Here is a 54196-nt window from a genome sequence, read left to right as displayed (position 1 = left end):
GACGACTTCGAACGCCGAAGAGAAACGAAGAAGGCATGGCCACACTGGAAATCAAGGATCTGCACGCCGACGTCGTGACCGACGAGGGCAACAAGCCGATCCTCAACGGCGTCAACCTGACGATCCGCTCGGGCGAGACCCACGCGATCATGGGCCCGAACGGCTCCGGCAAGTCGACGCTGTCGTACGCGATCGCCGGTCACCCGAAGTACGAAGTGACCTCGGGCGAGGTGCTGCTGGACGGCGAGAACGTCCTGGAGATGAGCGTCGACGAGCGTGCTCGCGCGGGCCTGTTCCTCGCGATGCAGTACCCGGTCGAGGTGCCGGGCGTGTCGATGTCGAACTTCCTCCGCTCGGCCGCCACCGCGGTGCGCGGCGAGGCCCCGAAGCTGCGGCACTGGGTCAAGGAGGTCAAGGACGAGATGAGCCAGCTCGACATCTCCTCCGAGTTCGCCGAGCGCAGCGTGAACGAGGGCTTCTCCGGCGGTGAGAAGAAGCGCCACGAGATCCTGCAGCTGGCGCTGCTGAAGCCGAAGTTCGCCATCCTCGACGAGACCGACTCGGGCCTCGACGTCGACGCTCTGCGCACGGTGTCGGAGGCGGTCAACGACTACAAGTCGAACAACGAGGTCGGTGTCATGCTGATCACGCACTACACGCGGATCCTCAAGCACATCGAGCCCGACTTCGTGCACGTGTTCGCCGGCGGCAAGGTCGTGCAGTCCGGCGGCAAGGAGCTGGCGGACGAGCTCGAGGCCGACGGTTACGTCAAGTACACGACGGAAGCCGCGGTCTGACACGTCACGCGCGGTCTGCCGGGGGCGGTGACAGCACCGCTCCGGCAGGCCCGGACCGAAGGGAGCCGGCGATGACCACCACGGATTCACTGCCTGTGGACGTCACGGCACTGCGAACCGATTTCGCCATCCTGTCGCGCACCGTCCGTGACGGAAAACCGCTGGTGTACCTCGATTCCGGGGCGACATCCCAGCGTCCCGCCCAGGTGCTCGACGCGGAGCGGCGGTTCGTGGAGACGTCGAACTCCGCGGTGCACCGTGGGGCGCATCAGCTGTCCGAGGAGGCGACCGACGCCTACGAGGGAGCCCGCGCGACGATCGCGTCGTTCGTCGGGGTCGCGCCGGGCGAGGTCGTGTTCACGAAGAACGCGACCGAGGGCATCAACCTCGTCGCCTACGCGATGAGCAACGCCGGCACGGCGGGCCCGGAGTCGGCGCGGTTCGCCGTCGGGCCGGGCGACGAGGTCGTCGTCACGGAGATGGAGCACCACGCGAACCTGGTGCCGTGGCAGCAGCTGTGCCAGCGCACCGGGGCGACGTTGAAGTGGTTCCCGGTCACCGACGAGGGCAGGCTCGACCTGTCGGGGCTGGACTCGATGATCACCGAGCGGACGAAGGTGGTCGCATTCGCCCACCAGTCCAACGTGCTCGGGACGGTGAACCCGGTCGAACCGTTGGTGCGGCGGGCCCACGAGGTCGGTGCGCTGGTCGTGCTCGACGCGTGCCAGTCCGTGCCGCACGGCGTGTACGGGCGGGGTGCGGTCGACTTCGGCGCGCTCGGCGTCGACTTCGCCGTGTTCTCCGGGCACAAGATGCTCGGTCCGTCGGGTATCGGTGTGCTGTACGGGCGGCGGGAACTGCTCGAGGCGATGCCGCCGTTCCTGACCGGTGGGTCGATGATCGAACTGGTCCGGATGGAAGGGTCGACGTTCGCGCCGCCGCCGCAGCGTTTCGAGGCGGGTGTGCCGATGACCTCGCAGGCCGTCGGGCTCGCCGCTGCGGTGGACTATCTGAACGGTGTGGGCGTGGACCGCATCGCGGCGCACGAGCACACGCTCGTCGAGCGGGCGCTCGCGGGCCTGTCGGGAATTCCGGGCGTGCGGATCATCGGACCGGCCGACACGGTCGACCGCGGTGCGACCGTCGCGTTCGTCGTCGACGGGGTGCATCCGCACGACGTGAGCCAGGTACTCGACAGCGTCGGCATCGCCGTGCGGGTGGGACACCACTGTGCGTGGCCGCTGCACCGGGCGTGCGGCGTGCCGGCGACGGTGCGCGCGTCGTTCTATCTGTACAACGAACCGTCCGAAGTGGATGCGCTGGTTGCGGGGGTCCGTGAGGCGCAGCGGTTCTTCGGAGTGGGGGAGTAGGCATGCAGCTCGAGAGCATGTACCAGGAGATCATCCTGGACCACTACAAGAACCCGCATGCCCGCGGCCTGCGTGAGCCGTTCGACGGGGAGTCGTTCCAGGTCAATCCGACCTGCGGTGACGAGGTGACCCTGCGTGTCAAGGTCACTGACGACGGCAAGGTCGAGGACGTGTCCTACGAGGGGCAGGGCTGTTCGATCAGTCAGGCCGCCACGTCGGTGCTGACCGATCTGGTGATCGGCCGCAGCGTCGACGAGGCGATGACCACGATGGATGCGTTCACCGAACTGATGCAGGGGCGCGGCCAGGTCGAACCGGACGAGGATGTGCTCGAGGACGGCATCGCGTTCGCCGGTGTGGCGAAGTATCCTGCGCGGGTGAAGTGCGCGTTGCTGGGATGGATGGCCTTCAAGGACGCACTGGCCCGCACGTCGAACGGTGTGGAGGCCGGGTGAGCGACAATGGAGCTTGCGCAGCACCGCTCACCAAGGCCGACTCCCGCAAGATAGAGGTGGAAGCATGACCGAAGCCGGCACGCAGCAGGAGCGAGAGGGCCGGACCGCGGCCGATCTCGATCAGGAAGCACAGGCCGCCGAGGCCGTGGCGGGCGGCGACGTGGCGAAGGTCGAAGACGTCGAGGAGGCCATGCGCGACGTGGTCGACCCCGAGCTCGGCATCAACGTCGTGGACCTGGGCCTGGTGTACGACATTCGGGTGGAGCCGGACAACACGGCGACCATCGACATGACGCTGACGTCGGCGGCCTGCCCGCTGACGGACGTGATCGAGGACCAGACGGCGTCGGTGCTGAAGGGTTCCGGCAAGCTGGTCGACGACTACCGGATCAACTGGGTCTGGATGCCGCCGTGGGGGCCGGAGAAGATCACCGAGGACGGCCGCGAACAGCTGCGCGCCCTCGGCTTCACCGTCTGAGACGTTCCACGGCCTGAGGCGATGCACGTGCGCCGGACACCCGCTCATGGGTGTCCGGCGCACGTGTTTCTGCGGGGCCGCAGGTCTCGTGCGGTCGGCTCGGGGCGTGCCCGCGCGTGGCGTGCCCGCGCGTGGCGTGGGCCGAGGGTGGCGTGGGCCGAGGGTGGAGTGGGCCGAGGGTGGAGTGGGTTCCGCGCCGGCCGACGGCGGGTGGCGCGTCGGCCGGGGCGGTGGCTCGGGCAGGACGGCGTCCGGAGCGGCGAACGTCAGAGGGATGCGCTGAGCGCTTCGAGGAGGCGGTCGGCGCGGCCGTCGGCGTTCTCGCTGCGCAGTTCGTTGGTGACGAAGGAGAAGCCGAGGCCTGCCTGTGGCCACGCGCCGTGACGCCCGCCGCCGGCTCCGGAGTGGCCGAACGCGCCTGCCGAGCGTGACGTGGGGCCGTAGGTGCCGATCGGGTCCCCGAGTTCGTAGCCGAGGCCGAACCGCAGTGGCCGGTCGTTGATGGCGTCCACGCCTTCGGACCAGGTCCGGGTGGCGCGTGCCAGCGGGTCCGGTGCGACGACCTGCCCGTGGCCGAGCAGGTCGTAGAGCCGTGCCATCGATCGTGCGGTGCCGGTGGCACTCCCGGCCGCCAGTTCGGCGCGGCGGTAGGCGGCCGAGTTCATCCGCTCGTCGGAGTCGAGCAGGCCCGCGTACATGCGTTCGACGATCTTCCTGCGCTCCGGGTCGTCGAGAAACGTGCTGATGGCGTACCCGGGGGCGCGCAGCAGGCGCGCCATCCGGCCGTCGAGGTACTCGGGTGTGCCGAGATGCAGGTCGAGCCCGAACGGCTCGGCCAGGGTCTCCCGCACGAGCGTGCCGACGGAGCGGCCGGTCGCGCGGCGTAGCAGTTCGGCGACGAGGTGGCCGTACGTGAGTGCGTGGTAGGCCACTCGTGTTCCGGGTGTCCACAGGGGACGCTGCTCGGCCAGTAGCGCGGCACAGGCGGCGTTGTCGAGCATGTCGTGTTCGCCGTCCACATAGGGCAGACCGGCGGTGTGGGCGAGCACGTGGCCGATCGTGGCGTCGGCGGTGAACCCGGGCCAGACCTCGCGCACCGGGGCGTCGGGGTCGAGGACGTCGAGTGCGGCGACGACGGTGGCGACGATGCCCTTCGTGCCGGAGAACAGGACGCACAGGGTGTCGTCGCGCCACGGCACGGCCGACGCCGGGTCGGCGAGCCCGCCCCACAGGTCGACGACCGCCCGGCCGTCGCGGACGACGGCGAAGGAGGCGCCGCCGCGCGCGTCGGCGAGTACGTCGGCGAAGGCGTCCCGCACGGCGTCGAAACCCGGCGCGACCGAGCCGTGGACCGTCATCGTCACATCCTCGGCGTGTTGGCGAGCAGTTCACGCGTGTACTCGTGCGACGGGGAGCCGAGCACCTCGTCGACCGTGCCCGATTCGACGACTTCCCCGCCACGCAGTACCGCGATCCGGTCGGCGACGTGCCGGGCCAGCGCGATGTTGTGCGTCACGAACAGCATCGCCGTGCCCAACTCCCGCCGCAGTTCGCAGAGCAGGTCCACGATCGTGGCCTGCACGGACACGTCGAGCGCGGAGGTCACCTCGTCGCACAGCAGCACCTCCGGCGTGGTCACCAGAGCACGGGCGATGGCCGCGCGCTGCCGCTGGCCGCCGGAGAGCTCGTCGGGAAGCCGGTCCCCGAACGCCGGATCGAGACGCACCCGTTCGAGAGTCTCGGCCACGCGTGCGCTGCGCGCGGTGGCGTCGAGGTCCGTCAGGGTCCGCAACGGCAGTTCCACCGACTGCGCGATCGTCTTGCGCGGGTTGAGCGACGAGTACGGGCTCTGGAACACGTACTGCACCGAGCGCAGCTGCTCGGCGGTACGCCGCTGCGTCGAGGTGGCCAGCGGGCTTCCGGACAGCGACACCGTGCCGGCATGCGGTTCGCCCAGCCCGGCCACGCACTGCGACAGGGTCGTCTTGCCGGAGCCGGATTCGCCGAGCAGCATCAGACATTCGCCCGCGCGCACGTCCAGGGAGACGTCGTGCAGCACCCGGTGGTCGCCGTACGAGACGGACAGGCCGGAGACCGACAGGACCGGGGTGCGTGCGCGGTCGCCGCCGGTCGCGGCGGGCGCGGCGTCACCCGGCTGCGTCCCGTTCGAGTCGGCACTGTCCGGTTCTGCACTGTCCGGTTCCGCACTGTCCGGTTCTGCACTGTCCGCGCTGGCTCCGTTCGAGCCCACACCGTCAGGTTCCGCACCGTTCGAACCGGCACTCTCCGGAGTGACTGATTCCGGCCGTTCCGCGGCGGATGTGCTGGTGGCGCCCGTGCCGTCGAGGTGCGGCACCGCGGTGACGAGCTCGCGGGTGTAGGCGTGCGACGGGGCGCGGAGCACCTCCTCGGCGGAGCCGCACTCGACGACCTCGCCGTGGCGCAGCACGGCGACCCGGTGGGCGATCGTGGCGACGACCGCCAGGTCGTGCGTGATGTAGAGCGCGGCGGTGTCGTGTTCGGTGGTGAGCGCGGCGACCGTGCGCAGGACCAGCGTCTGCGTGGTGACGTCGAGTCCGGTGGTCGGCTCGTCGAGCACGACGACACTCGGCCGGCACGCGAACGCCATCGCGATGCCGACGCGCTGCTGCTGACCGCCGGACAGTTCGTGCGGGTACCGCCGCTGGTAGCTCTCGTCGTCCGGGAGACCGACCTCGGCCAGGACCTCGGCGATGCGTGCGGAACGTTCGGCGGCGGAGGTGCCGTAGCCGTGCGTCTCGAGCACCTCGCCGATCTGCCTGCCGATGCGCAGTGCCGGGTTGAGGGAGGCGGCCGGGTCCTGGGGGATGTAGGCGACCGTGCTGCCGCGCAGCGACCGCCGCTCCCGGTCGCCGACCTCCAGGACGGACACCGGCTCGCCGTCGTCGGACTGCAGCGAGACGGTGCCGCCGGTGTGGACGAGTCCGCGGCGGAAGTGGCCGAGTGCGGCCAGTCCCGCGGTGGTCTTGCCGGAACCGGATTCGCCGACCAGTGCCAGCACCTCGCCGGGGGCGATCTCGTACGACACGCCCTTCAACACGGGGTGTCCGGCGACGGTGTCGACGCGCAGATCCCGCGCGGCGAGCGTGTGCGTCAACGTGGCGGGAGCGGTCATGCCGAGGCCTCCTTCGCTGTCTGCGGCTTGCCGGACTGTGAGGTGCCGGCGGCCGCCGAGGCGAGCGAGTCGGTGATCAGGTTGGTGCCGACGGTCAGCACGGCGATCGCGAGCACGGGCAGCAGCACGCCCCACGGCTCGACGACCAGGGCGATGCGGTTCTCGTTGATCATCAGCCCCCAGTCCGCGGTCGGCGGCTGGATGCCGAGTCCGAGGAACGACAGTGAGGCCACGTAACCGATGGAGTACGTCAGCCGCAAACCGAGTTCGACCATCAGCGGGCCGATGATGTTGGGCAGCACCTCGCGGAGCAGGATGCGCCGGCGCGGCATGGCGTACATGCGGGCGGCGCGGATGAAGTCCGCGTCCTTGACCGCCACCGTGGCCTGTCTGGCCACGCGGGCGACACGGGGTGCGTGGGTGATGCCGATGACCAGCACCAGCAGCCAGCCCTCCGGGCCGATCATGGCGATCGCCAGGAGCGCGAACACCAGCTGCGGGAACGACAGCAGCACATCGCTGCCGCGCATGATCAGCGAGTCGAGCCAGCCGCCGCTGTAACCGGCGAGCATGCCGAGGACCGCACCGAGCACCAGGCCGAGCGCGGTCGCCAGTACCGCGTAGATCAGCAGGGTCAGGCCGCCGGAGAGGAACCGGGTGAACACGTCGCGGCCGAGACCGTCGGTGCCGGCGATTCCTCCGGACTGGAAGGGCTTGCCCGCGAAGCTGGTCGTGTCGTGGCCGGTCAGCCAGGGCCCCACCCACGGGCCGAGCACCGCGACGCCGACGACGACCACGGTCAGAGCCAGCCCGATCTTCGCCTGCGGCAGGGCCCACGCACGCCGCAGCAAGGTGGACTGTGTGGTCGTGGCGGTCATCGGGCCACCTCCGCGCGCAGTTTGGGGTTGGTCATGATGCCGACGATGTCGGCGATCAGGTTCACCACGATGTAGACGGCGGCGATGAGCAGCGTGATCGCCTGGACGACTTCGACGTCGCGGTTGTTGACCGCGTCGATGAGCGCCTGTCCGATTCCTGGGTAGCGGAAGAGAAACTCGACCACCACGACGCCGCCCGCGAGCCAGGCCAGCTGGATCGCGATGACCTGCGCGACGGGGCCGATCGCGTGCGGCACGGCGTGCCGGGTGATGACGACACGCTCGGGCAGGCCTTTGAGGCGGGCCATCTCGACGTAGCCGCTGTCGAGCACCTCGCTCATCGTCGCGCGCATCATGCGCGTGATGTACGGCGTGACGACGAGCGTCAGTGCGAGGATCGGCAGCACGAGCTGGCTCGGCTGCGACCACACCGGTTCGCCCGGCGGCGCCAGCGTCACCGAAGGCAGCACCGGCAGCACGGTCGTCGACAGCACGACGATCAACGCGACACCGATGACGAACTCGGGCAGCGCCGCGACGACCAGGCTGAGCCCGGACACGGTGTGGTCGACGGCGCGGCCACGCCGCAGCGCCGACCAGGTGCCGAGTGCGAGGCCGAGCACGGTGCTGATCACCGCGGCGCCGACGAGCAGCACCAGCGAGGCGCCGATACGCCCGCCCAGCAGCTCGGTCACCGGGCCCTGCGAGGCCGCCGACGTGCCGAGATCGCCGGTGACCACACCGCCGAGCCAGTCGAGATAGCGCTGCCACACGGGCGCGTCGAGGCCGAGTTGATCGTTCAGCGCGGCGATGCGTTCGGGCGTGGCCTGCTGGCCGAGGATGGCTCGGGCCGGGTCTCCCGGCAGCAGCAACGTCGCGACGAATACCAGCAGCGTCACGAGCCACAGCACGGCGACGCTGATCGCGAGCCTGCGCAGAATCAGTCGAAACACGAAATCCTCACCTCCTCAGCCGAGCCAGACCTGGCCGAACGAGTAACCGGACAGGGGAAGGCCGGTGCGGTCCGGGACGAGCCCGGCGACGTAGACCTGATGTGCGTCGACCTGGTTCACGAAGCCCCAGACGATCAAGCCGCCGCGTTCGTGCTCGATGCGCTGCGCCTGCTTGAGCAGCCGGGTGCGTTCGCCGGTGTCGCTCGTGCGGTTCGCCGTGCGGACGAGCCGCACGAACTCGGGGTCGTCCCAGTGGGTCTCGTTGTAGGGCGAGTCCGGCAGCGAGCCGTTCGCGGCCTGCGGCAGGTAGTTGCGCGTGTACCAGAAGTCCTGGGCGAAATCCCACTTCAGGTAGTTGTCGCCGTAGAAGGTGGTGGTGTCGACGCGGCGGAGGCGCACGTTCACGCCCGCGGCCTTCGCCTGCTGCTGGAACACCTGCGCCGCCTCGACCGCGCCGGCCTGGATCGGTGCGGTGACGAGCTCGATGTCCAGATTCGACTTGCCCGCCTCGGCCAGCAGCCTGCGCGCCTCGGCGATGTTCCGCGTGCGCTGCGGCAGTTCGGAGGCGTACGCGGGGTCGAACGGGGCGTACAGGTCGTTGCCGACCCGGCCCTGGCCCGCCAGCACCTGGTTGATCATCTGCTCGCGGTCGATGACGAGGCGCAGGGCCTGCCGGACGCGTACGTCGTCGAACGGCGGGCGGTCGACGCGCATGGTGAACGGCAGCCACGTGCCCGTCTCCGACGAGAGAATGCGCATCCGTTCGTCGCTGCGCAGCACCTCGACGAGGGACACAGGCACCTGGTCGATGGCGTCGACCTGGGAGGCGAGCAGGGCGTTGATCCGCGCGTCGTCCTCGGTGAAGTTGATGAGGACGAGCTCGTCGAGGTACGGCCGTCCCGGCCGCCAGTAGTGCGGGTTGCGCACGAACCGGCTCTGCAGACCCGCGGTGAACGATGCGGCGCGGAACGGGCCGGTGCCGACCGGGTTCTCGAGGTCGAAGTCGGCGGGCACGATCCCGAGCGAGTACTGGCCGAGGTAGTCGGCGAACACCGCCGAGGGCTCGTTCAGGTGGAACTCGACCTGCCGGTCGCCCTTGGTGGTCACCTTCTCGAGCATCGACAGACTGGTCGCGCCGGACTTCGGGTCGTCGGGGTCCATGACGCGGCGGAACGTGGCGACGACGTCGGCGGGGGTCACCGGCCTGCCGTCGTGGAAGCGGACGCCCTCGCGGAGGGTCGCGGTCCAGGTCCTCGCGTCCGCCGAGGGCTCGAGCTTCTCGGCGACCAGGTAGGAGACCTCGAAGTCGTGGTCGCGGTAGACCAACGGTTCGTAGAGGTTGCGAACCCGCGCGATGTCCGGGTTGGTGACGGGGGAGTGCGGGTCGAGTGTGTCGGAGGCGCCACCGCCGGTGACGCCGACGCGCAGCGTGCCGCCGCGCTTCGGTGGGCCGGTCGGCGCCGCGGCGGCGTCGGAACGCCCGCCGCAGGCCGACAGGAACGGAACGGCGCCGGCCAGTGCGGCGCTACCGAGCAGGAACTTCCTTCGAGAGAAACGAGTGTCGTGGTTGTCGAGGGACATGAAGGGCTTTCTGTCGGGGACAGGGGCGGGTCAACAGCGAATCGCTCTCCCCGCGTACTCCGGCGCCGGCTGGAGCAGGCGGCGGAGCTTGTCCGCCACGTGATCCGGGAACGGCGCGGCCCCCTCTTCGGCGACGTGGATCGCCGTCAACTCCTCGGTCGCCACGAGCTCGCCGCCGACGCGCAGCTCGTGGCACAGCACGGCCTTCTTGGCCGCCACCGAGGTCACGAACGTGGTGACGTGGAGGTCGGCGCCGGGGCCGACCTCACGCAGGTACCGCACGTGCGCCTCGACGGTGTAGAGCGAGCACCCGGTCGCGGTGCGGTACGCCTCGTCGAGACCGACGTGGTCCATCAGGCTGGTCGTGGCGAAGCCGAACACCATGACGTAGAACGGCTCGCTGAGATGACCGTTGTAGTCGATCCAGTCGTCGCGGACCCGGTCGTGGTATTCGAGGACGTCAGCCATCGGCGCGTCCTCGGGATTCGGCGACGGCGCGCTGCACGGCGATGACGGCGCGGTCCCGCTCGGCGACGAGCTCGGCGATGCTCCGGCCGTCGGCCTCGGACTCGCAGCCGGCGACCATGTCGTCGCGCAGCTGCTTCGTGAGGTCGGGCGCGGTCAATCGCGTCCAGGGCGCCTCGAGTGACGGTCCGAAGTGGTCCAGCATGTGGGCCATGCCGCCCTCACCGCCGGCGAGGTGGAACGTCAGGCACGGACCGTGTACCGGCCAGCGCAGGCCGGGACCGTCGGTGATGGCGGTGTCGATCTGTTCGACGGTCGCCTCGCCCTCGGCCACCATGTGCAGCGCCTCCCGCCAGAGCGCCTCCTGCAGGCGGTTGGCGATGAAGCCCGGCAGTTCGCGGTCCATGGTGATGACGGACTTGCCGACGTGCCGGTAGAAGGCGCTCGCCTGCTCGACGGCCCAGCGCTCGGACTTCTCGCCGCCGACGACCTCGACGAGCGGGATGAGGTACGGCGGGTTGAACGGGTGGCCGACGACGAGCCGTGCGGGATTCGCGGCGGTCGTGGCCATGTCGGTCATCGGAAAGCCCGATGTGGACGATGCGATGACCACGTCCGACGGTGTGACGGCGTCGATGTCGGCCAGCAGCGTGCGCTTGAGGTCGAGGTCCTCGGGCGCGCTCTCCTGCACGAAGCCGGCACCGTCGACGGCCTCGGCCAGCGTCGGCAGCACGGTCAGGTTGTCGCGGGAGGCGCCGTCGGCGAGGCCGAGTTCGGTCAGCGCGGGCCAGGCGCCGTCGACGATGCGACGCAGTTTCGCCTCGGCGTCGGGCGCGGGGTCCCAGGCGCGTACCCGGTAGCCGCGGGCGAGGAAGTGGGCGGCCCAGCCGCCGCCGATGACGCCGGCGCCGACACAGGCGACGGTGGTGATGTCGGTGGAGGTGTCAGCCACGGCCCGCTCCCTTCAGGTTCAGCTGGGCGCGCGCCTCGTCCGGTGTGGCGATGGTGCCGCCGAGCCCCTCGACGATGCTCACCGCGCGCTCGACCAGCTGGGCGTTGGTGGCCTTGACGCCCTTGGCGAGGTAGAGGTTGTCCTCGAGCCCGACGCGCACGTGACCGCCGAGCAGCGCCGACTGGGCCACCCACGGCAGCTGGTTGCGGCCGATCGCGAACGAGGCCCACTGGGCGTCCTCGGGCAGCATGTTGACCATCGTCTGCAGCAGCTCGGGGTTCGCCGGGGCGCCGTACGGGATGCCCATGCACAGCTGGAACAGCGGCGGCGCGTCGATCAGACCTTCCTCGATCAGCTTCGTGGCCAGCCACAGCTGACCGGTGTCGAAGATCTCGAGCTCGGGTTTCACACCGAGCTCCTGAATTCGCTTCAAGCCGGTGCGCAGCATGTCCGGGGTGGAGACGTAGAGCTGGCTGCCCTCGCCGAAGTTCAGCGAGCCGCAATCCTGGGTGCAGATGTCGGGTAGCAGCTCCTCGACGTGCGGCAGCCGGTCGGTGGCGTTGACCAGGTCGGTGCCGTCGACGGGCTTGAGCGGGTCGTCCTGATCGAGGAACAGGTCGCCGCCCATACCCGCGGTCAGGTTCACGACGACGTCCACACCGGACTCCCGGATACGGCCGACCACGTCGCGGTAGAGGGCGACATCACGGGAGCCCTGGCCGGTGTCGACGTTGCGTACGTGGATGTGGACGACGGCGGCGCCCGCGTTCGCGGCGGCGACGGCGTCGGCGGCGATCTGTTCCGGTGAGACCGGAACGTGCTCGCTCTTGCCCACGGTGTCGCCGGCGCCGGTCAGTGCGGCGGTGACGATGACTCTGTCCTGCATGGAGGGTTTCACAGTCCCTTTCCTGCGATGGTGCGGTCGATGAAGTCCTTCAGGTGTTCACGCATGGCGTCGACCGAACTGCCCGGTTTGCCGGTGAGCACCTGGATGCCGAGCCCGTCGACGAGCGCGCTCAGCTGGGTGGTGATCGCGTCGGGGTCCCGCTCGGCGAAGACGCCCTGCTCCTGTCCACGTCGGATGGTCATGGCGATCGTGTGGAACCACCGGTCGTAGGAGTCCCAGTAGAGTTCGCGCATCTCGGGATTGAGCGCGGACTCGTTCCACACCTGCAGCCAGACCGACCACTCGTCGTGGAGCAGCCCGTCGGTGGGCAGCTGCAGCTCGACGAGCCGCAGCAACCGGTCGCGGGCGTTGTCGATCGTGTGGAGCTCGGCGACCTGCCGGTCGAACGCGAGCTTGACGTTGCGCCGCAACGCTTCGGTGAGCACGGCCTTCTTGGTGGGGAAGTGGTAGTGGATGCTCGCCGTGCTCTGGCCGCACGCCTTGGCGATGTCGGCGATGCGCACGTGGTGGTAGCCACGCTCGGCGATCAGTTCCCACGCGGTTTCCAGGATTCTCCTGCGGGTCTCCGGTTGCGGACCGTCCTGTGTGGAGCTCGCCGACCGGGCGGGCACCGCGGTGACGGTCACCGCGTCGTCGCTGCCGTTCAGCAGCCAGTTGACGGTGACACCGGAGTGTTCGGCGACCCGGACGAGTTCGTGGGGCGAGAACCTGCGGGTTCCCTTCAGCGATTTGGACAGTTTCGTTTCGTCGAGCCCGATCGCCGTGGCGAACTCCCGCTGCGCGCCGGGTTTCGCGGGGATCAGTCCCCGGACGCGGTCACGCAGTCCATCCGTGTCGGCCATGTCGCTGGACCGTAGTAATTGCTTGCGGTGATCGCAAGGGGCTGACTGGCACATCAGTCAGTCGCAAGCCTGTGACGTGGGCCGATGTTCGCAACGAGTTATGGGTCACCGCTCCCCGTGTGCTGGATGCGGTAGCCGGGGTATCGACCGATGTGGGCGGACCGGCCCACCGGTCACCGGCCGTCACATAGTGTGTCGCGCATGGGAGCTGCAGACGCCGCGCGCACGACACGACGGAACGCCGAAGCGGAGGCCGGAGGCTTCGCGGACCTGGTGAGCAGTCCGTTCCGCATCGACCGGGACCGCATCGCAGGCTCGCCGTACTTCGCCCGGTTGTCCGGCGTCACCCAGGTCGTCAGCACCGGTGGGGCGGGGCTGTTGCACAACCGGCTCACGCACAGCCTCAAGGTCGCGCAGGTGGCGCGGGCGATCGCGGAACGTCTCGGGTCCGAGTCCGAGGCTGCCACCGTCGTCGGCAAGCTCGGCGGGTGCGACCCGGACGTGGCGGAGGCGGCCGCGCTCGGCCACGACCTCGGGCATCCGCCGTTCGGGCACCTCGGTGAGCAGGTGCTGGACCGCATCGCGCGGCGTCGGTACGGCTTGTCCGACGGTTTCGAGGGCAATGCGCAGACCTTCCGGATCGTGACGACCACGGAGGTGGGCGGTCCGACGCCCGAGGGGCTGAACCTGACGGCGGCCACCCGCGCCGCGCTGCTGAAGTACCCGTGGTTCCGGCTCCACCGTCCCGAACCGCATCCGGCGACGATGGACGAGCCGCCGCGGGGTGCCGCCGAGGGTGAGGAGCCGGGCACCGGATCGGCGAAGTTCTCGGCGTACGTCACCGAACTCGACGACGTCGACCAGGCTCGCGCGCCGTTCACCGGGCTGGTCGAACCGTGGCAGCAGACCGTCGAGGCGTCGGTCATGGACCTCGCCGACGACATCGCCTACGCCATCCATGATCTGCAGGACTTCCACCGGATCGGGGTGTTGCAGCACGCCTCGGTCGCCACGGAGCTGGGGCGGTGGCTCGCGGAGCCGGGCGCGTTCGCCGCGCTGTCGGACGAGACGCTGCGTGAGGTGCACGGCCGTCCCGGCCGGTCGCTGGAGACGTTGCGCAGGAGGATGCACGCCAAGGACGCGTGGATCGCCGACGACGCGGTGTTCGCCGCCGCGGTCGCGCGGGTTCAGCACCAGCTGGTCGACGGCCTGCTGGCGAGTCCGTTCGACGGCTCGGTCGAGGCGGAACAGGCGATGGCGACGTTCTCGGCGAGTTGGACGGCGCGGCTGGCCGACGGGGTGGTCGTGACGCCGTCGCCGACGACCCGCAGCGGGCACGTGACGCTGCGGCAGCCGCAGTGGCACGAGGTGCAGGTGCTGAAGTTCGTGCATCGGCAGTTCGTGTTGCAGCGGCCGGATTTCGCGCTGCACCAGCGCGGGCAGGCGGCCCTGCTGACGTCCCTTGTGGACGCGCTCGACAGCTGGCTCGGCGACCGCGACGAGGCGGGCAGGTTGCCCCGCAAGCTGCACGACCTGGTGGCGCTGGCGAGTGCGGAGTACGGCCGGTTGGTGCGTGAGGATCCGGAGCTGTTGGTCGGCGCTGCGGGGGAGCGGGTCGAGGGCGCCGACGCCGTGCGCGGGCTGGCGCGTGGCCGCGCGGTGGTCGACTTCGTCGCGTCGCTGACGGACGCGCAGGCGGCGACCATGCTCGACGCCATCACCGGCCGCGGCGGCCAGCCGTGGTCGGACTCCTTCGTCCTGTGACGCCGAAGCGCCGGAATCCCCGCCCACACACAACACCTCCACGCACAACGCCTCCGCACGCGCTGCGGGGGACGGCCGCATACGGTGGCGGTCATGGCACGGGTGCGGCAGGTCAGCGGTGGCGGGAAGGCCGTCGAGGTGGAACCCGAGCGTCTCGCCGGCTGGTTCGACCGGTTCGCGGCCCGCAACGGTGGTGCCGCGTCGACGGCCGTGACACCGACGAGGGTCGTCGTGACCGCGGGTGACGGCACCACGGCGACGGTCGACGTGCCGTTCCCGCCGCTGGACGCCGACTACCGCGTCGGCGAAGGTCTCGCCGTGGCCGCTCTCGTCGAGCACGTGTGCGCCCCGCGGCGGATCGGCCTGTTGCTGGTTCGGCTCGGCGCGCACAGCGTCGGGATCGCGGAGGGGCCGGACGTGGTCGTCTCCCGCACCGACCGGCACCTCGTGCACGGCCGCAGCGCTGCCGGCGGTTGGTCCCAGCAGCGTTTCGCCCGGCGCAGGGACGGCCAGGCCCGGCAGGCGCTGCGGGCGGCGGCCGACGACGCGGCCGACGTCCTCGCTCCGGCCGCGTCCGAACTGGACGGTGTGGTGCTCGGCGGCGACCGCGGGGCGCTCGACGAGCTGCGCGGCGATCCACGCCTCCAGCCGGTGTTCACGCTCGCCTCGTCCCGCGTGCTCGACGTGGCCGAGCCCCGCAGGGCCGTGCTGGAGGAGGCGGCTCGGCGGGCGCGGGCCGTCGAGGTGGTCCTGCGGTGACCGCGGTCACCGGGGCCGAAACCCCGTTGTGCGTGCCCCGTACACTCGGGTCCGTGGTCGTTCTGCTGGAGTAGCCCTCGCGCCGTGCCCGTGCGCCCGCGCCCCGTGTGCGCGCCGCACGCGCAGCGGCATTCACGGACGTCTCCACCTTCCGAATCAACGCCACGGAGTTTCCTGTGATCACGGCTACCGGCCTGCAACTGCGCGCGGGTTCGCGCATCCTGCTCGACGACACGACCCTGCGGATCCAGCCGGGCGACCGCATCGGCCTCGTGGGCCGCAACGGTGCGGGCAAGACCACCACGCTGAAAGTCCTCGCCGGCGAAGGCGAACCGTACGCGGGCGACGTCACCGTCGGCGGCGAGGTGGGCTACCTGCCGCAGGACCCGCGGGAGGGCGACCTGTCCGTCCTGGCCAAGAACCGCGTGCTGTCGGCCCGTGGGCTCGACAGGATCCTGCGCGACATGGAGAAGGCTCAGACGGCGATGGCCGAACTCGTCGACGACGGCGAGCGGGACAAGGCCGTACGCAAGTACGGCAGGCTCGAGGAACGGTTCTCGTCACTGGGCGGGTACGCCGCCGAGAGCGAGGCCGCCCGCATCTGCGCCAACCTGGGCCTGGAGGAGCGGATCCTCGACCAGCCGTTGCAGACGCTGTCGGGTGGCCAGCGCAGGCGCGTGGAGCTCGCGCGGATCCTGTTCGCCGCCTCCGAATCCGGCGCGGGCGGGAAGTCCGGCACGATGCTGCTGCTCGACGAGCCGACCAACCACCTCGACGCCGACTCGATCAGCTGGCTGCGCGGGTTCCTCAAGGCCCACGAGGGCGGGCTCGTGGTGATCAGCCACGACGTCGACCTGCTCGACGAGGTCGTCAACAAGGTGTGGTTCCTCGACGCGACGCGGGGCGAGCTCGACGCCTACAACATGAACTGGAAGCGTTACCAGGAGGCGCGCGCGACCGACGAGAAGCGCCGCCGCCGCGAACGCGCCAACGCCGAGAAGAAGGCGAGCGCGCTGCAGCAGCAGGCAGCCAAGCTCGGTGCGAAGGCCACCAAGGCCGTGGCCGCGAAGAACATGGCGCGCCGCGCCGATGAGATGCTGTCGAACCTCGACGAGGAACGACAGTCCGACAAGGTCGCGAAGATCAAGTTCCCGGCGCCGGCGTCCTGCGGCAAGACACCGCTCACCGCGGAGGGCCTATCGAAGTCCTACGGGTCGCTGGAGATCTTCACCGGGGTCGACCTCGCGATCGACCGGGGCTCGAAGGTGGTCGTGCTCGGCCTCAACGGTGCGGGCAAGACGACCCTGCTGCGCCTGCTCGGCGGGATGGAGAAGCCCGACACCGGATCGATGATTCCCGGTCACGGCATGCGGATCGGCTACTACGCCCAGGAGCACGAGACGCTCGACCACGACTCGTCGGTGTGGGACAACATCCGCCATCTCGCCCCCGACACGGGCGCGCAGGAGCTGCGCACGCTGCTCGGGTCGTTCCTGTTCTCCGGGGAACAGCTCGACCAGCCCGCCGGGACGCTGTCCGGCGGAGAGAAGACGCGGCTCGCGCTCGCCGGGCTCGTGTCCAGCGCCGCGAACGTGTTGCTCCTCGACGAGCCGACGAACAACCTCGACCCGGCGAGCCGTGAACAGGTGCTCGACGCGTTGCGCAGTTACACGGGTGCCGTCGTGCTCGTGACCCACGACCCGGGCGCGGTCGAGGCGCTGGAACCGGAACGGGTGATCCTGCTGCCGGACGGCACGGAAGATCATTGGTCGGCCGATTATCTGGAACTGGTCCAGTTGGCCTGACGGCAATTGCCGTACGGCGGCGTTTTCCGCTTGTTTTCGGGGTCTACGCACCGTCGTTGACGGGTGGCCAAGAAAGCTCGCCGATCGTTAGTTGACGTGCACAAATACCGGATCGGCGCAACATTTCCGCGCTTCTGCCGAGTTTTGCCGTTCTCGTCTGGCATTCCGGCCGTTGGTGTTCGATCATTGCGACCACGGGGGCCGAATGTGGCCCAGAACACGAACAGGCGGAAGGTGGATCGACGTGGTTGACCTCAAGAAGGGCGCGCGTATCACCGGGAACACGCGTGACAAGCTCGCCGCCGACCTGAAGAAGAAGTACGAGAAGGGCGCGAGCATCCGTTCCCTGGCCGAATCGACCGGCAGGTCCTACGGATTCGTGCACCGCGTGCTGTCCGAGTCCGGTGTGCAGCTTCGGGGTCGTGGCGGCGCCACGCGTGTCAAGAAGAAGTAGCGCCGAGCAGCAGTAGGAGCGTCACGACGAAGAGCGTCACGACGAAGTAGGTGCAGCAGACCTCCGCGCCTCGTCGCCCTCGCCTCGGTCGTGGTCCTGCGCGGAGGTGTCGGCCGGATGTCGGCGGGTGTCGTCGTGGACACGCAGGCACAGCATCGCGCCGAGCAGCACGGCCGGATACACGAGGTACCCGAATCTCGTCGCCGGTGTGAGCAGGGTGAACGCGCCCAGGCCGACGGCGATGCGGAGCATGGCGTCCGCGCCGTCGGTCGGCGGACGAACGAGTAGCCAGCAGGTGATCGCGACGGCCGCGAGCCCGAGCAGGACGAACGCGATCACCTTGCCCGCCGCGCCCGTTGCGGCGATGAGATGACCCGGCAGCGGGCTCGCCGCCGGTGACGAGACCGCGCCGAGCCCTGCCGGGAACCTGAGCACGTGCTCGGCCATCGCGTGCGGGTCGACGAGCAGGGCCGGCAGGTGCACGGCGGCGCAGGTGCCCGCGAACACGCCGCAGAACCGGGCGAGCGCGCCCGCGCCGAGGCGTGCGCAAACGAGCGCGGCCACGACCACGGCGGCCGGGAGCACGATCAGTTTCGCACTGGTCACCAGCGCCAGTACCAGTGCGGCCCACAGTGGCCGGTCGACCGCGGCGAGGGTCGTCCCCAGGATCAGCATGCCCGCGATCGCCAGGTCCGGGCCCGCCGTGGCCCACGTCAGCGCTGTCAGCGGGAACACCGCGGCGAGCTGTGCGGCGCGGACGGGGATGCGCGGACGACCGAGGAGTCGCCACGCTCCCCAGGCGCACACCACGGCGGTGGCTGCGAACAGTAGGCGGGCATCGGTGAGCAGATCACCGGCCGGGCTGCCGCCGAACCACGCCCGCGGCAGGCCGAACAGCGGCATCACCGGGCCGTACGGCGTGTAGTCGTCGACGACGGGCGCGCGGCCGAGTGCGGTGACGTCGACGTACGGGGTCCCCGTCGTGGTGAGCAGGTCGGCGGAGCGTTCGATCACCCACACCTCGGGCTGGGCGGACCACCGGTTCGGATCGGGATTCCAGTCGCCGCCGGTCAGCCGCTGGGCGAGGAGTGTGCCGAGCGGGGCGAGCATGCCGACGGCGCCGATGATGCCGACGCCGGTCCAGCGGGACGCGCGCCGGCCCACCGCACGAGGGGACAGTCGCAACCACAGCGTGTGGGCGAGGGCCATCCCGTATGCGGCGACCGCGAACCCGGCCCACACCCGGAACCCGTAGTGCTTGTCCGTGAGGGCGAGAGCGAGGGCGTAGCCGCTGCACAGGGCGTAGAGCACGAGGTCGAACCGCAGGGGGCGACCGGACGGCCCCTCGTCCCAGCTCACGCGTATCCAGTCTCCGACGAGGCGGCTGCCCATGACTTGTCAGGTTAGGCGATGAGGTCACAGCGTCCGGGAGGCAGCCGGGAATCCGTGTCGAGAATCGGGAAGGATCATGTTCCCGGCGGTGTTGTGCAGGACATATGCCGACCATAGCTCGACTAATGTCGAGGGTTGGTGTGACTGCGAAGGGCGGACGGAGACGCGGGATGGACGGCAGCTGGTCACTCATGAGCGGCGCGATGCGCGCTGCGGACGCCCCGAAGGGTCTGCATTCGGGCACGGTACGACGGGTCGCGGCGTTCGCCCGGCCGCACTGGCGACGGCTGGCGGTCTTCCTCGCCCTGACGGTCGTCGCCGCGGTGATCGCGGTGTCGACGCCGCTGCTGGCCGGGCGGGTGGTCGACCAGATCGTCGGTGGGGGCGCCGTGAGCGCCGTCGTCTGGTTGGCACTCGCCATCGCGGGGCTGGCGGTCGCCGACGCGGCCGTCGGCCTCGCCGAACGCTGGCAGTCGGCGCACATCGGGGAGGGCCTGATCTTCGACCTGCGCCGTGCCGTGTTCGAGCACGTGCAGCGTATGCCGATCGCGTTCTTCACCCGCACGCGCACCGGCGCCCTGGTCAGCAGGCTCAACAACGACGTCATCGGCGCCCAGCGCACGTTCACCGCGACGTTGTCCGGACTGGTGACGAACGTGATCCAGCTGGTGCTGTCGGTGGCGGTGATGGTCACGCTGTCATGGCAGGTGACGTTGCTGGCGCTCGTGCTGCTGCCGATCTTCGTGATCCCCGCACGCCGCATCGCGCGGCGGATGGCGGACCTGCAGCGCGAGTCGGCGGAACAGAACGCATCGATGACGACGCAGATGACCGAGCGGTTCTCGGCACCAGGGGCGACGCTGGTGAAGCTGTTCGGCAGGCCGCGCGACGAGGCGAGCGAGTTCGCCGAACGCGCGGGGAAGGTGCGGGACCTCGGGGTGCGCACGGCGATGCTCACCCGCTGGTTCATGACGACGCTCACGCTCGTCTCTGCGCTGGCGCTCGCGCTCGTCTACGGCCTTGGCGGCTGGCTCGCGCTCGACGGACAGTTGGCTGCGGGCACGGTCGTGTCGCTCGCGCTGCTGCTGACCCGGCTGTACACGCCGCTGACGGCGCTGGCCAACGTGCGCGTCGACGTCATGACCGCGCTCGTGTCGTTCGAGCGCATCTTCGAGGTGCTGGACCTCGACCCGATGATCACCGAGAAGGAGCGGCCGCGGGAACTGCCCGACGGCGCCGTGTCGGTCGAGTTCGACGCCGTGCGGTTCGCCTACCCGTCCCCGCACTCGTACTCGCTGGCCTCGCTCGAGGACGTGGCCGCCCTGGACCACCGCGGCGGCGAGGAAGTGCTGCACGGCGTGAGCTTCCGCGCCGAGGCAGGCGAGATGGTGGCGCTCGTCGGGCCGTCCGGCGCGGGCAAGTCGACCATCGCGAGCCTCGTACCGCGGCTCTACGACGTCGACGCGGGCGCGGTCCGCCTGTCCGACGTCGACGTGCGTGACCTCGGATTCGACACCATGAAATCGGCCGTCGGCGTGGTCACCCAGGACGGGCACCTGTTCCACGACACGATTCGCGCCAACCTGGCGTACGTCAGTCCGGGAGTCGCCGACGCCGACATCTGGCACGCGCTCGACCGGGCGCGGCTGACCGAGCTGGTGCGATCGCTCCCGGACGGACTCGACACGGTGGTCGGCGAGCGCGGCTACCGCCTCTCCGGCGGCGAACGGCAGCGGCTGACGATCGCACGGCTGCTGCTGGCGCAGCCGCGCGTGGTCGTGCTCGACGAGGCGACAGCCCACCTGGACTCCGAATCCGAGGTGGCGGTGTCGGAGGCGCTCGCCGAGGCCCTCGCCGGGCGGACCTCGCTCGTGATCGCTCACCGGCTCTCCACGATCCGGGCGGCCGACCGCATCTGCGTCGTCGCCGAGGGCCGTGTCGTCGAGCAGGGGACCCACGACGAACTGCTGGCCGCCGACGGCCGGTACGCGCAGCTGTACCGCACCCAGTTCCGGGACGGCGCCGGTGAGCCGGCCGACGGACCGGACGGCGGCACGCCGACCGGCGAGCCCGCGGGCGACGAGGCGGTCGTGGCGTGACCGTCGCGGGCGATGGCGCCGGTGGCGCGACCGGTGATGCGGATGGCGCACCAGAGCCGTCGCTGACGGTGCGCCGCGGCCGCGGCGCGGTCCGGGGTGTGGCGCTCGTGCTGCACGGCGGGGCCGAGTACGGCACCGAACCGGTGCGGCCGTGGCGTACGGCTTACCTGCGGATGGTGCCGTTCGCGCGTGCGTTGGCGGCGGCGTACGGACGGCAGGGTGTCGACGTCTACCTGCTCCGTAACCGGGTCAGGGGCTGGAACGGGACCTCCCAGGATCCGGTGGTCGACGCGCGCCGCGCCTTGGCACGCATCCGCGACGAACGGCCCGGTGTCCCGGTGGCCCTGATCGGGCACTCCATGGGTGGCAGGGTCGCGCTCCGCGTGGCCGACGACGACGCGGTGCGCTCGGTGTGTGCGCTCGCACCGTGGACGCCCGACGGCGATCCGGTGGCGGCGCTGCGTGGTCGCAGGCTGCTCATCGCGCACGGTACGGAGGACGAGCGCACGAGCCCGGCGGCGTCGCGCGCCTACGCCGAGCGTGCCGCGGCCGTCGCCGAGCGCGCCGTGTGGGTGGGCCTCGCCGGCGAGCGGCACGCGATGCTGCGCAGGCCGGGCGTGTGGCAGCGGCTGGTGCTCGACGCGACGGCGCGTGGCCTGGAGTTGCCCTCCGAGCCGCGGATGGTCGATCTCGACGACACGACGTGTGAGCCTGCTCCCACATGCTTGTCGATCACGCTGTGACGTACTGTGACCTGCGGTCGGGCCGTTCGCGGACGCGGGTGTGCGGGCGGTCCGCGCAACCGAAGCGGGGACACGCGCGTCTTCGACAGTGGGCGTGCGGTTTAGTGGACCCCGGGCGCCTTCGGCGCGAGACCGAGCAGTACCGAGACGGACCGGGAGACGGCCATGACGCAGGGCGGGCAGTACGGCGGGGGATGGCCGGAGGGTCGGCCGCCGCACGGACACCGGCGACCGCCGCGTGGCCCAGCCGGTCCGCCCGGCCCCGGTGGCCCTGGTGGTGGCGGCCGTCCGGGTGGCGGACCGCCCGGTGGCCGTCCCGGTCCGCGCGGGCCGCGTGACCACCAGCGAGCGCAGATGATGCCGCTGCCGGGCAGTGACCAGGCCCGGCACGCACCGCCGCAGCAGCACACGCGGGTCGCGCCGCCGGAGGAACCGCCGCCGGAGCGGCCGGTCGATCCGCAGCGCCGACCGGAAGGTCGCCGCAACCGCCGGTGGTCGTTCGGCAAGATCGCCGGATCGCTGGCGATGGTGATCGTGCTGTTGCTGGCAGGCGTGTGGCTGTACCTGGAGTTCTCGATCAACCGTATCGATGCGATCCAGGACTACGAAGGGCGTCCGGCCGCCGGTGCGGGCACCAACTGGCTGATCGTCGGGTCGGATTCCCGGGAGGGGCTCGACCAGGATCAGAAGGATTCGCTGGTCACCGGTGATGCGGGAGGTAACCGCACCGACACGATGATGATCGCGCACCTGCCGGACAACGACACCAAGCCGACCCTGTTGAGCCTGCCGCGCGACTCGGTCGTGGAGATCCCCGGCCACGGTTCGGGGAAGATCAACTCGGCGTTCGCGATCGGCGGCGCACCGTTGCTGGCGAAGACGGTCGAGCAGGCCACCGACCTGCGGATCGATCACTACGCCGAGATCGGATTCGGCGGCTTCGCCGGCATGGTCGACGCGATGGGCGGTGTCGAGATGGACATCGCGGAGGAGATGCACGACCCGAAGACCGGGATCACCATCCCGGCCGGCACGCAGGAACTCGACGGTGCACAGGCCCTCGGCTTCGTCCGGATGCGCTACAGCGCGGCGACCCCGCGCTCGGACCTGGACCGGGTGGTCAACCAGCGCCGGTTCATCGGCGAGATGGTCAGCCAGATGGCCAGTCCGGGCACGTTGCTGAATCCGTTCGCCGTCGTGCCGCTGCTGGCCGAGGCGCCGGATGCGCTGACGATGGACGACGAGGACCACCTGCACCACCTGGTCGCCCTGGCCTGGGCCATGCGCGGCATCTCCGACGGCGGCGTGGTCAGCACGACGATGCCCACCTCGTCGGCGTCGGCGGAACAGTGGGACGAGGCGCGTTCGACGGCGTTGCTCGACGCGTTGCGCAACGACGACCCCGTGCCGGAGAACGCGATCGTCGAATGAGGCGTCCCCGGTGGCTCGCCGCGGACGGCACCAGCCACCGGGGTCTCGACCACGCCTTCCGGCGGCGGTCAGGCCGCGCTGCGCAGGACCTCGAGAGCGCGCTCCGCGTGGACCGCCATGCGCAGTTCGCTCTTGATGACCGCGAGCACCCTCCGGTCGGTGCCGATGACGAACGTGTGCCGTTTGGTGGCCAGTGGGCCGAACGCTCGTCGCACCCCGAACTGCCGCGCGACGGTGCCGTCTGCGTCGGACAACAGGGGAAAACCCACGTCGTAGGTCGTGTCGAACTTCCGCTGCTTGTCCACCGGGTCGGGGCTGATGCCGACCCGATGCGCGCCGATCTCGGCGAACTCCGCCGCGTGGTCACGGAAGTGGCAGGTCTCGGCCGTGCAGCCGGGCGTCATCGCGGCGGGGTAGAAGAAGAGCACGACCGGTCCGGTGTCGAGGAATCCGGTGAGCGACCGCGGTGAGCCGCTCTGGTCTGGCAGGGTGAAGTCCGGGGCGAACTCGTCGGTGTTCATGCCGGCGAGTATCGCTGGTCGAGTACGGCGGCGATCTCGGTGCCCGTGGCGGAACCGCCGTAGTGGTCCCCACGGCCCGCGAAGATGCCGACGTCCCGGAGTCGCTGGGCGTGCGCGGCGTCGCGGACACCGTCCGCACCGACCCGCTTGATGCCGAGCTCGCGCGCCCGTTCGAGCAGCGCGTACAGGTGTGCCCGCGCGTTGTCGGCCTCGGTGCCCTCGGTGGCGAGACCGTCGACGAGCGGGCCGGACAGGATGGCGAATCCGACGGGCAGCTTGTGGGTGTGGACCAGTTCGAGGTCTGAGGCGCCGGACACGGCGAGGGTGATCTTCACGTCGAGATCCGACAGGACGGACAACGTGTCCAGTACCTCGCCGCGCGGGTCGAAGAGCGCGAGGCTGTCGGTGCAGATGCGCAGCTTCTGGTGCGGCAGGCCGGTGCGCTCGAACTCGTCGCGGATGATGCGGACGAGATTCGGGTCGACGGCCAACCGCGTCGGCAGCCGCACGCACAGGTCGGGCGCGGTGGGGAAGTCGCGGTACCACTCCGCGGCGTCCGACATCGCTTCGGTGAGCAGCAGCGTACCGAGACTCGGCGTCATGCCGGTGGTGTCGGCGAGCGGGAAGAACTCGGCAGCGGTGAGCGTGCCGTGCTCCGGATGGTTCCACCGCAGCACGGCGTTGACGACGGCGATCTCGTCGCTGCCGTCCAGTTTCACCGTGGGCTGGTACTCGACTTCGAACTCGCCGTTCTCCATGCCGCCGCCGATGCCCGCACCAATGCTGTAGCGCTTGCGGTCGCCGGAATCCAGCTCGGGCTCGAACAGCATCCACTGGGCGCGCCCGGCCTCCTTGGCACGGTGCAGCGTGATCTCGGCGGCGCGCTGGATCTCCTCGGTCGTTCCGGTGCCGGCGTCCTGGACGACGATGCCTGCGCTGACGCTCACGGCGACGCCCCGGTCGCCGATGTAGACCGGTTCGGCGAGTTCGGCCATCGCCGCTTCCACCAGTTCGATCACCGCCGCGGCCGTGACCCGGCCGCGGTGCAGCACGCCGAACCCGTCGCCGGAGAGCCGGGCGACGACGGTGTCGGGACCCCGGAACACCGTCTCGAGTTTGCCCGCGGCATAGCGCAGCACCTCGTCCGCCGAGCCGGGGCCGAGTCCGTCGTTGACGACCTTGAAGCCGTCGATGTCGAGGTACACGACGGCGATCCGGCCGGATTCCGGTGAGCCGAGCCAGGTTTCGAGCGTCGTGTGGTAGCTGCGCGAGTTGGGCAGGCCGGTCAGCTGGTCGTGGGTGTTCTGCCGCCGCAGCGCCTCGCGCAGCAGCTGCAGCTCGTTGATGTTCTCGGCGAGCAGGACCGGGTGCAGCCGGTCGCCCTCGCTGCTCGGCAGTGCCGTGACGGTCACGTTGGTGAGCGCGGAACTCTCCTCGGCCGAGCCGAGGTGTACCTGCTCGCGCTTGCGGGCGCGGCCGTCCTCGGCGAGGTCGGTGAGCGCGGTGCGGAGTGCGGCCGCGTCGCGTTCCTCCGTGCCGAGGCCGGTGAGAGTCCGGCCGACGAGCTCGTCGAGCGTGGTGTCGAGCAGCTCGAGCATCGCCGGGTTCGCGTCCAGGATCAGTCCGTCGGGGTCGGCGAGAACCACGCCGCACGGCGTGGCCGCGTAGAGCGCGGCGAAGCGCTCCACGGCGGAGTCGTGTCGGGTGCGGCACTGGGTCGTGCCCGCATCGGCCCCTTCACGGACCGCGGCGGCGACGGCGCGTTCGAGCTCGGCCGAGGGCACGCTCGACCCGGCCGCGGCGGCGATCTCGGCAGCCCAGCGGCGGGTGATGTGGGACAACCCTGGTGCGTCACCAGGCTCGGGCACCGTGCACCTCTCTCAACGTGCGCCTCTCCAGAACACAGCTGGCACAGCCGTGCGATTCAGCTGCCCCGACAGAGCTGGGGCACGGCCTCGACATGTCGAAGGCCGGCTCGCCCGTATGCCAACCTGCGGAGCTGTCCAACCCAACTCCTGCGGAGCTGTCCAACTATGGCGCACCACAGAACGAAATATGGCGCACCGCAGAGTGTGCATCGGCGGTCGAGTCGGCCGTCAGGCATGCAACATCATCATGCCAGCCACGCTGTGTCTACCGACTGTACGGGTGGTTCTACAGGCAGTGTGCGTCACTCTCCGTAGTTAGACCGGCTGGAGGTGCACCGGAAGCCCATCGACGGGTACCGGAAGCGAGACGTAATCCCACCGGACCTCGTAGTCGCTCGGCACGGTGATCCGGTACGAGCGGACGAGCTCGTGCAACAGCGCCTTCGTCTCGAACATGCCGAAGTGCAGTCCGATGCACTTGTGCGCGCCGCCGCCGAAGGGCATCCACGCGAATCGGTGCGACTTGTCCTCGCGACGGCCGGCGGCGAACCGTTCGGGATCGAACCGGTGCGGCTCGGTCCAGCACGTCGGGTCGAAATGGTTCACCGCAGGGGCGACGCCGACGAGTGAGCCCTTCGGGATGAAGTGCCCGAGCACCTCGGTGTCCTTGACCGCCGTGCGCGACAGGCTCGGCACCGGTGCGACGAGCCGGAGCGCCTCCTTGATGACCAGTTCCAGCGACGTCAGCGAATCGAGTGCGGCCATGTCCGGAGGATCGTCCCCGAGTGCGCGGGACTCGGCGCGGACGCGTTCCTGCCACTCCGGGTTCTTCGCGAGGTAGTAGGCCGCGGCCGTGGACGTGATCGTCGTGGTGTCGTGCGCGGCCATCATCAGGAACACCATGTGGTTGATGACGTCGGTGTCGGTGAACCGCTCGCCGTCCGGCGTCGTGGCGTGGCACAGCGCGGAGAACAGGTCGTCGCCGTCGCCTGCGCGTTTCGCGGGCAGGTTGTCGGCGAAGTACCGCTCGAGCCGCTTGCGTCCTTCGAGTCCGGCGCGCCAGCGCCCGCCGGGCACCGGCACGCGAACCAGGGCCGTGCCGGCACGCACACAGGCAACGAAGGCCCGGTTGATCTCGCGTGCCTCCTCGTCGCTGCGCATGTCCATGAACACGCGGGTCGCGACGTCGAGGGTCAGCTGTTTGAGCGCCCAGTACAGCCGCGGCGACGACGGGAAGGCGGCGATGCCCTCCCGCAGCGTTGGCCCCATGCTCGAGACGTAGCCGGCGAGCCGGTCGCGGGTGAAGGCCTCCTGCATGATCCGGCGGTGTATCCGGTGCTCGTCGAAGTCGAGCAGCATGAGTCCGCGATGGAAGAACTTGTCGATGAAGAACCGCCAGCCCTCCTGCGAGAAGGCCTTGTCGCGGTTCACCAGGGCGGCCTGGGTCGCATCGGCGCCGGTGAGGGTGACGATCCGCCTGCCGAACGCGCCGGTCCACGACACCGGGCCGTAACGCTCGAACCGGCGGAGGCCGAACTCGACGCCGAAGCGCATCTGCGTGAGCGTGTTTCCCACCAACGGCGGGCCCGCGTCGCCGAACACGGGGGAGAGCCCGCTGCCCTCGGGTGGGCTCGCGAGCTCCCGCGCAGGCCAGCGCTGCTCGAGCAGCCGGTCGTCGACCGCGCTCGGCAGCGGCCATGCCGTGAGCGGCGGCATGCGCTCCCGCAGCACGGTGCTGACCCGGTCGATCGCGGCTGCGGTCGCACCGCGGGCGGCGTTGACTGGTGTGACGACCATGACGGCACCATCTCCTCGTCGAGACCCTCCATCCACCGTGCCGCACCTGTTGGCACAACGACAAGGGCGTTCGCCCGGTCGCAGGGAACGGCCCGGGATGCGCTGGTGCTGGGCGTCCTCCGGTCACGAATTCCCCCAGGGTGCACTTCGGGGATCCCTTGCGGCACCGTCAGTCGGCCGCGCCGGTCCGGGCCGGCCAGCTCGGGTGGGGTGAGGCGGATCCGACGCGGAAGTCGGCGAGGTGCACCCGCCGGGTGCGGGTGCGGTACTCCCGGGTTCGCCCCGGCCAGTTCGACACCACGCGGCCGCCTGCGGCCCGGTACCAGCTCCGGCAGCGGGTCCACACCGAACGCGCGAGCCTGCGCTGCACCGACTCGTCCCAGGCGTGCTCGACCTCGGGGCGCACGTCGAGATACCGGCCGGGGCGGCTGCGGAGCATCGCGACGGCGTCGCGGATGTAGCGCGCTTGACTCTCCAGCATGTAGACGATCGAGCTGCCGCCGAGATTCGTGTTCGGCCCGTACATGAGGAACATGTTGGGAAAGCCCGGCACCGTGATGCCGAGGTGGGCGCGGGCGCCGTCGCGCCAGGTTTCGGCGAGCTCGCGGCCACCGAGGCCGTTGATCGTCATCGGGGCGAGCAGATCCTGGGCTGCGAAGCCGGTGCCGTAGATGATGACGTCGGCCTCGTGCAGCGTGCCGTCGGCCGTGCGCACGCCCTCGGGCGTGATCTCGGTGATGTCGTCGGTCACGAGGTCCACCGCGGGAGACGTCAGCGCCGGCAGGTAGTCGTTGCTGAACAGCACGCGTTTGCAGCCGAGCGCATAGTCCGGCGTGAGCTGCTCGCGCAACCGCGGGTCGGCGACCTGTGCCCGCAGGTGCTTGGCGGCCTGCCTGCTGAACACCGGGGTGAACGCCTGCCACCGCGAGAGGCAGGCCTGTGCGAACTCGGCGTAGAGCCAGAAGCCGAGCCGGTCGAGTTTCTGCAGCGCAGGAACGGTCCGTAGCGGTGCGTGATACCAGCGGTCGTAGGCATGGTCGCGCTTGGGCAGGATGTACTGGGCCGAACGCTGGAACACGGTCAGGTGCCCGGCCCGCGGACGGATCTGCGGCACGAACTGGATTGCGCTCGCACCGGTGCCGATCACGGCGACCCGCTTGCCGGCGAGGTCGCAGTCGTGGTTCCACTCGGCCGAGTGGAACGCCGTGCCGCGGAACGTGTCCCTGCCGGGGATGTCCGGGTAGGCGGGCCGGGAGAGCTGGCCGACGGCGGGAATGAATGCCGTGGTCTCGTACTCCTCGCCGCCGGTGGTGCGAACCAGCCAGCGGGCCGTGGTCTCGTCGAACTCGGCCGAGGCGACCTCGCGGCCGAACCGGATGCGGCCGGTGACGCCGTACTCGCGGGCGACCCGCCGCAGATACGCGAGGATGTCGGGCTGCCCGGCGTAGCGCCGAGGCCATCGCGTGGCCCCGGTGAACGAGAACGAGTACAGCGGGGAGGGCACGTCGCAGCCGGCTCCCGGGTACGTGTTCTCCCGCCACACGCCGCCGAGGTCGGCGGCTTTCTCCAGGACGACGACGTCGTCGATGCCGCGGCGCTGCAGCTCGACGGCCATGGCGATGCCACCGAAGCCGGCTCCGACGATCAGCGCGGTGCTGCGAGTGATCATGGCGGCAGCCTAGGGATCGGACCGCCGGTCGCCCCATCTCATCGACGGACACACTGTTGACATTTCCGGACAGTTGATATTTTCGGACACGTGGCCGAATGGGATTTTCCTCGCGGGGTGGCGAGCACGGCGCTGCTGGCAGGGTTCGCGGAGGAACTCGGCCAGTCGGTCGACGACGTGCTGGCCGGAACAGGTCTCGACCCGGCTGCCCTGCGCGATCCACGGGCGTGTGTGACCGCCGAGCAGGAACTGACCGTGGTGCGCAATCTGGTGCGGCGACAGGCCGACCGCGATCCCGGTGTACTCGGACTCCGGGCGGGCACGCGGTATCACGCGACGTCGTACGGCATCTGGGGCTACGCGGTGACCAGCTGCGAAACCGTGCGCGAGGCGGTCGAGCTGGCCCTGCGGTACATCGAGCTGACGTACGTCTTCTGCCTGCCGGAACTGCGCATCGCCGGCCGGCTCGCCGAACTTCGATGCCAGGACGACGAGGTGCCGGCCGACGTGCGCGGTTTCCTGGTGGCACGCGACATCGCCGCGATCGTGACCCTCGTGCGCGAGCAGGCGGCAGCCGACCTCCGCCCGGCGGTCGTGTCGCTGCGTGTGCCCGAACCCGCCGACATGCGGCCGTACCGCGAGGCTCTCGGTGTGGTTCCGGAGTTCGGTGACAGCACCCGGATCACCTTTCCCCGCGAGGTGCTGGACCAGCCGATGCCGCAGGCCAGCGTCCACACCCTGGCGTGGTGTGAGCGGCAGTGCCGGGAACTGCTCGACGCGCGGCGGCGGGACACCGACGTGGCCACCCGGGTCCGAAGGGCGCTCGCCGAGGTGGGGCCCGGCGCGGGGATGACGGCGATCGCGGCCAGGCTGTCGCTGACCGAGCGCACCCTGCGCCGCAGGCTTGCTGCCGAGGGCGTGAGCTATCGCGACCTGGTCGACGGGGTGCGGCGCCGGCGGGCGGAGGAACTGCTCACCGACGGCACGCTGACGGTCGAGCAGATCTCCAACAGGTTGGGCTACAGCGAACCGTCGAGCTTCCTCCACGCGTTCGCGCGATGGCACGGCATGTCCCCGCGCGAGTTCAGCCGCCGAACCGGATCCGTGCGCCGGACAGGTGTGCGCTGAACATCGGGGTGCGGCCGGCGAGATAGCCGAGCGGGCCGTGTGGGTTGATGTTCCAGGCCGCCGTGGCCGCGCCCGGCTTCGCCGACGACCGCACGGCGCTGGTCAGCGGGCCGCCCGCGGATTCCTGGCGGATCGCGAAGGATGCGGGCACCCGGGCGGGCAGGGCCGGCCGGGGCGAGAAGGCGGCGGTGGCGATCCAGTCCCCGCCGGCTACGCCCTCCCCGCCGGCTACGCCCTCGCCGGCGGGGGCGCCCGCACCTGCGGCAACCGCCGTGGCATTGAAGCCGCGGCCGTGGGCGAACTCGAGGTCGGCGAGCTCCTTCGGGATCGCCCACAGGTTCCGGCCGCCCGCCTTCGACGCGGGACTGTCGACCCAGATCTCCGTGATCGTCGCGGTGGGGGTGAGACCGCTGCGGACGACGACGGCGGAGAGCAGCTCGTGGTACGACATCTGCCCCGACGGCAGATAGTCGAACCAGGCGGTGGCCACGAACGCCGTGCCGCCGACCGTGACCGGCCGTTCCCCGGCGGGCAGGCGCGACAGGTCGGCCACCGGGACCGTCCACAATGACAGGTAGGCGTCGGCGGTGAGGCGCCACGGGGCGGGCGGGTACTCCGACAGGGCGTGATCCGACATGCCGTGTTCCGGCGTGGTGTCCGGGGTCGCGGGCAGTGGGCGGGGCGGCTGCGGTGAGGACATCAGTGGCTCCAGGGGAGGAAGTCGGGCAGGTCCTTGTCGGGGCTGAGGGTGAATCGCGGCCGGCGCTTCTGCAGGAACGACAGCACGCCTTCGGCGGCGTCCGGGTTGGTGCCGATGCTCGCGATGAGTTTCGAATCGACCTCGTGCACCGGCGCCGGTGAGTCGAGCGCCGACATGCGGTACAGCAACTGGCGGGTCACGGCGACCGACACCGGCGCGGTGTTGGCGGCGAGATCGGCCGCCAAAGCGTAGGCGGCGTCCAGGAGGCCTGCGGGGTCGTGGACTCTGTGGACCAGCCCGGCCTGCTCGGCCTCGGCGGCGTCGAAGAGGCGGCCGCTGATCATCCAGTCCATCGCCCGTCCCATGCCCACGAGCCGCGGCAGGAACCACGCGGAGGCGCCCTCGGGGTAGATGCCCCGGCGGGTGAAGACGAACCCGAAGCGGCTGTCGGCGGCGGCGAGCCGGTAGTCGGCCGACAGCGTGATGGTGAGCCCGCCGCCGACAGCGCTGCCGTGCAGTGCGGCGATCACCGGCTTGTCCATCGTGAAGATGCGTTTCGAGCAGCGGCCCGCCGGTTCCTGCCAGGCCGCGTCCGGTCCGGTGTCGGGGTCGAAGTCGAATCCGCCCTGGGAGAGGTCGGCGCCGACGGAGAAATCTTTGCCCTCGCCGGTCAGGACGACCACGCGGACCTCGGGATCGCGGTCGGCGCGGTCGAACGCGGCGGCCAGCTCGTCGGCCATCCGGACCGTGTAGCCGTTGCGTGCCTCGGGGCGGTTGAGCGTGACCGTGGCGATCCGGTCGGTCACGCGGTACGTGATCTCGGTGAAGTCGGTCGTCGTGTCACCCACGGGTCTCTCCCGGTGTCGTCGGCGAAGCTCCGGTGCCGCGGGAGCGCGGCGGTGAGCGGGTGGCGAGGTGCCGAAACCTGACTACGGGGATTGCTGGCATCGTGTCAACAAGGTAAAAACAATCACGCGTGCTTGATTTGGTGTGCGACGGCGGCTTACGGTGCTGCCGCGTTCCCCGAATGGCCCTCCCGGCTGCCGGGAGATGACGACGCAGGGACCCGCCGGTGCCCCGACAACCGGCGACAGGCCGGATCTGGAACAAGGAGGTACCCGGGTGGCGGACCTCGAGGCGATCCTCGACGACCTCGACGCGGAGAGCGCCGAACTCGACGAGCTGGTCGCAGGACTGCCCGACGCGGACTGGCAGCGGCCCACCCCGGCCGAAGGCTGGACGATCGCCCATCAGATCGCCCACCTGACCTGGACCGACGACAAGGTGCTGCTCGCCGCGCGCGAGCCGGACGAGTTCGGCGCCGAACTGACCCGCGCACTCGACGGCGGCGAAGGGTACGTGGACGCGGGCGCCCGCGAGATCGCCGAGACCACCGGGCCGCCCGAACTGCTGCGCCGCTGGCGCGCGGGCCGGACCGCACTCCGGGAGGCGCTTACCGCCGTGCCCGCTGGGCAGAAGCTGCCCTGGTACGGCCCGCCGATGAGCGCCGCATCCATGGTCACCGCCCGCATGATGGAGACCTGGGCGCACGGGCAGGACGTCGCCGACGCCCTTGGCGTGGTGCGCACCCCCGCGCCGCGGCTGTGGCACGTGGTCCGCATCGGCGTGCGCACCCGCGACTTCGCGTACCTCGTCCACGACCGGACCCCGCCCGACACCGAGTTCCGCGTCGAACTGACCGCACCCGACGGCGACGTCTGGACCTTCGGTCCCGATGAGGCCGCCGACCGCGTCACCGGCACCGCACTGGACTTCTGCCTGCTGGTGACCCAGCGCCGGCACCGCGACGACACCGACCTGCGGGCGACCCCGGGTGCGGAGGACTGGCTCCGGATCGCCCAGGCGTTCGCAGGCCCACCCGGCGACGGCCGTGCGGCGGGCCAGTTCACCGCCGGTCCGTCCCCGGCACCGACACCTGCCGCCGGGGTCCAACAACCCACCCGGCAGCGACCGTCTGCGGGACAGCAACCGTCCGCCGGACACGAGGAGTGACCGTGACCCAGCCGGATCCGCTCGCCACCCCGGAACGCACCGCACTGCGTGCGACCGTGCGCGAGTTCATGGAGCGTGAGGTGCTGCCCCACCTCGACGAATGGGAGTCCGCGGGAGAGCTGCCACGGTGGCTGCACCAGAAGGCCGGCAAGGCCGGGTTGCTCGGCGTCGCGCTGCCGGAAGAAGCGGGTGGAGGCGGCGGGAACTTCCTGGACGCGCTCGTCGTGACCGAGGAGATCCACGACGCAGGCGGCTCCGGCGGTCTCGTCGCATCGCTGCTGACCTGCGGTATCGCCGTTCCGCACATGGCCGCCGTCGGCGATCCGGACCAGCTCGACAAGTGGGTCAAGCCGGCGCTCGCCGGCGACAAGGTGTGCTCGCTCGCGATCACCGAACCCGATGGCGGGTCCGACGTGGCCGGGATCCGCACCACCGCGCGGCGCGACGGCGACCACTACGTCGTCAACGGCGCCAAGACGTTCATCACCTCCGGCTGCCGCGCCGACTTCATCACCACCGCCGTGCGCACCGGCGGCGACGGCGCACACGGGCTCTCGCTCATCGTCGTCGAGAAGCCCACACCGGGGCTCACGGTCGGCCGCAAGCTCGACAAGATGGGCTGGCGTTGCTCCGACACCGCCGAACTGTTCTACGACGACGTGCGCGTCCCCGCGGCGAACCTGATCGGACCGGAGAACAGCGGCTTCTTCCAGATCGCGACGCAGTTCGTCGGCGAACGGCTGTCACTGGCGGTCCAGGCCTACGCGACCGCGCAACGGGCACTCGACGTGACCGCCGAATGGTGCCGCACCCGCGAGACGTTCGGCCGCCCGTTGCTGTCGCGTCAGCTGGTGCAGCACAAACTCACCGACATGGCGCGGAAGGTCGACGTGGCACGCACCTACACCCGCGAGATCGCGAAACGGCACGCCGCGGGCGAGGACGTGATCGCCGAGGCGTGTTTCGCGAAGAACACCGCCGTCGAAACCGGGGAATGGGTCGTGGGCGAAGCGGTTCAGCTGCACGGCGGGCTCGGCTACATGAGCGAATCCGAAGTGGAACGCCACTATCGCGACGTCCGCATTCTCGGCATCGGCGGAGGCACCACCGAGGTGCTCACCGGACTGGCGGCCAAACGGCTCGGCTACACGAGCTGAGCACGCCCGGTCACACCCCCGCCGCTGCGAGACCGGAAGCACGACTCCGGTAACACGACTTGGGCAACACGACTTCAGCAACGCGACTCGGGCAACGCGACTCGGGCAACACGCTCCGAACACGCTCGGGCAACACGGCGCACTCACACGGGCCGAGTCACCGCACGGCCCGCGGCACACGCAGGAAGGACGGCACCCATGACGGGCTTCACCGAATCCGAGGAGCGGCAGGCGCTGCGGCAGGCCGTCTCGGAGCTGGCACAGAAGTACGGCCACGACTACTACATCGAACGCGCTCGCGGTGGCGGGAAGACGACCGAACTGTGGGACGAGGCCGGCGGCCTCGGCTATCTCGGCGTGTCCGTCCCGGAGGAGTACGGCGGCGGAGGTGGTGGCATCGGCGACCTCGCCGCGGTGTGCGAGGAGTTCTGCGCCGCGGGCACGCCGATGCTGTTGATGGTGGTGTCACCGGCGATCTGCGCGACGGTGATCGCCCGCTACGGCACCGACGACCAGCGCGCGCGGTGGCTGCCCGGATTCGCCGACGGCAGTGTCCGCATGGCGTTCGGGATCACCGAACCGGACGCCGGTTCGAACTCCCACCGCATCACGACCACCGCCGCCCGGGACGGGGGAGACTGGGTCCTCAACGGACGCAAGGTGTTCGTGTCCGGTGTGGACGAAGCGGACGCGGTGCTCATCGTCGGCAGGACCACGGATGCCAGGACCGGCAAACTCAAGCCGGCGCTGTTCATCGTGCCCACCGACACACCCGGGTTCGAGTACAAGGAGATCCCGATGGATCTCGTGTCGGCCGACAAGCAGTTCGGACTGTTCCTGGACGACGTGCGGCTGCCCGCCGACGCCCTCGTCGGTTCGGAGGACGCGGCGCTGGCCCAGCTGTTCGCCGGGCTCAACCCGGAGCGCATCATGGGTGCGGCCTTCTCGGTCGGCATCGCCCGGTACGCCCTCGACAAGGCCGCGGCGTATGCGCAGGACCGCAGCGTGTGGGGTGCTCCGATCGGGTCGCACCAGGGCATCGCGCACCCGCTCGCCGAGGTCAAGATCGAGACCGAGCTGGCCAAACTGATGGGGCAGAAGGCCGCCGCGTTGTACGACGCCGGTGACGACCACGGCGCGGGCGAGGCGGCCAACATGGCCAAGTACGCGGCCGCCGAAGCCGCGACCCGCACCGTGGACCAGGCGGTTCAGACCCACGGCGGCAACGGGCTTGCCTCCGAGTACGGTCTCGGCACGCTGCTCAGTGCCGTGCGGGTCGGCCGGATCGCACCGGTCAGCAGGGAGATGGTGCTGAACTTCGTCGCCCAGCACAGCCTGGGCCTGCCGAAGTCCTACTGAGCACGTAGTGGTCAGATTCCGCGGGAGACGAGGAGCGGATGCCGATGAACGCGGCCGCCGAGCCCAGGCCGGTGCCGGACGACGAGACGGCCGGCGGGGAAACGACCGCAGCCGACGGCCGCAGGCGGCAGGCCCGCGGCCGCACCACCCGGCGCAAACTCATCGGCGCTGCCGTGGAATCGCTCGCGGAACGCGGCTGGCACGCCACGACGATGCTCGAGGTCGCCGAACGGGCGGGCGTGTCACGCGGTGCGGCACAGCATCATTTCCCGACCCGGGAGTCGCTCGTCGTCGCGGCGGTCGAGCAGCTGGGGGAGGAGCAGATCACCGAACTGCGGCGGCGGGCCGACGAGCTGCCGCCCGGGCGGGCACGGACCCCGGCGGTTGCCGAGATGCTGCTCGACCTCTACACGGGCGTGAAGTTCCGCGCGGCGCTGGACCTGTGGGTGGCAGCCTCGCACGACGCGGGGCTGCGGGAGGTGCTGGTGCCGCTGCAGGCCCGCGTCGGCAGGGAGGCGCACCGCGTCGCCGTGGAGCTGCTGGGCGCCGACGAAACCCGGCCCGGCGTGCGCGAAGCCGTGCAGGCAACACTCGACCTGGCACGCGGGCTCGGGCTGGCCAACCTGCTCACCGACGACGCGCCGCGCCGGGCGCAGATCGTCCGGCAGTGGGCCCGCATGCTCGACGCGGCGGTGTGATCGCGGTTCAGGCCCGGCGAACCTCGACCAGGAAGCAGCCGTACTCGACGGCGCGGACCTGGACGAACGCGACGTCCGGGTCCAGCAGCAGGCGGAAATCGGCCAGGGCGTCCCGTGCCGGTTCGAGTCCCTGGGCGTGACGCTGCGGTCCGGCTCTCCCCTCGGGTGCGCCACCTCACTGCGCGGGTGGCGTGTCAGTGCTCGTCGGCCGGTGTGCCGATGTCCTCGAACCACAGGGCGGGCCGTTCGCGGATGAACGTCTCCATGAGGGCGGTGCAGTCGGCGTCGTCGAGGATCGTGACATCCACACCTGCCTCGGCGAGCCAGTCGTGACCACCTGAGAACGTGGTGGCCTCGCCGATGACGAGCCGGCCGATGCCGAACTGGCGGACGAGCCCGCTGCAGTACCAGCACGGCGAGAGCGTGGTGACCATGACCGTGTCGCGGTAATGGGGCCGCCTGCCCGCGTTCCGGAACGCCGCGGTCTCGGCGTGCATGATCGGATCGTCGTCCTGGACCCGGCGGTTGCGGCCGCGGCCGAGCAGCGTGCCGTCGAGGTCGAACAGGGCGGCACCGATCGGCACCCCGCCCTCCTCCGCGCCGGCACGGGCCTCGGCCTTCGCCGGGGCGAGCAGCGTGTGCGGGTCGGGCAGTGGCGCGGTCGGCGAGGTCATGGGGTGCTCCTCGGTGTGTCGGTGGGCCGGGTGTGTCTATTTCGGACGAGAGAGGCGAGCGTTCGGGCCGGGCGGGACGAGTGCGCGGATACTCCCGCGTGCCGATCGGGTGCCGGCCGGCCCTGGTGCATCAGGTGAGCGGTTGCTTAGGATGGGTTTCGCGAGGACAGCGATGTCGCGGAAGCCGGAGGTGATCGGTCGTGACCTTGGCCCGTGCCGTCGGCCATCGTGGTCACGACCCTGGCGTGGTCGCCGCACCGAGCATGCGCAGGACGAGGTCTCCGTACTCGCTGCCGAGTTCCTCCGGGGTGAGCCGCGACCGGTCGGTGTACCAGCGCGCGACGTCCACGCCGAGCGAGAGCACCGCCCGGGCCGCCGTACCGGCGTCGCCGACGGTGAACAGTCCGTCGGCGCAGCCGCGTTCCACCACGTCGCGCACCAGCCGTTCGATGTCCTTGCGCAGGCTCGCCACGACGCCGTACTGCTGCTCCGGCAGCGCCTCCAGCTCGTACTGCACCACGCGCGCGATCGTGTGCCGCCTGGCGTGCCAGGCCGTGAATCGCTCGACGAGGTCGCGGACGGCCGTGGCGGGGTCGGCCGCCTCGTCGACCGCCTGCTGCGCGAGGGTCAGCACCTGCTCGTGGCCGCTGCGGCTGATCGCGAACAGCAGCGCCGCCTTCGACGGGAAGTGGACGTACAGCGCCGCGGGGCTCATCCCCGCCGTCGCCGCGATGTCCCGCGTCGTGGTGGCGTGGTATCCGCGTCGTGCGAACGACTCGACACCGGCGAGCATCAGCCGCCGCGCAGCATCGGGCTGCACCTCCGGCCACAGGTCGGCCGGTTGCGGACCGGCGGACGAGATCCCAGACATGTCAGCAGTGTAAGCGAGCGCTCAGCGCGGATTGGAGTACGACGACATGACGAGCACCGCAGGGCCGGGCGATCTCACCGGCACCGTCGCCGTGGTGACGGGCGCGAGTAGGGGAATCGGCTTCGGGATCGCGCAGGATCTGGTGCGTCGCGGCGCGAAGGTGTGTATCACCGCGCGCAAACCCGATCCGCTGGCCGAGGCGGTGACCCAGCTCGGTGGCGACGATGTGGCACTCGGCGTGGCCGGCAGGGCCGACGACGCCGAACACCGGCAGGAGGCCGTCTCCCGAACCATGGAGAAGTTCGGGCGCATCGACTACCTGGTCAACAACACGGGTATCAATCCGCACTTCGGCTCGCTGCTGGACTGCGACGAGCAGGCCGCCGCGAAGATCTTCCAGGTCAACGTCCTCGCGCCGTTGGCATGGACACGGGCGGTGCGCGACGCATGGATGGGCGAGCACGGTGGCGCCATCGTCAACGTCGCCTCCGTCGCCGGCATCCGGACCTCGCCCGGCATCGGCATGTACGGCGTGAGCAAGGCCGCGGTCATCCGCGCGACCTCGGAACTCGCCGAGGAACTGGGCCCGCAGATCCGCGTCAACTGCGTGGCGCCCGCGATCGTGAAGACGCAGTTCGCCACTCAGCTCTACGAGGGCAGGGAGGCCGAGATCGCCTCGTCGTATCCGCTGAAGCGGCTGGGCATGCCCTCGGACATCGCGGGCGCGGTGACGTTCCTGCTGTCCGAGCAGGCCGCCTGGCTGACCGGCCAGACACTCGTGCTGGACGGCGGCGTCACGCTCGGCGGTGGCCTGTGAGTGTGGAACTGGCCGGCGCAGGCGTCGTGATCACCGGCGCTGGCCGGGGCATCGGTGCCGCCCTCGCGCGGACCTTCGCCGCCGAGGGGGCTCGCCTCGTGCTGGCCGACAGGGACGGTGCGGCCGTCGAATCGGTCGCTCACGACCTCGGGGCGGTGGCCGTCGCGGGCGACGCCGCGAGTGAGGACGGCGTCCGCGCCCTCGTCGCGCGTGCCCGCGAGGAGCTGGGCGAGGTCGATCTGTACTGCGCGAACGCAGGCGTCGCCGAACACGGCGGGCCCGAGGCGCCGGAAGAGGCGTGGGCCCGTTCGTGGGAGGTCAACGTGATGGCGCACGTGCGGGCAGCCAGAGAGCTGGTGCCGCACTGGCTCGAGCGCGGCAGCGGCCACCTGCTCGTCACGGCCTCGGCTGCGGGGCTGCTCACGAACCTCGGGTCAGCGCCGTACTCGGTCACCAAACACGGTGCGGTCGCCTTCGCGGAATGGCTCGTGGCCACCTACCGGCACCGGGGCATCGGGGCACAGGTCGTGTGCCCGCAAGGGGTGCGGACGGCGCTGTTGGAGGACGCTGGTGCGGCGGGGCAGGCACTGCTCGGCGCCGACGCCATCGAGCCCGAGGACGTCGCGGCGGCCGTCATGGCGGGGCTGCGGGACGGGCGGTTCCTGATCCTGCCGCATCCCGAGGTCGCCGAGTACTACGCCAGACGTGCCACCGACACCGACCGCTGGCTCGGTGGGATGAACAAGCTGCAACGGCGGATCGAGGACGCGGTCGGCGGCACGGCGCCGTGACCGGATCCGTGGTGCGAGCCGCGGCCGCACGTCCGGCACCGGCGGCGTTCCCGCCGGCCGGTTCGCTCGGGTAGGGGGTCGTGGGGGGTTGGCAGCGGGGCCGGGGAGCGGTCCCGCTGCCACCGCCCACGGCGTCCTAGGGTGGGCGCCATGACTCGTGAACACGTCGTCGTCGTGACCACCACCGACTCCGAGGAGGCAGCCAGGGGACTGGCCGCCGCGGCCGTCGAGGCGCGGCTCGGTGCCTGCGCGCAGGTCGTCGGCCCCATCACCAGCGTGTACCGCTGGGAGGGCGCCATCGAGACCGACGCGGAGTGGCGTGTCGAGGTCAAGACGGCGGGGGACCGGGCGGAGAGTCTCGTGGCGCTGCTGACCGAGCGGCACACCTACGACGTGCCCGAGGTGATCGTCACGCCCGTCGTGGGCGGCCACGCGGACTATCTGTCCTGGTTGGTCGAGGAAACCCGCTGACGCCCCGGACGAGCGGGTGGAGACGCCCCACCTCCCGGAGCGTCTCCACCCGCGGCGGCAAACCGGATCAGCCGGGCAGGTCCACGAGATCGCCCAGTGCTGCCCGGTGTCTGCCCGGGGCTCCGAAGGCGACCTGACTCGCCTTGGCCCGCTTGAGGTACAGGTGGGCCGGGTGCTCCCACGTCATACCGATCCCGCCGTGCAACTGGATGCACTCCTCAGCGGCATGGACGGCCGTCTCGGCGCAGTAGGACTGGGCCATCGCCACCGCGACGGGTGCGTCGGCGTCCCCGCGGGCCAGGGTGTCGGCGGCGTAGCGCGCGGCCGCCCGCGCGCCGACGAGTTCGAGCCACAGGTCGGCCAGCCGGTGTTTGAGAGCCTGGAACGAGCCCACCGGCCTGCCGAACTGGTACCGGCCTTTCAGGTACTCCACGGTCTCGTCGAGGCACCACTGGGCGAGGCCGAGCTGTTCCGATGCGAGCAGTCCGGCACCGGTGCTCAGTGCTCCGGTCACCGCGCCGGGCGCGCGGTCCGATCCCGCCAGTCGGGTCGCAGCGGCACCCCCAAACGTGACGTCGGCGATCGGGCGCGTCAAGTCGAACGACACCGGAGCCGAGACCTCGGCGGCAGTGGCCTCGACCGCGTACAGGCCGGGACCGTCCGGCCCGGTCGCCGGGACGACGAACACGTCCGCGGCCGTGCCGTCGGCGACGGATCGGACGGTGCCGCTGAGCGTGCCGTCGGCGGCGGCCGTGACGGCGGTGGGGAATTCGGCGTCGGCCATCGTCGACAGCGGTACTGCGAGTGCGCCGGTCGACGTGCCAGAGGCGAGCTTGCGCACCAGGTCCGCGACCTCGGCGGACGCCGTGTCACAGGCCAGCAGCGCCGACGTGGCGAGTACGGCGCTGCCGAGGAACGGCACCGGCGCCACCGACCGGCCGAGCTCCTCCAGCACGAGTGCCACCTCGCGCGTCGACGCGCCCTGCCCGCCGAGCTCCTCCGGTACCGCGAGCCCCGCGGCGCCGAGCTCCCTGGCGAGGGTGTGCCACAGCTCCAGGTCGTACGGCTCGTCGCTCTCCACCCTGGCGAGCAGCGAGGCGGGCTCGCAGCGGTCGTTGAGCAGGTCGCGCACGCTCGCACGCAGATCGGTCTCGACGTCCGAGTAGAGCAGGTCCGCAGTGGTCATCGAGGCAGGTCCTTCCAGGCGACATCCTTGTCGGTGCGCGGTTCCGAGGGCAGGCCCAGCACCCGCTCGGCGATGATGTTGCGCAGCACCTCGGAGGTGCCGCCCTCGATCGAATTGCCCTTGCTGCGCAGATATCGGTAGCCCGCGTCGCGGCCGGTGAAGTCGACGAGCTCGGGCCTGCGCATGGACCACTCGTCGTAGCGCAACGCGTCCTCATCGAGGATCTCCAGTTCCAGCGCGGCGAGTTGCTGTGCCACGGTCGCGAACGCCAGCTTCATGCCGGAGCCCTCCGGCCCGGGCTGGCCGACGGCGAGCTGCTGCCGCAGCCTGCTGCCGGCGAGCCGGAACGCCTCCGCCTCGGCCCACAGCTTCACGAGGCGGTCGCGCAGTTCCGGGGTGCGCAGCTCGGGCCGGTCGCGCCAGGTCTCGGCGACCTTGCCGACCATGCCGCCCTCCCGCGGCTGGGCGTTGCCGCCGATCGCGACGCGTTCGTTCATCAGCGTGGTCTGCGCGACCTGCCAGCCCGCGCCGACCTCGCCGAGACGCTGCGCGTCCGGGATGCGCGCGTCGGTCAGGAACACCTCGTTGAACTCGGCCTCGCCGGTGATCTGCCGCAGCGGCCGCACCTCGACGCCCGGCTGGGTCATGTCCAGCACGAAGTACGTCATACCCCGGTGCTTCGGCACGTCCGGATCGGTGCGGGTGACGAGAATGGCCCACTGTGCCGTGTGCGCACTCGAGGTCCACACCTTCTGCCCGTTGACGATCCACCCGTCCTCGTCCCGCACCGCGCGAGTGGCGAGCGCGGCCAGATCGGAACCCGCCCCCGGTTCGGAGAACAGCTGGCACCACACCTCCTCGCCGGTCCACAGCGGACGGAGCAGCCGCTGCTTCAGTTCCTCGCTGCCGAACTTGAGGATGGTCGGTGCGGCCATGCCGAGGCCGATGCCGATGCGGCGCGGATTGTTGTCCGGTGCACCGGCGGCGGCGAACTCGGCGTCCACGACCGACTGCAGTTCCCGAGGGGCGTCCAGCCCGCCGAGGCCGACGGGGAAGTGCACCCACGCCAGTCCGGCGTCGAACCGCGCCCGCAGGAATGCGAGCCGATCGGTGGTGGCGGGATCGTGCGCGGCCAGCACGTCGGCGACGCGGGCGCGCAAGGCCTCGGCGTCGAGGCTCTTCTCGGAGGTCGTCATGACTGGTACCTCTTCAGTTCTCGGCGGGCGAGGGAGCGCTTGTGGACTTCGTCGGGGCCGTCGGCCAGACGCAGCGTGCGTGCCGAGGCCCACAGTGCCGCCAGCGGAAAGTCCTGGCTCACGCCGCCGGCACCGTGGAGCTGGATCGCCTTGTCCAGAATGGACTCGACGGCCTGCGGGGTAGCGATCTTGATGGCCTGGATCTCCGTGTGGGCGCCCTTGTTGCCCGCGGTGTCCATGAGCCACGCCGTCTTCAGCACCAGCAACCGCAACGATTCGATGGTCACGCGGGACTCGGCGATCCACTCGTGCACGACCCCCTGCTTGGCCAGCGGAGTGCCGAACGCCTCCCGGCTGACGGCGCGGGTGCACATCAGCTCGAGCGCCCGCTCGGCCATGCCCAGCAGCCGCATGCAGTGGTGGATGCGGCCCGGCCCCAGCCGGGCCTGCGCGATGGCGAAACCACCGCCCTCCTCGCCGATGAGGTTCTCGGCGGGAACGCGCACGTCGTCGAAGACGACCTCGGCGTGTCCGCCCCCGGAGCTGTCGTCGTAGCCGAACACCTGCATGCCGCGCTTGACGTGCAGCCCCGGCGTGTCACGGGGCACCAGGACCATGCTCTGCTGCCGGTGTGGTTCGGCGTCGGGGTCGGTCTTGCCCATCACGATGAAGATGCGGCAGTTCGGGTTCATGGCTCCGGAGATGAACCATTTCCGTCCGTTGAGGACGTAGGTGTCGCCGTCCCGCTCGATACGGGTCGAGATGTTGCGGGCGTCGGACGAGGCGACCTCCGGCTCGGTCATCGCGAAGGCCGAGCGGATGGCCCCGTCCAGCAGCGGTTCCAGCCATGCGCGCTGTTGCTCGGCGGAACCGAACATGTGCAGCACTTCCATGTTGCCCGTGTCCGGCGCCGCACAGTTCAGTGCGGCCGGCGCCAGTTCGGGACTGCGACCGGTGATCTCCGCGAGCGGCGCGTACTGCAGATTGGTCAGCCCGCCGCCGTCGGGACCGGGGAGGAAGAAGTTCCACAGCCCGCGCTTGCGCGCCTCGGCCTTGAGTTCCTCGACGACGGGCGGAACCGACCACGGGTCGCTGCGCTCGGCGAGCTGCTCGTGCAACACCGGCTCGGCCGGGTACACGTGGGAGTCCATGAACTCGCGGAGTCGCCCCGCGAACTCCTCCGTGGTGCTGTCGAGGGCGAAATCCATCAGTTCTCCTTCAGTGCGGAGTTGCCGAGCGCGACGAGCGGGGCGACGCCCGCCCCGATGCGGTCGAACCCTTCACCGACCGTCTGCCCGTGGCTGTAGCGGTAGTAGATGCCCTCGAGAATCACGGCGAGCTTGAACAGTGCGAATCCGAGGTACCAGCCGAGTGCGGACACGTCGCGCCCGGAGGCGCGGGCGTAGGCGTCGGCGAGCTCGTCCGGCGACGGGTGTCCCGGCGCGGCGCCGACGTCGCTGACGGTGTCCAGGTCCAGGGTGTGCAGTTGCGAGTACGCCAGGAGCAGCGCCAGATCGGTGAGCGGGTCACCGAGCGTCGACATCTCCCAGTCGAGGACCGCGTTGATGCGGTCGTCGGCGCCGACGAGCACGTTGTCCAGGCGGTAGTCGCCGTGCAGGATCGACGGTGCGGGCGAGACGGGGATGCGCGCCGCGAGCCGTTCGTGGAGTTCGTCGATACCGGGCACATCACGACTGCGGGACGCGGCGAGCTGCTTCGACCAGCGCCGGAGCTGGCGTTCCAGGAACCCGTCCGGTTTGCCGAAATCGCCGAGCCCGACCTCGTGCGGATCGACGGCGTGCAGCTCCACCAGGGTGCGGACCAACCGGTCCACGATCGCCCTCGTCCGTTCCTCACCCCGCGGCCGCAGCTGTTCCGCGGTGCGCAGGGGAGAGCCGTCGACGAAGTCCATGACGTAGAACTGCGCGCCGAGCACGTCGTCGTCGGTGCACAACGTGCGGGCGCGGGGGACCGGCACGGCGGTCCCGCTCAGCCCGCTGATGACGCGGTACTCCCGTCCCATGTCGTGCGCCGTCGGCAGGACGTGACCCAGCGGAGGACGCCGGAGCACCAACCGGCGGGCGCCGTCGTCGAGAATGTAGGTGAGATTCGACCGGCCGCCCTCGATCAGCCGTGCCGTCAGTGGACCGGTGACGGCACCGGGCAGCTCCCGGTCCAGATAGGTGCGCAGCCGCGCCAGGTCCACGCCGGGGGGATCTGCGTCGCTCATCCGACCTCCTTGTCATGAGCGGTGCGGTGTCGGTCCGGGGGTGTCCGGCCCTCCGGACACCCCCGGCGCATCACGGCACCAGGACGGTGACCATCTCGGCGATACAGGCTGGTTTCGCTTCGCCGTCGATCTCGATGGTCCACCGCACGATGGCTTGCGTGCCCTGTTTGGCGGGGGTGGCCTCGGCGAGCTCGGCGCTCGCCCTGATCCGCTGGCCGACCTTCACCGGCTGTGGGAAGCGCACCTTGTTGAGGCCGTAGTTGATGCCCATGCTCAGTCCGTCGACGCGGTAGATGTCCTTGGCGAGCCGGGGGACGAGCGAGAGCGTGAGGAACCCGTGGGCGATCGGCCCGCCGAACGGTCCCGTTGCGGCGCGCTCGGGGTCGACGTGGATCCACTGGTGGTCGAGCGTCGCGTCGGCGAACAGATCGACCTGTTCCTGCGTGACGGTGTGCCACGCGCTGTGTCCGAGGTGCTCGCCGACGGCGGCGGTGAAACTGTCCAGGTCGTCGAAGACCCTGGCCGGTTCCGGCTCGGAGGACTCGGGTGTGCTCATGCCTTCGGCCCTCCCGCGACGTAGATCACCTGACCGGATACGAACCCGGCGCCGTCGCTGACGAGGAACGACACGGTGTGGGCGATGTCCTCCGGCGCACCGACCCGGCGCACCGGGATCTCCTTCGCCGCGGCGGCCTTGAAGTCCTCGAAGCCCATGCCCAGCCGCTCGGCCGTCGCCGCGGTCATATCCGTCGCGATGAAGCCGGGTGCGATGGCGTTGGCGGTGACGCCGAACTTGCCGAGTTCGACGGCCAGTGTCTTGGTGAAGCCCTGCAGTCCGGCCTTCGCCGTCGAGTAGTTCGCCTGGCCGCGGTTGCCGAGCGCGGACGTGCTCGACAGGCTGACGATCCGGCCCCAGCCCTGGTCGGTCATGTGTTTCTGCACCGCGCGGGACATCAGGAACGCGCCGCGCAGGTGCACGCCCATGACCGAGTCCCAGTCGGACTCGGACATCTTGAACAGCAGGTTGTCCCGCGTGATGCCGGCGTTGTTCACCAGCACGGTCGGCGGCCCGAGCGTGTCGGCCACCTCGGCGACGACCCGGTCCACCTCCTCCGCGTCGCTGATGTCGGCGGCCAGGCCGACCGCCTTGCCGCCCGCAGCGGTGATCGCGTCCGCGCCCGCCTTGGCGCCGGCTTCGTCGAGATCGATCAGGCCGACCGCGAAGCCGTCCTCGGCGAGCCGCCGGGCGACCGCGGCTCCGATACCGCGGCCCGCGCCGGTCACGACCGCGACACGGGACGGTGACTCCGGAACAGGTTTGTCCACCGACACGAAGGACCTCCTCATCGAGTAAGCGTGCGCTTAGGAAGCTACCAGTCGGAAGGCCGGTGCGGGAGACCGACGGCAGCCGGAACCCACCGGCGGGGCGGAACAGTCGGGTGCGGGGCGGGGCGTCGACCCAGGTACGGACGCAGCCGACGCCGGGGGCGCGGTGCCTGTCCGGCGATGGCTTCTGCCGGAGATCAGCTCACGACCTGGGCGAGCACCGCGCGGAAGGCTCGGACATCCACAGTGGACGGATCGTCGGCCAGCCACGCCCCGGCGTCGCGGACGAACTGCTGCGGGGTCAGTACCGCGACGTCGGTCCCGCCGGTGCCGAAGCCCCCGGTCGGGCCGACCGTGATCGTGCCCGCGCGGCTGGGATACAGCACCAGTGCGCCGCGGACCTCGATGTCGGGAAGGAGAACTTCGAACATGTCGAGGGCTTCGGCGAGCCGACTGCCTCCTCCGCCGAACCTGCGCCCGTTGCGCTGCAGCACGTCGTCCTCGGCGACGGTGTAGTGACCGGGCAGCCAACGTTTGGATTCGACGAGCAGCAGCCGCCTCCCGCACAGGACGGCGTGGTCGATGTCGGCGAACACCGAGCCCGGCCAGGCCACGCCGTGGAAGATCCGAGCGCCGGGCAGGCGGGTCAGGTATCGCTCGAGCAGGTCGGCCGTGCGGCGCTCGGCGATCTGGTCGTCGTCGGCGCCGGGCCGGCCGAACACGACGTCGCGCACCTCGGCCCGCGCGGCCCGCAGTGCCGTGTGCCTCCGGTGGAGGTACACACCGAGGGAGCCGGCCGCCGCCACGGCTGCGGCCAGCCCGGTGGCGAGGACCGGGGCGGGTGTTCCGGCGAGGGCGAGCGCCGCTGCGACCAGCACGGTGACGGCGGGTACGAGGGTCGGTACCGCGTGCCCGGGCGCACGTCCCGGTGAGAAGCGGGTGCGCGGCTCCGCGGCCGCGGCGTCCCACCACGCGATGCTCGCCGGGTCGATCCGCACCCGCGGCGGCCGGAACGACGGGTCGTCCCCGAAGGCGCGCGTCCGCGGCCGGCGCGGCGGCGGGACCGGATCGGGATCCGTCGTCGCACCGGCCGCGGACACGCCAGCCTCCTCGTCGCCGGCGCCGTCCGTGCCGTCGTAGGCGGCGCGCAGCACGGGATCGGTGAGCGTGTCGTAGGCCTCGCGCAGCAGGGCGAACCGGTGAGCGTCGCCGCCGGCGTCGGGATGCCACGACCGCGCCCGGGCACGGAACGCGGATTTGAGCTGTGCCGGGGTGGCGTCGTCGGGGACGCCGAGCAGGTCGTAGAAGTCGACTTCGTCGGCCGGGTCGGTGGCCGTTGCGCCGTCGCCCATCGGGTGACCGTCGGCGGGGTCCTCGCCCACGGGTCCGCCGGCCGACTCGTCCGCCACGGCGCCCCGTCGCGGGCCGCGCCGGTCGTCGTCGCGCACGCTGCTCCTCCTCCGTGGCCTGCTCGGGTGTCGTCCCGCCGGCGGGTACTCGCGCGGGCGGCAATACCGTCGGCGCCATACTGTAGGCCGTCGGATGCGGTGCGTGACGTGATCCCCGCTGCGGCGGATCACCGGCGGGAACCACGCAGCGAAGCCGCGCCGGCGGCGGGCGTCACAGTAGTCTGGCCGCATGGACGAGACCGGTGACGCGGGCGGTGCTCCGCTCGTGGTGCTGGACGGCGGCTTGGCGACGGAGCTCGAAGCGCGCGGGCACGACCTGTCGGGTTCGCTGTGGTCGGCGCGGATGCTGGCCGATGCGCCCGACGAGATCGTCGCCGCCCACGAGGCGTTCTTCCGGGCGGGAGCGACCGTCGCGATCACCGCGAGCTACCAGGCGAGCGTGCCGGGGTTCGCCGCGCACGGACTGCCGGAAAGCGAGACGCGGCGGCTCCTGCGGCGCAGCGTCGAACTGGCGCGGCAGGCGGCCGAACGTGTGGGTGGTGGACGGGTGGCGGCTTCGGTCGGCCCCTACGGTGCCTACCTGGCCGACGGGTCGGAGTACCGCGGCCGGTACGGGCTGACCGCGCGCGAGCTGACGGCGTTCCACCGGCCCCGCATGGAGACCCTCGCCGAGGCGCGGCCGGACCTGATCGCGCTGGAGACCGTGCCCGACGTCGACGAGGCCGCTGCGCTGCTGGCCGCGCTCGACGCGGTGGACGTACCGGCGTGGCTGTCGTACACCGTGGCGGGTGGCCGCACGCGGGCCGGGCAGCCGCTCGAGGAGGCGTTCGCAGTCGCTGCGGGCGACGACCGCGTGGTAGGCGTTGGGGTGAACTGCTGCGCGCCCGACGAGGTGGTCCATGCCGTCGAGGTGGCACGTGCGATCACCGGAAAACCAGCCGTGGCGTATCCGAACAGTGGCCACGGATGGGATGCCACCGCGCGTCAATGGACCGGGCGGGCGACCTTTTCCCCCGCGCAGGTGAGCGAGTGGATTCGCGCCGGGGCGCAATTCGTGGGTGGATGCTGCAGGGTGTGTCCAGCGGAGATAGCCGAGATCGCGAAAATCGTTCAAGAATTTGGGACCTCACCCGATCGGGGTGATTAGTCGATCTCGAAAGGCGCTTCGCCGATGCGCGTGTGAGCCTCATTTTCCGGGTAGTCCGCAACCACCCGGAAAGGATGGTACCGGCGATGAACATTGGTGATTCGTTCCGCAGCGTCTTGGACACGGTGATCAACTTCCTGCCCAGGCTCGCTGTGTTCTTGGTGATTCTCGTCGTCGGCTGGATCGTGGCGAAGGCGCTGCGCAAGGTCGTCGACATGGTGCTCGAGCGGCTGCATTTCGATCGCGCGGTCGAACGTGGTGGTATCAAGCGGGCGCTCGAACGCTCGAAGTACGACGCGAGTGATCTGATCGCAGCGATCGTCTACTACGCGGTCCTGCTGATCGCACTGCAGATGGCCTTCGCGGTCTTCGGTCCGAACCCCGTCAGCACGCTTCTCGCCGACGTGGTCGCCTGGCTGCCGATGGCCGTGGTCGCGATCGTGATCGTGGTGGTGGCCGCCGCGATCGGCAACGCGGTGAAGGACATCGCCAGCGCGGCACTCGGCGCGTTCAGCTGGGGCAACTTCGTGGCCAGGGTGGCGCAGGTCTTCATCGTCGCGCTGGGTGTGATCGCCGCACTGAACCAGATGGGCGTGGCCACCACGGTGACGATGCCGGTGTTGGTGACGGTACTCGCGACCGTCGGCGGCGTGATCGTCGTCGGGGTCGGCGGCGGCATGGTGCGGCCGATGCAGCAACGGTGGGAGCGCTGGCTCGGCAGGGCCGAGTCGGAGCTGCCCGCGACCGGGTCGGACGAGGCCTACCAGCGCGGTCGTGAGGACACGATGCGCGCCCAGTCCGGTGCCGCGACGGCCCAGCAGGAGCCTGCCACCGGGCCGATTCCGACGGCACCGGGCGCCTCGGGCATGCAGTCCGAACAGCCCCGGCCCGACACGGGCGACTACCCCAGGTGAACGCCCACGAGTAGTTCCATCGCCGCGGCGGGTGCGGCCCCGAGAACCTTCGGGGGCGTACCCGCCGTCGTGTGTGCGGCCCGCGGATGTGCCGGGGTGGTGCGGACCCCGGTGCGGCCCCGGATACGGCGGGAACGGCCGGCTGAACGAGCCGGTCGGTCGAACGTCGGCTTGCGGGAAGTCTCGCTCGGCGGAACCGGGCGGGTCAGGAGAACAGGGCCGGGTCGAGCTCTGCGCCGGCGGCGGCGCCCACCGTGGCCAGCAGGCAGACGGCGGCCAGTCGGAGGATGACCCAGTCCGTGGCGGACTCCTCGTCGGCGGGCGGGGTCCAGCCCGCGTCGCGGGCCGCGTCGTGCACGCCGCGGGCATAGTAGGCGAGCTGGGCCTGGGAGAGGCCGCCCGCGCCGAGAGTCAGAATGTCGCGGATCGCGGCCGCGTGCTGATCGACCGCCGCCAGCCGGCCCACCGGCAGCAGGGCGGGTGCGGCTCCGATCCGGCTGAGCCGGTCGGTGAGCGCGGTGAGTTCCCGCCTGGCGGCAGACTCCCGCCACGTGTTCATCAACCAACTCATGGCCCCGTAGTCTATCCACCCGTTCGGGTGGATCTTCAGGCGCTTTGTGACTCACGGTCGTCCGTGGGCGGGGAACGTCGCTGCGTGCCGGCCCGTACGCACAGCGTGTGATGTCGCGCCTGCTTGCGCGGTTGTGCCGTGCGCCGAGGCCGGGCCATCTACGCTGTCCGGACCATGCAGATCCCCGTAGCTCGCCGGAACTTCAGGAGCCGCCGTTGAGTGACGACGAAGGCCGTCTCATCGCGGAGCGTTATCGTCTGCGCTCCCGGATCGGTACCGGTGCGATGGGCGTGGTCTGGCGGGCGGTCGACGAACGGCTCGATCGGACCGTGGCGGTCAAACAACTCCTGCTGCCGCCCGGGTTGAATCAGCGCGAGGCCGAGACCGCGCGGCAACGCGCGTTCCGGGAGGGGCGCATGGCGGCCCGGCTGCAGCATCCGAACGCGATCACCGTCTACAACGTCGCCGAGGACGCCGGCCAGCCGGTGCTGGTGATGGAGTTCCTGCCGTCGCGCAGCATGGCCGATCTGCTCGCCGAGGGGCGGCTGCTCGCGCCTGCCGACGTGGCGGGACTCGGCGCACAGGTGGCCTCGGCGCTCGGGGCCGCCCACGCCGCCGGTGTCGTGCACCGGGACGTCAAACCGGGCAACGTGCTCATCGCCGACGACGGCACGGCGAAAATCACCGATTTCGGTATCTCCCGGGCGGCCGGAGACGTCACACTGACCAGTACCGGCCTGTTTGCGGGCACTCCCGCGTACCTGTCCCCGGAGGCAGCCCGCGGTGCCGACCCCGGACCGGCTTCCGACGTGTTTTCGCTCGGCGCGACGCTGTACTCGCTGGTCGAGGGCGGCCCACCGTTCGGCACGCTGGACAACGAGATCGCGTTGTTGCACAAGGTGGCCACGTCCGCAGCCACGCCGCCGCGCCAGGCGGGGCCACTGACGGGTCCGCTCCAGGCGATGCTGCACCAGGACCCGGCCCAGCGGCCGTCGATGGCGGCGGTCGAGGCGGCGCTTCGGGCGGTGGCGGCCGGGGCGGCGCCGCAGCTCGAACCCCCGACCGTGCCCGCTTCCGCGCCGGTCACTGCCCCGATGCCCGCCGTGGCCGGGGCGGGCCCGGTGACGACGGTGGCTGCGGCGGAACAGCGGCCGGCGACCCGGGTCGGGCTCCCCGCTGCGGAGCCGGAACGCCCCGGGCGGGACCGCAAGCGGATCGCGATCGTCGCGGCCGCGGTGGTGGCGGCCGTCGCCGCCGGCGTGTTGGTGTCCGAGATCCTGGTACGCGCGGTGGGCGCCTCCGGTCCTGAGGCCGATGCGGCGCCGACCACGTCCGCGCCGGCTCCGTCCTCGTCCGAGCCGTCGACCCCGTCGACCACGAGTACGCGGCCGCAGCCGTCGCGCGCCGAGTTGGAGGCCGTCGTCGCCCGTTACTACGCGCTGGTGCCGGACGACGCGGACAGCGCGTGGGGTTCGCTCGGCCCGACCCTGCACGCCCAGGGCAAGGAACAGTACGAGGAGTTCTGGGACGGCGTCGAGAAGGTCGAGATCAGTGGCGGCCCTCGCGCCGTCGACGACGAAACGGTCCAGGTCCGGCTGGACTTCACGACCACCGACGGTGCGCGCACCCGCGAGATGCACAGTCTGGGGATGACGGTGTCCGATTCCGGCGATCCGCTGATCGACACCGACGAGGTGGTCAGCAGTCACGACCTCGGCGGCAAGGGCGAGGGGAAGCGCGGCGAGAAGCCGGAGAAGGACGACGAGAAGAAGCGCGGCGAGAAGAAGAAGGACAAGAAGAAGGACGACGAGGACGACGAGTAGTGGCGCCCGCGGCGGTCGGCCCGGGTGGCGCCAGGGGGACGGCCGGTGCTCACGGGCCGGGACCGGGCCGAGGTCCCTGCGATGGGCCCCACGCGTTGCGGTAATTTTGTCGCGATTGCTGCAGCTGACTGCCTCAGAGGGATGCCTTGGCTCAGGACGACGACTCCGTGACGCCCGACCCTGCGACGTCCGAAACCGGTGACGTGCCGGATCGGGCCTCGGGTGCCGAGTCGTCGTCCGGTAACTCCGCCGATGCCGATGAGGCCGCAGGCCCCGCGGTGGATCCCGACGACGCTTCGGACGGTGACCCCCGTCCAGCCGATCCTCAGGGTGAGGACACCGCAACGGGCGGGAACGACACCGGCGGTGACACGCCCGCCGCCGATGGCGACGGTGAGCAGGGGGCGGGCGACGCGACGCCCGACGGCCACAGCGGTGAGCTGGGCACCGTCGACACGAGGCCCGGCGGTGATCCGGGAGGCGCGGTCGAACCGGAGTGGCCCGAAGAGAGCCCGGCATGGCCGTCGGAGAGCGACGCCGCCGCGCTCGGAACCCGCGGCATCGCCGGTGCGGGAGCCGCCGCAGCCGTGTCCACCGGTGGGGACGCCGCCGGCGAGCCCGAGTCCGGCGTCGCCGACGCCCGGACACCCGAGACCGGCGCATTCCGCGCCGCGGAGGCCGACGGCGCGGACACCTCGGATACGGCCGGCAGCGAGGACACCGGCAGCGAGGACACCGGCGCGGAGGACACCGGCGCCGGAGACGCGCCGCCGGACGCCGCCGATGCGGACACCACCTCCGCCACCACGACGTCGGAGGACGCGGCTGCGAGCCGCGTGCTGCCGTTCGACGTGCCGTGGCGCAGGGTCGGTGTGATCTCGGCGGTCGTGGTCGGCGTGCTGGTGGTGCTGTACGGCCTCGACCTGCTGATCAGCCAGGGAGATGTGGCGCGGGGTCGCACGGTCGCGGGCGTCGACGTGGCCGGGCAGAGCCGCGAGGAGGCCGAGCGCACGTTGCGCGACGAGCTGGACGAGGAGTCGCCGGTCCGGCTCACCGGAGGCGGGGAGCACACGCTCGACCCGGCGTCGGCGGGCCTGTCCGTCGACTGGCAGGCCACGCTCGACGCCGCCACGGACCAGCCCCTGAACCCGTTCACGCGGCTGGCGTCGCTGTTCACCGGTGAGGACGTCGGACTCGTCTCGACCGCGGACACGGCCCAGCTCGACGCGGAGATCGAGCGTCTCCGCGACGACATCGACCGGAAGGCCACCGAGGGGACGATCCGCTTCGAGGGCACCACGCCGGTCGCGGTCGATCCGGTGAAGGGCCGCAAGCTCGACTCGGGCGGGGCGAGGTCGGCGATTCTGGCGCGCTGGGCGGCGCCGGGCGGAGTCGCACTGCCCGTGCGGACCCTTGAGGTGCGTTCGACGCCCGGCACCGTGCGTACCGCGGTGACCGACCTCGCCGAACCCGCCGTGTCCGAGCGGGTGACCATTCGGGGCGAAGGAGCCACCGCCACGGTGCGGCCGCGCGGTATCGCCCGCTCACTGACGTTCGACGTGCGTGACGACGGGTCGCTCGCGGCCGGGATCGACGAGGAGATCCTGCGTGACGTCGCGGGGCCGCAGCTCGCCTCGACCGAGGATCCCGGCCGGGACGCGCGGTTCACGTTCGCCGGCGGTAAGCCGAAGATCGAACCCTCGACCGACGGCTACGGCGTCGACTGGGCTGCCGTGGCGAAGAAGCTGCCCGGGGTGCTCACCGGCGACGGCGATCGGGCGGTGACCGCCCCCTACGGCGAGCAGCCCGCCGAACTGACCACGAAGGAAGCCGAGGGCCTCGGGATCGAGGAGGTTGTCGGCGAGTTCACCACCGGCGGATTCGCCTACGACTCGGGGCTGAACATCAAGCAGGTCGCGAAAGAGGTCAACGGAGCGGTCGTCGAACCGGGCGAGACGTTCAGCCTGAACGAGTTCACCGGGCCGCGCGGCCTCGAGCAGGGGTACGTGTCGGCGGGCGTCATCTCAAGCGGCCAGCCGGGCCGGGCCGTCGGCGGGGGCATCTCGCAGTTCGCGACGACGCTGTACAACGCGTACTACTTCGCGGGCCTGAAGGACATCGAGCACAAGGAGCACAGCTACTACATCAGCCGCTATCCGGTGGGCCGCGAGGCGACCGTGTACCAGAACCCGGACGGCTCGAGTGTCATCGACCTGAAGTTCAAGAACGACTCGCCGAACGGCATCGTCATCCAGACCATCTGGACTCCCAGCGACATCACCGTGAAGCTGTGGGGCAGCAAACGGTACGAGGTCGAATCGGTCAACGGGGGCCGGTACAACTTCACCTCGCCGCCCACCGAGGTGGTGCCCGCGAGTGAGTCCTGTGTGCCGAGCAGCGGTTCCAGCGGGTTCAGCACCAACGACACCCGGGTCTTCAAGGACTCGCAGACCGGCGAGGTGGTCAGCCGCGAGCGGCGCGACGTGGTGTACCGGGGGCAGACCGCCGTCGTGTGTCTCGAACCCGAGCCGGAACCCGAACCGTCGGACGGAGACGGTGGTGACGGCGACGGTTCCGGCAA

General features: G+C 70.8%; 50 protein-coding genes. 23 read left to right on the top strand and 27 right to left on the bottom strand.

What is annotated here, in order from left to right:
- Positions 1-35: 35 nt before the first annotated feature.
- From sufC to FB384_RS25295, 4 genes are all read left to right on the top strand, one after another.
- Complete coding sequence (gene sufC / locus FB384_RS25310; RefSeq protein ID WP_183787363.1) at positions 36-797, top strand: Fe-S cluster assembly ATPase SufC; 762 nt, start codon at positions 36-38, stop codon at positions 795-797.
- A gap of 71 nt (positions 798-868) precedes the next feature.
- On the top strand, positions 869-2167 hold the full coding sequence (locus tag FB384_RS25305) for a cysteine desulfurase (protein ID WP_183787362.1): 1299 nt from the start codon (positions 869-871) through the stop codon (positions 2165-2167).
- Between the two features lie 2 nt (positions 2168-2169).
- Positions 2170-2622 (top strand): Fe-S cluster assembly sulfur transfer protein SufU, encoded by a 453-nt coding sequence (sufU, locus tag FB384_RS25300; RefSeq protein WP_183787361.1) that lies wholly within the window; start codon positions 2170-2172, stop codon positions 2620-2622.
- 64 nt (positions 2623-2686) lie between these two features.
- Positions 2687-3100 carry a metal-sulfur cluster assembly factor gene (locus tag FB384_RS25295; RefSeq protein ID WP_183787360.1) on the top strand — a complete coding sequence of 138 codons (414 nt, stop codon included), beginning with the start codon at positions 2687-2689 and terminating at the stop codon, positions 3098-3100.
- A 266-nt stretch (positions 3101-3366) separates the two neighbouring features.
- Here FB384_RS25295 and FB384_RS25290 read toward each other — a convergent pair whose 3' ends face one another.
- From FB384_RS25290 to FB384_RS25250, 9 genes are read right to left on the bottom strand one after another with little or no spacing between them, the layout of a single operon-like run.
- Positions 3367-4458, bottom strand: a complete 1092-nt coding sequence (locus FB384_RS25290; RefSeq protein WP_183787359.1) for a serine hydrolase domain-containing protein — start codon at positions 4456-4458, stop codon at positions 3367-3369.
- Between the two features lie 2 nt (positions 4459-4460).
- Positions 4461-6254, bottom strand: coding sequence for a nickel ABC transporter ATP-binding protein NikE (gene nikE / locus FB384_RS27000; protein WP_183787358.1), 1794 nt, complete (start codon positions 6252-6254; stop codon positions 4461-4463).
- Positions 6251-7132 carry an ABC transporter permease gene (locus tag FB384_RS25280; protein WP_183787357.1) on the bottom strand — a complete coding sequence of 294 codons (882 nt, stop codon included), beginning with the start codon at positions 7130-7132 and terminating at the stop codon, positions 6251-6253. Before FB384_RS25280 ends, nikE begins: the two co-directional genes overlap by 4 nt.
- Positions 7129-8085, bottom strand: coding sequence for an ABC transporter permease (locus FB384_RS25275; protein ID WP_183787356.1), 957 nt, complete (start codon positions 8083-8085; stop codon positions 7129-7131). The genes FB384_RS25280 and FB384_RS25275 overlap by 4 nt, the downstream gene beginning before the upstream one ends.
- A 15-nt stretch (positions 8086-8100) precedes the next feature.
- Complete coding sequence (locus FB384_RS25270; RefSeq protein WP_183787355.1) at positions 8101-9666, bottom strand: ABC transporter substrate-binding protein; 1566 nt, start codon at positions 9664-9666, stop codon at positions 8101-8103.
- A gap of 30 nt (positions 9667-9696) precedes the next feature.
- A complete protein-coding gene (locus FB384_RS25265) occupies positions 9697-10134 on the bottom strand; it encodes a thioesterase family protein (protein WP_183787354.1) in 438 nt (145 codons plus the stop codon).
- Positions 10127-11083, bottom strand: a complete 957-nt coding sequence (locus FB384_RS25260) for a 3-hydroxyacyl-CoA dehydrogenase NAD-binding domain-containing protein (RefSeq protein WP_183787353.1) — start codon at positions 11081-11083, stop codon at positions 10127-10129. The genes FB384_RS25265 and FB384_RS25260 overlap by 8 nt, the downstream gene beginning before the upstream one ends.
- Positions 11076-11969: a BKACE family enzyme gene (locus FB384_RS25255; RefSeq protein ID WP_183787352.1), complete on the bottom strand. Its 894-nt coding sequence runs from the start codon at positions 11967-11969 to the stop codon at positions 11076-11078. The genes FB384_RS25260 and FB384_RS25255 overlap by 8 nt, the downstream gene beginning before the upstream one ends.
- A gap of 8 nt (positions 11970-11977) precedes the next feature.
- Positions 11978-12832, bottom strand: a complete 855-nt coding sequence (locus tag FB384_RS25250; protein WP_183787351.1) for a TetR/AcrR family transcriptional regulator — start codon at positions 12830-12832, stop codon at positions 11978-11980.
- A 201-nt stretch (positions 12833-13033) separates the two neighbouring features.
- Here FB384_RS25250 and FB384_RS25245 point away from each other — a divergent pair, with 201 nt between their 5' ends.
- The 4 genes from FB384_RS25245 (at position 13034) to FB384_RS25230 (ending at position 17614) form a co-directional block, all read left to right on the top strand.
- Positions 13034-14596 carry a deoxyguanosinetriphosphate triphosphohydrolase family protein gene (locus FB384_RS25245; RefSeq protein ID WP_183787350.1) on the top strand — a complete coding sequence of 521 codons (1563 nt, stop codon included), beginning with the start codon at positions 13034-13036 and terminating at the stop codon, positions 14594-14596.
- A gap of 93 nt (positions 14597-14689) precedes the next feature.
- Complete coding sequence (locus FB384_RS25240; protein ID WP_183787349.1) at positions 14690-15355, top strand: acVLRF1 family peptidyl-tRNA hydrolase; 666 nt, start codon at positions 14690-14692, stop codon at positions 15353-15355.
- 176 nt (positions 15356-15531) lie between these two features.
- Positions 15532-17160, top strand: a complete 1629-nt coding sequence (locus FB384_RS25235) for an ABC-F family ATP-binding cassette domain-containing protein (RefSeq protein WP_183787348.1) — start codon at positions 15532-15534, stop codon at positions 17158-17160.
- A gap of 244 nt (positions 17161-17404) precedes the next feature.
- The gene (locus FB384_RS25230; protein WP_030530550.1) at positions 17405-17614 is read left to right on the top strand and encodes a helix-turn-helix domain-containing protein; all 210 of its coding nucleotides are present in this window, start codon (positions 17405-17407) and stop codon (positions 17612-17614) included.
- A 36-nt stretch (positions 17615-17650) separates the two neighbouring features.
- Here the strand turns inward: FB384_RS25230 and FB384_RS25225 are convergent, their stop codons facing one another.
- Positions 17651-19006, bottom strand: a complete 1356-nt coding sequence (locus tag FB384_RS25225) for a glycosyltransferase 87 family protein (protein ID WP_183787347.1) — start codon at positions 19004-19006, stop codon at positions 17651-17653.
- Between the two features lie 170 nt (positions 19007-19176).
- On the opposite strand from FB384_RS25225, the gene FB384_RS25220 reads away from it, so the two are divergent.
- The 3 genes from FB384_RS25220 (at position 19177) to FB384_RS25210 (ending at position 23279) form a co-directional block, all read left to right on the top strand.
- Positions 19177-21105, top strand: coding sequence for an ABC transporter ATP-binding protein (locus tag FB384_RS25220; protein ID WP_183787346.1), 1929 nt, complete (start codon positions 19177-19179; stop codon positions 21103-21105).
- Positions 21102-21848 carry an alpha/beta hydrolase gene (locus FB384_RS25215; protein ID WP_372497787.1) on the top strand — a complete coding sequence of 249 codons (747 nt, stop codon included), beginning with the start codon at positions 21102-21104 and terminating at the stop codon, positions 21846-21848. Before FB384_RS25220 ends, FB384_RS25215 begins: the two co-directional genes overlap by 4 nt.
- Before the next feature lie 354 nt (positions 21849-22202).
- Positions 22203-23279 carry an LCP family protein gene (locus FB384_RS25210; RefSeq protein ID WP_183787345.1) on the top strand — a complete coding sequence of 359 codons (1077 nt, stop codon included), beginning with the start codon at positions 22203-22205 and terminating at the stop codon, positions 23277-23279.
- A 68-nt stretch (positions 23280-23347) separates the two neighbouring features.
- Here FB384_RS25210 and FB384_RS25205 read toward each other — a convergent pair whose 3' ends face one another.
- The 4 genes from FB384_RS25205 to FB384_RS25190 all read right to left on the bottom strand — a co-directional run bounded on the left by FB384_RS25205 (position 23348) and on the right by FB384_RS25190 (position 29134).
- Positions 23348-23800, bottom strand: coding sequence for a peroxiredoxin (locus tag FB384_RS25205; RefSeq protein ID WP_183787344.1), 453 nt, complete (start codon positions 23798-23800; stop codon positions 23348-23350).
- Complete coding sequence (locus tag FB384_RS25200) at positions 23797-25668, bottom strand: diguanylate cyclase domain-containing protein (protein WP_183787343.1); 1872 nt, start codon at positions 25666-25668, stop codon at positions 23797-23799. Before FB384_RS25200 ends, FB384_RS25205 begins: the two co-directional genes overlap by 4 nt.
- Positions 25669-25983: 315 nt before the next feature.
- Positions 25984-27384: a cytochrome P450 gene (locus tag FB384_RS25195; protein WP_407676114.1), complete on the bottom strand. Its 1401-nt coding sequence runs from the start codon at positions 27382-27384 to the stop codon at positions 25984-25986.
- Positions 27385-27634: 250 nt separating this feature from the next.
- A complete protein-coding gene (locus FB384_RS25190; protein WP_183787341.1) occupies positions 27635-29134 on the bottom strand; it encodes a flavin-containing monooxygenase in 1500 nt (499 codons plus the stop codon).
- A 90-nt stretch (positions 29135-29224) separates the two neighbouring features.
- On the opposite strand from FB384_RS25190, the gene FB384_RS25185 reads away from it, so the two are divergent.
- Positions 29225-30262, top strand: coding sequence for an AraC family transcriptional regulator (locus tag FB384_RS25185; protein ID WP_183787340.1), 1038 nt, complete (start codon positions 29225-29227; stop codon positions 30260-30262).
- Here FB384_RS25185 and FB384_RS25180 read toward each other — a convergent pair.
- Together FB384_RS25180 and FB384_RS25175 are read right to left on the bottom strand one after the other, a co-directional pair.
- The gene (locus tag FB384_RS25180; protein ID WP_323985432.1) at positions 30219-30962 is read right to left on the bottom strand and encodes an acetoacetate decarboxylase family protein; all 744 of its coding nucleotides are present in this window, start codon (positions 30960-30962) and stop codon (positions 30219-30221) included. The genes FB384_RS25185 and FB384_RS25180 overlap by 44 nt on opposite strands.
- Positions 30962-31810 (bottom strand): enoyl-CoA hydratase-related protein, encoded by an 849-nt coding sequence (locus FB384_RS25175; RefSeq protein ID WP_183787339.1) that lies wholly within the window; start codon positions 31808-31810, stop codon positions 30962-30964. The genes FB384_RS25180 and FB384_RS25175 overlap by 1 nt, the downstream gene beginning before the upstream one ends.
- Positions 31811-32084: 274 nt before the next feature.
- Between FB384_RS25175 and FB384_RS25170 the strand changes: the two genes are divergently transcribed.
- The 4 genes from FB384_RS25170 (at position 32085) to FB384_RS25155 (ending at position 36189) form a co-directional block, all read left to right on the top strand.
- A complete protein-coding gene (locus FB384_RS25170; protein ID WP_183787338.1) occupies positions 32085-32975 on the top strand; it encodes a TIGR03084 family metal-binding protein in 891 nt (296 codons plus the stop codon).
- Between the two features lie 2 nt (positions 32976-32977).
- Entirely contained in the window at positions 32978-34132 is a 1155-nt protein-coding gene (locus FB384_RS25165; protein ID WP_372497785.1) for an acyl-CoA dehydrogenase family protein, read from the top strand.
- Positions 34133-34330: 198 nt separating this feature from the next.
- On the top strand, positions 34331-35491 hold the full coding sequence (locus tag FB384_RS25160; RefSeq protein WP_183787336.1) for an acyl-CoA dehydrogenase family protein: 1161 nt from the start codon (positions 34331-34333) through the stop codon (positions 35489-35491).
- 44 nt (positions 35492-35535) lie between these two features.
- A complete protein-coding gene (locus tag FB384_RS25155) occupies positions 35536-36189 on the top strand; it encodes a TetR/AcrR family transcriptional regulator (RefSeq protein WP_183787335.1) in 654 nt (217 codons plus the stop codon).
- A 7-nt stretch (positions 36190-36196) separates the two neighbouring features.
- Here FB384_RS25155 and FB384_RS27575 read toward each other — a convergent pair whose 3' ends face one another.
- From FB384_RS27575 to FB384_RS25140, 3 genes are all read right to left on the bottom strand, one after another.
- Complete coding sequence (locus FB384_RS27575) at positions 36197-36274, bottom strand: DUF1203 domain-containing protein (protein WP_407676113.1); 78 nt, start codon at positions 36272-36274, stop codon at positions 36197-36199.
- Positions 36275-36383: 109 nt separating this feature from the next.
- Positions 36384-36863, bottom strand: a complete 480-nt coding sequence (locus tag FB384_RS25145; protein WP_183787334.1) for a nucleoside deaminase — start codon at positions 36861-36863, stop codon at positions 36384-36386.
- Positions 36864-37095: 232 nt separating this feature from the next.
- Complete coding sequence (locus FB384_RS25140; protein ID WP_183787333.1) at positions 37096-37734, bottom strand: TetR/AcrR family transcriptional regulator; 639 nt, start codon at positions 37732-37734, stop codon at positions 37096-37098.
- Positions 37735-37780: 46 nt separating this feature from the next.
- Between FB384_RS25140 and FB384_RS25135 the strand changes: the two genes are divergently transcribed.
- The 3 genes from FB384_RS25135 (at position 37781) to cutA (ending at position 39813) form a co-directional block, all read left to right on the top strand.
- Positions 37781-38551: an SDR family oxidoreductase gene (locus FB384_RS25135; protein WP_183787332.1), complete on the top strand. Its 771-nt coding sequence runs from the start codon at positions 37781-37783 to the stop codon at positions 38549-38551.
- Positions 38548-39342 carry an SDR family oxidoreductase gene (locus FB384_RS25130; RefSeq protein WP_183787331.1) on the top strand — a complete coding sequence of 265 codons (795 nt, stop codon included), beginning with the start codon at positions 38548-38550 and terminating at the stop codon, positions 39340-39342. The genes FB384_RS25135 and FB384_RS25130 overlap by 4 nt, the downstream gene beginning before the upstream one ends.
- 150 nt (positions 39343-39492) lie before the next feature.
- Complete coding sequence (gene cutA / locus FB384_RS25125) at positions 39493-39813, top strand: divalent-cation tolerance protein CutA (RefSeq protein ID WP_183787330.1); 321 nt, start codon at positions 39493-39495, stop codon at positions 39811-39813.
- Between the two features lie 67 nt (positions 39814-39880).
- On the opposite strand, the gene FB384_RS25120 is transcribed toward cutA, so the two are convergent.
- The 7 genes from FB384_RS25120 to FB384_RS25090 form a co-directional block, all read right to left on the bottom strand.
- Positions 39881-40999, bottom strand: coding sequence for an acyl-CoA dehydrogenase family protein (locus FB384_RS25120; RefSeq protein ID WP_183787329.1), 1119 nt, complete (start codon positions 40997-40999; stop codon positions 39881-39883).
- Positions 40996-42195 carry an acyl-CoA dehydrogenase family protein gene (locus tag FB384_RS25115; protein ID WP_183787328.1) on the bottom strand — a complete coding sequence of 400 codons (1200 nt, stop codon included), beginning with the start codon at positions 42193-42195 and terminating at the stop codon, positions 40996-40998. The genes FB384_RS25120 and FB384_RS25115 overlap by 4 nt, the downstream gene beginning before the upstream one ends.
- Complete coding sequence (locus FB384_RS25110; protein WP_183787327.1) at positions 42192-43403, bottom strand: acyl-CoA dehydrogenase family protein; 1212 nt, start codon at positions 43401-43403, stop codon at positions 42192-42194. Before FB384_RS25110 ends, FB384_RS25115 begins: the two co-directional genes overlap by 4 nt.
- Positions 43403-44425, bottom strand: coding sequence for a phosphotransferase family protein (locus FB384_RS25105; protein ID WP_183787326.1), 1023 nt, complete (start codon positions 44423-44425; stop codon positions 43403-43405). Before FB384_RS25105 ends, FB384_RS25110 begins: the two co-directional genes overlap by 1 nt.
- 70 nt (positions 44426-44495) lie before the next feature.
- Entirely contained in the window at positions 44496-44981 is a 486-nt protein-coding gene (locus tag FB384_RS25100; protein ID WP_183787325.1) for a MaoC family dehydratase, read from the bottom strand.
- Positions 44978-45772: a 3-oxoacyl-ACP reductase FabG gene (gene fabG, locus FB384_RS25095; protein WP_183787324.1), complete on the bottom strand. Its 795-nt coding sequence runs from the start codon at positions 45770-45772 to the stop codon at positions 44978-44980. Before fabG ends, FB384_RS25100 begins: the two co-directional genes overlap by 4 nt.
- Before the next feature lie 176 nt (positions 45773-45948).
- Entirely contained in the window at positions 45949-47199 is a 1251-nt protein-coding gene (locus FB384_RS25090) for a DnaJ domain-containing protein (RefSeq protein ID WP_323985431.1), read from the bottom strand.
- Positions 47200-47389: 190 nt separating this feature from the next.
- On the opposite strand from FB384_RS25090, the gene mmuM reads away from it, so the two are divergent.
- Both mmuM and FB384_RS25080 read left to right on the top strand, forming a co-directional pair.
- Entirely contained in the window at positions 47390-48307 is a 918-nt protein-coding gene (gene mmuM, locus FB384_RS25085; RefSeq protein ID WP_183787323.1) for a homocysteine S-methyltransferase, read from the top strand.
- Positions 48308-48393: 86 nt separating this feature from the next.
- On the top strand, positions 48394-49221 hold the full coding sequence (locus FB384_RS25080; RefSeq protein WP_183787322.1) for a mechanosensitive ion channel family protein: 828 nt from the start codon (positions 48394-48396) through the stop codon (positions 49219-49221).
- A 205-nt stretch (positions 49222-49426) separates the two neighbouring features.
- Here the strand turns inward: FB384_RS25080 and FB384_RS25075 are convergent, their stop codons facing one another.
- The gene (locus FB384_RS25075; protein ID WP_183787321.1) at positions 49427-49792 is read right to left on the bottom strand and encodes a DUF6401 family natural product biosynthesis protein; all 366 of its coding nucleotides are present in this window, start codon (positions 49790-49792) and stop codon (positions 49427-49429) included.
- 215 nt (positions 49793-50007) lie between these two features.
- On the opposite strand from FB384_RS25075, the gene FB384_RS25070 reads away from it, so the two are divergent.
- Both FB384_RS25070 and FB384_RS25065 read left to right on the top strand, forming a co-directional pair.
- Complete coding sequence (locus tag FB384_RS25070) at positions 50008-51615, top strand: serine/threonine-protein kinase (RefSeq protein WP_183787320.1); 1608 nt, start codon at positions 50008-50010, stop codon at positions 51613-51615.
- Positions 51616-51761: 146 nt separating this feature from the next.
- Positions 51762-54196: VanW family protein (locus tag FB384_RS25065; RefSeq protein ID WP_228726686.1), on the top strand; the 2435-nt coding region annotated here is incomplete at its 3' end.

The organism is Prauserella sediminis (assembly GCF_014195435.1).
GTDB classification, from domain to species: Bacteria; Actinomycetota; Actinomycetes; order Mycobacteriales; family Pseudonocardiaceae; genus Prauserella; species Prauserella salsuginis.
Note: the sequence above shows the minus strand (reverse complement) of the source record. Positions and strands in the feature narration are given on the sequence as shown.

Bases quoted from the DNA above. Each gene is read 5' to 3' on its own strand.
- FB384_RS25225 (WP_183787347.1), bottom strand. From the start codon at position 19,006: ATGGGCAGCCGCCTCGTCGGAGACTGGATACGCGTGAGCTGGGACGAG.
- FB384_RS25115 (WP_183787328.1), bottom strand. From the start codon at position 42,195: ATGACGACCTCCGAGAAGAGCCTCGACGCCGAGGCCTTGCGCGCCCGC.
- FB384_RS25210 (WP_183787345.1), top strand. From the start codon at position 22,203: ATGATGCCGCTGCCGGGCAGTGACCAGGCCCGGCACGCACCGCCGCAG.
- FB384_RS25245 (WP_183787350.1), top strand. From the start codon at position 13,034: ATGGGAGCTGCAGACGCCGCGCGCACGACACGACGGAACGCCGAAGCG.
- FB384_RS25080 (WP_183787322.1), top strand. From the start codon at position 48,394: ATGAACATTGGTGATTCGTTCCGCAGCGTCTTGGACACGGTGATCAAC.
- FB384_RS25100 (WP_183787325.1), bottom strand. From the start codon at position 44,981: ATGAGCACACCCGAGTCCTCCGAGCCGGAACCGGCCAGGGTCTTCGAC.
- FB384_RS25160 (WP_183787336.1), top strand. From the start codon at position 34,331: ATGACGGGCTTCACCGAATCCGAGGAGCGGCAGGCGCTGCGGCAGGCC.
- FB384_RS25135 (WP_183787332.1), top strand. From the start codon at position 37,781: ATGACGAGCACCGCAGGGCCGGGCGATCTCACCGGCACCGTCGCCGTG.
- fabG (WP_183787324.1), bottom strand. From the start codon at position 45,772: ATGAGGAGGTCCTTCGTGTCGGTGGACAAACCTGTTCCGGAGTCACCG.
- cutA (WP_183787330.1), top strand. From the start codon at position 39,493: ATGACTCGTGAACACGTCGTCGTCGTGACCACCACCGACTCCGAGGAG.
- FB384_RS25195 (WP_407676114.1), bottom strand. From the start codon at position 27,384: ATGCCGCCGCTCACGGCATGGCCGCTGCCGAGCGCGGTCGACGACCGG.
- FB384_RS25075 (WP_183787321.1), bottom strand. From the start codon at position 49,792: ATGAGTTGGTTGATGAACACGTGGCGGGAGTCTGCCGCCAGGCGGGAA.
- FB384_RS25105 (WP_183787326.1), bottom strand. From the start codon at position 44,425: ATGAGCGACGCAGATCCCCCCGGCGTGGACCTGGCGCGGCTGCGCACC.
- FB384_RS25240 (WP_183787349.1), top strand. From the start codon at position 14,690: ATGGCACGGGTGCGGCAGGTCAGCGGTGGCGGGAAGGCCGTCGAGGTG.
- FB384_RS25205 (WP_183787344.1), bottom strand. From the start codon at position 23,800: ATGAACACCGACGAGTTCGCCCCGGACTTCACCCTGCCAGACCAGAGC.
- sufC (WP_183787363.1), top strand. From the start codon at position 36: ATGGCCACACTGGAAATCAAGGATCTGCACGCCGACGTCGTGACCGAC.
- FB384_RS25305 (WP_183787362.1), top strand. From the start codon at position 869: ATGACCACCACGGATTCACTGCCTGTGGACGTCACGGCACTGCGAACC.
- nikE (WP_183787358.1), bottom strand. From the start codon at position 6,254: ATGACCGCTCCCGCCACGTTGACGCACACGCTCGCCGCGCGGGATCTG.
- FB384_RS25250 (WP_183787351.1), bottom strand. From the start codon at position 12,832: ATGGCCGACACGGATGGACTGCGTGACCGCGTCCGGGGACTGATCCCC.
- FB384_RS25155 (WP_183787335.1), top strand. From the start codon at position 35,536: ATGAACGCGGCCGCCGAGCCCAGGCCGGTGCCGGACGACGAGACGGCC.
- sufU (WP_183787361.1), top strand. From the start codon at position 2,170: ATGCAGCTCGAGAGCATGTACCAGGAGATCATCCTGGACCACTACAAG.
- mmuM (WP_183787323.1), top strand. From the start codon at position 47,390: ATGGACGAGACCGGTGACGCGGGCGGTGCTCCGCTCGTGGTGCTGGAC.
- FB384_RS25190 (WP_183787341.1), bottom strand. From the start codon at position 29,134: ATGATCACTCGCAGCACCGCGCTGATCGTCGGAGCCGGCTTCGGTGGC.
- FB384_RS25180 (WP_323985432.1), bottom strand. From the start codon at position 30,962: ATGTCCTCACCGCAGCCGCCCCGCCCACTGCCCGCGACCCCGGACACC.
- FB384_RS25220 (WP_183787346.1), top strand. From the start codon at position 19,177: ATGGACGGCAGCTGGTCACTCATGAGCGGCGCGATGCGCGCTGCGGAC.
- FB384_RS25270 (WP_183787355.1), bottom strand. From the start codon at position 9,666: ATGTCCCTCGACAACCACGACACTCGTTTCTCTCGAAGGAAGTTCCTG.
- FB384_RS25140 (WP_183787333.1), bottom strand. From the start codon at position 37,734: ATGTCTGGGATCTCGTCCGCCGGTCCGCAACCGGCCGACCTGTGGCCG.
- FB384_RS25120 (WP_183787329.1), bottom strand. From the start codon at position 40,999: ATGACCACTGCGGACCTGCTCTACTCGGACGTCGAGACCGATCTGCGT.
- FB384_RS25145 (WP_183787334.1), bottom strand. From the start codon at position 36,863: ATGACCTCGCCGACCGCGCCACTGCCCGACCCGCACACGCTGCTCGCC.
- FB384_RS25290 (WP_183787359.1), bottom strand. From the start codon at position 4,458: ATGACGGTCCACGGCTCGGTCGCGCCGGGTTTCGACGCCGTGCGGGAC.
- FB384_RS25255 (WP_183787352.1), bottom strand. From the start codon at position 11,969: ATGCAGGACAGAGTCATCGTCACCGCCGCACTGACCGGCGCCGGCGAC.
- FB384_RS25295 (WP_183787360.1), top strand. From the start codon at position 2,687: ATGACCGAAGCCGGCACGCAGCAGGAGCGAGAGGGCCGGACCGCGGCC.
- FB384_RS25265 (WP_183787354.1), bottom strand. From the start codon at position 10,134: ATGGCTGACGTCCTCGAATACCACGACCGGGTCCGCGACGACTGGATC.
- FB384_RS25280 (WP_183787357.1), bottom strand. From the start codon at position 7,132: ATGACCGCCACGACCACACAGTCCACCTTGCTGCGGCGTGCGTGGGCC.
- FB384_RS25110 (WP_183787327.1), bottom strand. From the start codon at position 43,403: ATGGATTTCGCCCTCGACAGCACCACGGAGGAGTTCGCGGGGCGACTC.